A 56,474-nucleotide genomic window follows, 5' to 3' on the forward strand; every position below is an offset into this window, starting at 1 on the left:
GGTAAAACCCCGGTATTTAATCGGCCAGATGATCTGGAATATCTGGACCGGAATGCCGATGGTGCGGGGCGTTCTATTTACCAGGTATCACAGCGTGCAATGCGGCTGATTAATCGCAATTATCGCTGTGGTGTGTATGTAGATCATCCTAATGTAGAACCAAGCCGAAACCGGGCAGAAGATAAGACCAAAGGTGCTTATCCGATGATTCATATCATCAAAGCTGCTGCGGTTGAAGATTGGGATTACATCATTGTTGGCAATCAAAAAAAGCTGAGCTATGTCAAAATTCATGAAACGGTTAAAGAGCGTGATGGATTTAGCTTGTCCACCATTGAACAGTATCGATTGCTATGGTTGAAAGTGGTAGACGGTCGCTTTGTTTATGTGGTTGAAGTCCATAAGAAGAATGAGAAAGGTGACTGGTATTTAGATCAGACATCAACTCCGACTGATTATGACGGCAATACATGGGATTACATTCCATTCACTTTCTGTGGTGCTATCGACAACTCAGAAGAAATTGACACAGCACCTTTGTATGAACTGGCCGAGATTGAACTTTCATATTACCGGAGTTCTGCTGATGTAGAGGAATCTGCATTTATTGTAGGACAACCTACATTGTGCTTTCCAAATATCACGCCAGAACAGTACGCGATGGTGAAAGAGTCGGGTGCCAGTGTTGGTAGTCGCACCGGTATCCCAACGGATGGTAAGTTTATCCAGGCGGATGAAAACGGTTTGGCATATAAGCGTATGCAAGACAAGTGGGACCAGATGAAAGAACTGGGTGCCCGGCTGATTGAGGTTGGGTCTGCCAATAAAACGGCTGAGCAGGCCGGGAATGAAAACTCTATTCAGCATTCAGTCTTGTCGCTGGTGGCAGCTAACATTTCAGAAGCGATGACCATGGCCCTGCGCTGGTGTGCAAAGTTTGCCTTACCAAATCATGATCTTAAAGTGGATGAGCTGAGCTTTACGATTGCTCAGGACTTCAATAAGCCGAAATATGATTCAACACGCTCTAAATTGATTTATGAAGCCTGCCTTGCTGGTGAGTTGCCGATGTATGTTTGGTATCACTACGAGCAGACAGGTACTTTCCCTGAAGATAAATGGGAAGATATCGTGAAGAAAATTGAAAAGCGGAATGATGGCACTGTGGATGCATAAATATGAACACATCAGCGCAAAAAGCCTTACTTGATGCGCTGACTCAACATCAGGCATATCTATATCGGGCATCCTCACAGAATGTAAATGATCTGATCAAAGTTTTTGACAAGTTGTCGAATGAGCAGCTCCTTAAATTTGGTGATTTACTCGAGAACTTAACTGAATCAGAACGCAAAGCCTTACAAGGTCTCAACTTTTCAAGCAAAGCTAAGGCCAGTCGTAATATTGAGGAAATCAAAGCCACTTTAAACGAGTGGTTTTCTTCATTAAATACCCAGATGTCAGAGATATTTGAACAGTCTGCTATTGCCTTGGCTGTATATGAGGCTAGTTATACCATTGCGCTAATGGGCGAAACGCTTCAGGTTGATGGTGAAAAGCTATATCAGAAAGCCAAAAAGATGCCTTTCTCTGGCGGTCAGCTGGTTGATTACCTGTTTGCTGATATCGCGGAAAATTTACGCAAGAAAGTGGAATACGTCATTCGTGATGGTATTTCACAAGGCCAGACTAATCAGCAGATTATTAATCGAATTAAGGGGCGAAAGTCACTTGATTATAAAGATGGATTGCTCCAGTCAGAACGTTATGTCATTGAGCGCCAGGTAAGAACAGCCAGGAGCCATGTATCGAATACATCGTATTTACAGACCTACGAAGCTCTTGGATTTACACATATTAAATTCGTCAGTGTGCTTGATGGGCGTAGTAGTTTTACGTGTGCAAACCTAGATCAAACCATGTGGAAGATTGATGATCCCAAAATTAGAAGACCTCCACTTCATCCAAATTGCAGATCGACGCTGATTGGTGTTGATGCTGATGGAAATCTGGGTGGGGTGCGTCCATTTGTGGCGGACGAGCGGAAAATCAAGAATATCCCCAAAGATGAGCGTGATGGCATCATTGGTCAGGTCGAGGCGAATACTAAATTTTCAGATTGGTTTAAGGATCAGGGTGATGATTTTCAGCGCAATTGGTTGGGGAGCACACGCTTTGAGCTATATAAAAAATCAGACTTTCCAATTGATAAATTTGTTGATCCAATTGGGCGAAAATACACGCTTGATGAGTTGCGAAAAATGGACAAAAAAACCTTTGAAAACTTAGGTTTATGATGTTTCTGTGGTATAATTTTTAGACAAAACAAAACCCCAAAAGACGGCTATCTTAAGGGGTTTCTGATCACAACTTATCTACTTGGAGATAATGTCATGACTGATTCGAATTGTACTTGCAAAACTTGTGGTTCGCAATTTAAACCAGTGAAAGGTAAGCGTAATATTTACTGTGGAATGCCTTGCTATCGTGTTGCACAAAAGCGCGGTGATTATATTGGTTCAAAAGGTACTACTAGAAAGCATCAATGTGCACATTGCAATGCCGATGTTTTAGGTAAATCTAAAAGTAGTAGGCGTAATGGGGCTTTGTCCGAGAATATATTTTGCAACCGTATTTGTTACGATGCTTTCAAGGCAGACTTGAAAAACAAGGTTTTAAGAAGATGTGCAGGTTGTGATAATGAGATTAGTCGTGCACATGGTCATGGGACTAATGCGAAATATTGCTCTAATGATTGCAAACTAAATCATAAGAAATCAAAAGATCGGCACTGTATTTCTTGCGGTGTGTGGTTTAGCTCGCTGAAATGGAATAATACAATTGGGCGTTTGGTTGCTGATAATTTCAGAAAAACATGCTCTGAAGAGTGTTATATAAACCAAATCAAAACAAACCAAGAGCGAAAAGACAAAATAAGCCAAGCCTTTCAGGGTGCAAAACACCCTAATTGGCAAGGTGGCTCGTCTTACATGGAAGCCAATAAGTTTAGAGGCTCTAATTGGCAGGTGATACGCCAGAAAATTATAAAAAGAGATGATTTTAAGTGTATTCAATGCGGTTTAACCCGTGAGCAACACTATGAAAAATATGGGCGTGACTTATCTGTAAACCATATCAAGCCATTCCATCAATTTGGTGGGAAAAATGAGCTGGCAAACAAACTAAGTAATTTGGAAACGCTCTGCGATTCATGTCACACAAAGACTGATTGGCAGTATCGAAAATCGAATTCGATTCAACAAATTCTGTGTTTTGCGTGAGCTTAAGGCTTTGGATGAAAAGACGTTTGAGGTGGTGGGGTTATGAAGGTGAAGTATGACTGATGTAATGGGTGCGGTATATCTTTGGCTTTTTATTATTGTTGCTGTGGTTTTTTCAATTGGTTTTGCATGTGGAACTTATTTCATATGACTATATCTGAACAGCAAATCATTAATGACTTAATTTTAAAGGCTTGGACTAAGAAATGAAAGAAATTACGATTCAAGAATATTCAGTGCTAAAGAAAAAACTTGAAGCTGAGATTGCAGGCTTTGTGCAAAATAAAGTTGCAGAATTTCAGCATCAAACAGGGATTCAGCCCACAAATATTTATATTTTTACTGAAACCATGAAAGCATTTGGCTTGCCTGATGCGGTTGTAGTTACTAGCAGTGAAATCGAAACAGATATTTAAAATTTAACCAAATTCAACTTAAGCACCCAACCGGGTGCTTTTTTATTGCCTGCTGAAAGCGGATGCGGACAGCGTAACGAGCGGATGCTCATTTTAGAAATAGGGTCGGATGACTTATGAAATTGAAATTAGACGAAAACGGTCATGTAGTGGTTCAAGATGGCAAGCCTGTTTATGTCCATGATGATGGTAAAGAGGTAGCTTTTGATGCACCGCAGACAGTGGCAACGATTACTCGCCTGAATGGTGAAGCTAAAACTCATCGTGAAGCCAAAGAGCAATTTGAAGCACAGGCTAAAGCTTTCGAAGGGCTTGACCCTGTAAAGGTAAAAGAGGCGTTAAACATTGTTCAAAACTTGGATGCTAAAAAACTTGTGGATGCAGGTGAGGTAGACAAGGTGAAGGCTGAAATTACTGAAGCGTTAAAACAGACCTACGAGCCACAACTCCAAAAACTTACACAAGAACGTGATTCTGTGCAGCAGCAATTACACAGTGAATTGATTGGCGGTGGTTTTGCTCGTTCTAAGTTCATTCAAGACAACATCGCTGTACCGGTAGACATGATTCAAGCCACGTTTGGGAAAAACTTCCAGATCGAAAACGGCAAAGTCGTGGCAGTTGGTGCCGATGGTCAAAAAATCTATTCACGCACTCGCCCGGGTGAAATCGCAGACTTTGATGAGGCCTTGGAAACTTTGGTTGGTGGATACCAGCACAAGGATTCAATTTTAAAAGGTTCTCAAGCTGGTGGCGGTGGGTTCCAGGGTGGTGGTCAAGGTGGTGGTGCAAAAACAATGACGCGCCAGCAGTTTGAATCTCTTGATCCTGTTGGCCGGGCACAATTCACGCGTGAAGGCGGACAAATTCAATAATATTTTTAATGGAGTTTAGCTTATGGCTAACGATTTAAATGGTTTAATCCCTACGATTTACAATGCGCTCGATACAGTATCACGTGAGCTTGTTGGTATTATTCCAGCAGTTTCGTCTGATATGACATTTGAGCGTGCAGCAAAAGGCCAGAAGGTGAAATCACCTGTAACCTCTGGTGCAACTGCTACTGACATCACACCAGACGTAACGCCACCAGATGATGGGGACCAAAACATTGGTTCTGTCGAAATGGAAATCACTAAAGCACGTCGTGTTCCTGTTCGCTGGAACGGTGAGGAAAAGCGTGGTCTGGACAACAATGGCGCATCATACAATGTAATCCTGCGTGACCAATTCGCTCAAGGTATGCGTACTCTGGTGAATGAAGTTGAAGCGGATTTGGCGGCATTACACTTAAAAGCGTCACGCGCAGTTGGTACTGCTGGCACAACTCCTTTTGCAAGTGGTTTAGGCGATACAGCACAAGCACTGAAGTTGCTTAAAGACAATGGCGCACCAGCATCTGATTTGCAGATGGTAATTGATACTACTGCTGGCGCAAACATGCGTACATTGGCGCAGCTTAATAAGGCGAATGAAGCTAACGACGATAGCTTGCTGCGTCGTGGTGTATTGCTTGATGTGCATGGTTTTGCGATTCGTGAATCCGCTCAAATCAAATCGCATACAGCCGGTACTGGTGCATTAGCAACTACTGATACAACAGGTTATGCAGTGGGCGCTAAGGAAATCACGCTTGCGAGTGCTGGCACCGGAACCATCCTTATTGGTGACGCTATTTCATTTGCTGGCGACCCTAACAAATATATCGTTGTTGCTGGCGATACGGATGTGTCGAATGGCGGCAAGGTGACTATTGCGGCTCCCGGCTTACGTAAAGCAATCCCAGCAGCTGCGACAGCAATCACTGTGACTGCTGGTTCTGTGCGAAACATGGTTTTCCCTCGTTCTGCGATTGCACTGGCAACACGTGCACCTGCATTACCGCAACAAGGTGATTCTGCTGTTGACCGTACAATCATCACTGATCCAGTGAGCGGCTTGTCCTTTGAAGTATCTGTATATGCTCAATACCGTCAGGTGCAATATGAAATTGCGCTGGCATGGGGCTGTGCTGCACTCAAGCCTGAACATCTCGCGATTGTTTTGGGGTAAGCATTAAATCAAGGACGCTTTGTGCGTCCTTTGTTTTTGGAGAGCAACATGCCACAGATGAAAACAGTAAAAGTTAAACCATGGTCAAAAGATCAAGGTAACTATGTATTAATTAATGAATTGGATTTTGATCCAAAGATTCACGCACTCTATGAAGAAGTAGAGCAAAAAGAGCCAGCCAAACGCTCAACCAGAACTGTAAAACCAACGGAATAATCATTATGAGCTTTATTACTCAAGAACAGGCTGAGCAAATTTTAGGGGCAGACTTTGCACCAGCTGGTGATAAAGCTCGCCTCGTTTTACTTGCAAACACCTGGATGAAAAACGAAGTCGGATTTGTTCCAGATCCAATTGACGACCTTATTAAGCAAGCAGCCTGCGAAATTATCAAAGGTATTCAGGCTGGTGTGATTTATTCTGGTATTGCCCGGCAGACAACCAGTGAAAGTGTAAAGGCCGATACAGTACAGGTTAGTGAAACATTTGCTGAAGGTAGTCGCGAAATTTCAGAGTATGAGCAAATCGCTAAAGCTTTGATTGATTCGCTTGATCTAAAACCCAAAGGATTTGGATTTGAGGTGTATCGGGCATGATTAATAACAATTATGTGCCTGAATGGTATACCACACCATTTGAGCACATGCGTTACACACTGGTCAGAAACCAAGATCAACTCGATATTCTATTTGATACTGTAAAAGCACCATTTGAATTTTTAGAAGGTGGCGCAGATGCCCGGGTAAACTTTAATGATGACCATGCAATTGTTCAGATTAAAGATTGCGACTGGTGGGATGTAAATCAGATTCATGGCCTTCTACTTCATGAGGCTGTGCATATCTGGCAAGAGTTAAAGTTAAAAATGGGTGAAGAAAACCCAAGTATCGAGTTTGAAGCTTATTCAATTCAAGCACTAGCTCAAGACTTATTTGAGCTTTATGAGCGGAGTGAATGCAGTGATCAAAAATAAAATCCAATCCAAGGTTGGTAAGGCATTTGATAAAAAGCTCGGTGATGCAGTCGATACTTTTACATGTTCCAAAGAAATCCAGTCAGGTAACTTTGATTTTGCAACGCAGACCTATCCGGTGATTACAGTTGAAGCTTATACCGGACGTGGTGTGCTGTTTGGATCGTACTTAAAAGATATGGTCAAACCGACTGATTATCAGGTGACTGACTGCAAGGCCATTGTGCTACAGAATGAAGTGACTCAGGTGCCACAGATTGGTGACGTCTGGACTACCAGTAAGGGCCGGTTTAAGTTGGTAAATATTGGGGTTGATTCAGTAAGTGCTACTTATACAGCTCAATTAAGAAAGGTGAGCGCATGATTTGTATTGATGATCAAAACCTTATACACCAAGCCATGCATACGGATGGCGTTTATCATGTTGATGTAGGACAATCTGAACCCAAAGTTAAAGAAGTCTTGCTGGATGGCATTAAGACACCACATGTAATTTTTTGCGACACAAATAAAGGCTATCTCATAAAGCATAAACAGGCAGTGGATGGAAACCTGATCGTAGAAAATGGCGATCTTATTTATGAAATAAAAATAGGTAAGGTTGAGGTAGTTAAAGATGTCCTGGACAAACAAGCCAACTAATTTTGCACTCAACGTTCTGAAAGATGCAGATGACCACCTTAAAAAGATTGTAGGGGATACGCTACAGCAAGTGATTACTCGATCCCCGGTTATGGATGGTGAATTTCGAGCATCACATAAAGTCACACTTGATTCTCTGCAAACCACCTATGAGAAAGGCTTTGACTTGTCAGGTGGTACAACACTGGCAGAAGGCTTAAAGGTGGCATCTACAGCAAAAATAGGCGGGCTTGTTTATATCCAGACATTAAGCCCATATGGTGACAAGTTGGAGAATGGTTGGAGTCAGCAAGCGCCACTCGGAGTATTTGCACTAGCCTTTCAATCTGTAGCAAATAAGTATAATAAATAGATAGTTATGGTATAATAAATAAGCGAAAAGCCTAGTTGCTGGAAACAACTAAGCCTTTCTAATCAACCTGTTAATGAGAGTAACAAGATGACCGAAGTCAATTCTAAAGTCATGGCGTCTGCTATGCAATCAAAGACTGAAAAGTTTATTCAGAAAGCCAGAAAAGTTCATGGCGAAAAATATAGCTATATCAACTCAATCTACACCCGATCCAAAGAGAAAATCGAAATAATCTGCCTTCAACATGGCTCTTTCTGGCAATTCCCTGACAACCACTTAAAGGGTCATGGTTGTTGTGAGTGTGCAGGGGTTGGGCGAAGAAACACAAAGGAAATAATCGACAGGTTTAGAGCCAAGCATGGCGATAGATATGATTACTCAAAAGTAATCTTTAAATCTGTAGATTCACCCGTTGAGATTGGCTGCAAGGTTCATGGTTATTTTTGGCAAACACCATACAACCACACAAAGGGCGCTAATTGCAGGCTGTGCGCAATTGCCGAACACCCAAATCTTCAGCAAAAAGATGAGGACTTAGTGATTGCTGAATTTCTCTGTACACGACAAATTTCATAGGATCCTTGTCCTATCAGGCTTTTTCTTTCTTAAAATTGCTAGCACTTTCTTAAATTCTTCTTTTTTTCCAAAACCAATCAAACGTAGAATAGCCATTTGAACATAGTCCAAACCGTAGCGAAATAAACTTACTGAAAGTCGTCCATGCTTCTTTATTTTTATCGCTTTTTTCCGATCATGTTGCCATTCACCTGTTAAATAGCACCAACAGAAACCGATAGCTAGCACTGCTATCAATTTCTTGACTCGTCTAGGGTCTGTTAAACGAGTATTTTCAAGATTGAATCCACGTCCTTTGAGACAACTAAATAACGTTTCGATTTCCCAGCGTAATGCATAATCACGAATAGCAGAAGCATTAAACATAGGAGAAACAACAAGTAAAAGCTCTCCATCTTCTAATCGTAGCGCACTAATATACAGTTTCACTCGACCAACCCAAATACGTCGTTTACGACATTCAGTTTGACCAACTTGAAGATGACGAAATAAATCACTAATTTTATGATTCTTGGCTAAGTGATTGGTCACAATAAAGTTTTTTTAACACGTATACAGAAGTTAATGTCATTTTCAATTAACCATGTAAACCATTTCTCACCGATAAATTCTCTGTCTGCAAACACATTCACAATACGATCTTTACCAAAAATGGAGATAAAGCGTTGAATCAAAGCAATACGCTCTTTTGTATCTGAATTTCCACGTTTATTGAGCAATGTCCAAACAATAGGTATCGCTATTCCACGATAGACGATGGCTAACATCAAGATATTAATATCTCGTTTTCCCCATTTCCAATTAGTTCTATCCAAAGTTAATTGGACTTTATCGAATGAAAATATATTGAAAATTAACTGAGAAATTTGACGATAATCGAAATACTGATCTGCAAAGAAGCGTTGTATACGTCGATAAAATGATTGTGGTAAGCACTTGATGGGTAAGGCTTTAGATGCAGAAGAAAGATTACATGTCTGTTTTACAATTAATGCAAGCATAATCAGTGTAAAACATTTTGCATGTGACTTGTTCCACTTTAGATATTTGTTTAAGATGAGATGTAACTCATTGAAATGTGTCATCATATTCGTCGTCAGAAAACAAGTATTATGCCATTATTTCAATGAGTTATCTTTTTTTGTCGTGTACAAAGGCTGAATTTATAAAAGCGCATGGTGATAGGTATGACTATTCGCTTGTCAAATATAAAGGGGCTTTTGTTCATGTAGATATTATTTGCAGAGAGCATGGTATTTTTAAACAAACCCCGCATAATCATAAGGGTGGAAACGGATGCCCTGATTGTGCAAATGAAAACAAAGATACCTATTCAAGAGGAAAGTACATAAATCTATGTAAAAAATACTCAGACGGGAAAAGCTCGTTATACCTAATTCAAATGAAAGGAAATGGTGAGGTTTTTTACAAAATAGGCATCACTAAAGAAACCATTAAAGAGCGATTTAGGAAAGTAAAAGGCTACTCGGTTGCGCTGGTTCATGTCGTGCAGGGTGATGCTGGCTACATTTGGGATTTGGAAAAAAGAATCCATGGTTTATTAAAAAGATACAAATACAGTCCAAGGATAATTTTTGGTGGACACACCGAGTGTTTTAACAAGATAACTAAACCTGTGATAGGGCTGTTAAAGCAGCTTGAAGCAGATACTCAAATTCAATTGGTGGCATAACATGAGCATGTCCTTATCTCAAGCTGAAACTGAAATTTATAAAAAAATTGGTCAATTCACCGGTGTGGAAAAAGCAAATCTGCGCATTGAAAATCAACTTTTAAATAATGGGCAACCATTTAAAGCACCAACAAACAAGCCGTGGTGTAAGGTTTCTATACAGTACGCTGACAGCCAAATGGCATCTATTGGTGATGGCCCGTGTATCCGTGATTACGGCATGATTTCAATTCAGTGCTTTACACCAAAGAGCAATGGAACACTTGCTATGACCGCATTGTGTGACCAGTGGCGCGAATTACTGCAATCATTCGGTGTATCTCATCTTGAAGTCTACAAAGTCCACGCACCACAAAGCATGGATGACCAAGATTTTTACGCAAAAATAATTAGAGCTGAGTTCCGAGTGAACTAGCTTAAACCCTTAATTAAACCGTCCTTATTGGGCGGTTTTTTTATGCCTGTTTTCAGGCAAACCACTGGCTAGAGCGACGGTTCGAAAAGCACGTTTCCATATTCAGCGTGCCTGCCAGTTTCTTTTTTTTGAATATGGTTAGGAGAAAGTCATGAATATGATGACAACATTAAATTTACGCGCCATGGTCTCAAATGAAAATGGTGAACCAAAGACAACCAGTTATGCAGTAGCAGAAGCATTCAAAAAAAGACACTCTGATGTGCTTCGAGCAATTAAAAATATGAAGTGCTCACAGAAATTCCGTGAACGCAATTTTGCGCTTTGCTTTGAAAACAACAAGTTACAGAACGGAAAGCCTAGAAAATTTTATCAAATGACTAAAGATGGGTGGATGTTTCTGGTGATGGGCTTTAATGGCGAGAAGGCTGATGCAGTAAAAGAGCAATTTATTGATGCCTTCAACTGGATGGCAAGCCAATTAACCCAAATCTTTCAATCTAAATGGGCTAGATATAATCATATTGTCGGTTATCGCGAAAATCGCAAACAGCAAGTTAGTTGCTCAGCCAGAGACATGAATGTGTGGAAACATGAAAAGCATCCGCTTGATGATGAGATAGCGCAATTAGAAAGTGAATTGCAGCCGTCATTGCCATTTGCTGGCGGGGTTTAATCATGAATATTGCTTATGTGGTTGCAGAGTGTCGACCAAGCACAGACGAAGAAAATTATGCTGACATTAATATTGGCGATGATAGCTATATATTTTGTTCAATAGAGCCAGTAGCAGACACAGGAAATTGGCAGAAGAATATTCAAGCAGCCATTTTAATTGGCATTGATATTGAGCGAACAAGACCAAATCACAGACATATCACATTACATGCTGAAAGTATCTTGAAATTATGCCAAGGCATACAGGGTGAAACCATAGATTCTAACCAACATTAAACCCCGCCAAGTGCGGGGTTAATTATTTCAATGCCACCGAAAGGTGGTTTTTTATTGCCTAGAATAGGAGAAAACCATGAGTTCGGGCGCTAAACAGGTAACGCTCTACGGTGTTGAGTCAGCACCAGGAACAATTGCTGCAAACTGGAAAACACTAGCCTTTACTTCAAATAGTTTAGATGCAACAGCACAAACAACTGAGTCAGGATCAATCAAAGATAGCCGCATTGCATCAGGAACATTAGTGACTGGTATTGAAGCAAAAGGAGATATTGAAACAGAATTTGCCTATGGCATTCAAGATGACCTACTTGAAGCGGTTGCCTTTAATGCGTGGAGCAATAACGTATTAACTTTTGGTGGAACAACTCGCAAAACATTGTCAGTGATTCGTGGATTTAAGGACATCGGGAACTATCAAGTATTTACGGGATGCCACTTAAATCAATGGTCACTATCAATTCCTGAAAGTGGCATTGTGACTTCAAAATTCTCAATCATGGGAATGAAGCGCACAGCATATCAAGCAATGCCTACTGGTGTGGTAACAGATGCTGTAGATGCGATTCAATTCACATCACTTTCTGCTGGTGACATCTTGATTGATGATCAAGTCAAACCTGGAATGTGTGCAACCCAACTAGAATTGACCATTGATAACTCGATGCAGGTTCAGAAATGCCTGAATTATGAAAATAATATCAGTGCAGTGCTTGAATCAGTCCTAAAGGGTACAGGCAATATCACAATTGCATGGTCAAGCAACACTGCTGAATTGTACGAAAAGCAATTCTTAAACGAAACGATCGGCCTGCAATACTCACTGAAAGACTCGGATGGGAATAAATACACCTTGCTCCTACCAAAACTGCAATTAACTGCACCATTACCAAGCGGTAGTGCTACGGATGTTCTGCAAACTCAATTCTCATTTAGTATTGCAGATACAGCACCAACCTTGACCCGCATCCCAGTAGTTGTCGGCCCTTAATGCAAGCCCTTCGGGGCTTTTTGGAGAATTAAATGGAAATTGAAATTGAGCCTAAAGAAGTGGCTGAATATACACAGCGCTGGTTCGACTTTAAAGATGGTGCAAAACTGTTAATTGCTGATGCCGATAAACCATCATTTAACCGAGCACTAGAATTAAACAATATTCAGATAGATCGCGAGCTGTACGGCATTAAAAGCATCACAGATGAGTCGGCATTAGAGTCTCGGCTGGCTTTTAATCGTGCGGTGTCTCACTTGATTTTAGGGTGGTCGGGTTTTGAAGATAAAAAAACCAAACAGCCTATTGAGTATAGCCAGCAAAATGCTGAATTGTTATGTACAAGCACCAAGGCATCACTTGAGCTGGTTTTATTTTGTTTAAACAAATCCAAAGAGCTGCGTATTGAGAAAAATAAAACGGCTGATGAAGAGGTGGGAAAGTCCTTGAGCACTATCGACAAAGAAACATCAAATGGGCACCAGAAAAGACAGAAGAAGTCTACAAAAAGCTCGAAATAAAAGCACCACCACAGATTGAACGCAGCTTTACAGCCAGCTATTTAATCAGGGCATTCAATTACATCTCAAAAAGCAGAAAACTCATTCCACTGCAACATAGTGCGATATATCGAGAAATAACACTGCATGACATTCAAACCTACTTTGATTTGTTTGGGTGTGACATAGATAAGGGTTTATTTATTGATTGTATGTATGCTTTGGATAATGAGTTTCTGAAGGAAGCCAACAAATAGTTGGTTTCTTTTTAACTGATAAATTAGTATCTTGTGATTGCTTATAAGAGGGTATTCACATGAAAAAATTATTATTTATGGGTATTTTAAGTATTCTTTTTGTGGGTTGCTCAACCAGTCCCGTAAATAGCAATCAAACCGCAATGGTTCCTGAAAGTCGAATGGTTGATTCTGATTATTTTGTAAGAAAATCGGAAGATCAGACTAAGGTAACTTTTTTGCGAGATAAGGGTTTTTTAGGCTCTGGATGTACTCATGATATTTACGCTAATAATATAAAAATTTTCTCAATACGATCTAATGAAAAGGCTGTTATATACCTAAGACCTGATTATTATATCTTTAGACTAGAAACAGGCGGGGGAATGTGCCCAAATGTTGCAACTTCGCAAGAGGCAGAGATGAAGCCTAACGCAGAAGTTGAGTACCGCATACTTGTACCATCAGACTTTAATTTACGCCTAACAAGGATCAAATAATGAAAAATATATTAATTGCAGGGAGTTTGATGTGCTTATCCTTGGGTGCTTATGCAAAAAACACAAGCAATGCTAACCATGAAAAGAATTGTCGGATGTACATGGAAATGGCAAATACAATCATGAAGCAAAAGCAAAATGGTTTGCCATTGATTAAAGCTTTAGAGGCAAATGATTCAGCACTTAAGCAGAATCCAGATAAAAATATGCATAAGATTGTTAGCTTGATCATCCGTGATGCTTATGAACAACCAAGCTATTCAACCCCTTCAATAAAGGAAGATCAGCTAAATGAGTTTTCAGCAAAGTATTATTTAGGTTGTATAAGTATGTATGAGTAAAAGAAAAGCACCTTAGGGTGCTTTTTTAATATCTACCCTCAAGGTTATTAAGCCTACGATCATTATTAACCTGATCATCCTCCAGAGCAGCAACATCATCTTCAAGCCTAGCAACACGAGCTAAAAGGTCTTGCATCTTATCATCTTGCTCAAATGTCATTTCTAAGCGAAGGATTAACTCAGCAGTGAGTGTGCGGCCATTTTCTTTGGCAGCATTATCCAATTTATCCTTAAGTTCGGCAGGGATTCTAAAGTTTACTTGAGGATCTGTACGAGCCATTGTTCCGTTTGACCATTATATTCATTTAGACAAACTATAGAGTGCTATAAATAAATAGTCAAAAATATTGACACCAAATAAAGCACCTGCTTTAATGTGATTGTGATGTTGTTTTCAATCACATGCTATAAGGATTATGAAATGGCAAGACAAGACCCACAGGTAAATGTGCGTATACCTGAAAAAACTTTAGAGCGTTTTAAAGAGGAAACTCAAAAAGAACGCAGAACCATAACAGCTCAGATGAATATGATCATTGAAGAATGGTTGGAAGCAAGAGCGAAACAAAACGAAGCGAAAGCATGAAATCAATAGACAACAAAAAAGCCCATGATCTTGGCGGATAGGGCTTCAATGTTGTTAACACAGGAATATTAACTATGAGTAATTTAACACAAAACTTCGCAAACCCAAACAATCAACCGTTGGTAATTGGTGAATTTACTATTCGTCAGGATGAGGATGGTCGATACAGTCTCAATGATCTTCACAAGGCTAGCGGTGATGATAAAAAACATTTTCCTGCTTACTTTCTTCGTAACCAACAGACCAAAGATTTGATTACGGTTATTGAGAGTGAAAATTATGATGTCGGAAACCCGGCATCAAAAAATGTAAACTCTGCAAATTCGCATAGTTCAAAAAATAACCACTATGAGAATTCTCATAGTGCTGTGAAAGTAATCAATGGTGGTAATAGTAAAGGCACATACGTTGTCAAAGAGCTGGTCTACTCATACGCAATGTGGATTTCTGCAAAATTTCATTTGATGGTAATTCGCGCTTATGATGCGATGGTGATGCAAACCAAAGTTAATTCTCGCCAAGTAATTACACCTGAGCAGAAAGATACTTTGCAAAAAATTGTAGACCACAAGGCGAATGGCAATGATGGATTGCGTCCGCAGATATGGACACGACATAACCGCCATTTCAGAATTAACTCTTACCATGAGTTACTGGCAATACATTTCGAGGATGCGATCAAATATCTGCTTGAAATGGAAGTTAAGCCAAAAGCAGAAAAGCAGGAAGTGAAAGCTTTACCTTATCCGCAAGAAGTTATTCAAGTGGCACAGCAGATCAATAACGAATTCAACGGTGGTAAATACGACTCATGGTTTGTGAATGCACGGGATGGCATGCTATCTGTAATGCCTTTACCTCATGGCTACTATCCATTTAATGTGAAAGAATTTACCAAGCACTTTGATGGTGTGCTTAATACACTCTATGGAAGTGATGTGCTTCAGATTGGTCGATATATGCAGCGACAAGGTTAAATAAAACAAGAACCGCCCCAGTGGCGGTTTTTTAATACCCAGAATTTTTAGCTCGCATATCGCGGGCTTTTTTAATACCCAAAGAAAAACCCCAGTGTTAGCGCACCGGGGTTTTTTGATTCCACTCAACCGCGAAGTAAAGAGGAAAAACATTTCGTATGGATGATTTTATCAAATTGGCTAATTTATGTCTAATGGAGTTACGAAAAATGTAAGCATGGCGATTTATAGCAATTCTCTTAACAATAATCGTTTGTACATATATTTGGAAAATGTAAGCCGACCCAATAAGATGTCGGTTTTTTATTGTCTGCGCGCCTAGATGCGCTTTTTTTATGCCTATAGGAAAGTGAGATGAGTCAAGAATCTGTATTGCGAATTACCATTGATTCACGAGAAGCAAAGCGGAATGCCGAGGCTCTTAATAGAGAACTGGTTAGCATTGAAAGAAATGGTGATTTCGCCACTAAATCAATGGATTCAATGTCTAGTTCTGCTCGTCAACTTGCAGGATATATGGCTGGCATTGTGACGGTAGGTGCAGCCATTAATAAAATGGATGCTTATACAGGGATTAGCAACAAATTAAAGCTTGTCACTGAGTCTCAAGAAGAACTCAATCAAGCAATGCAAGATACTTTTGCTATTGCTCAAAAATCTGCATCTTCATGGGGTGCTGTAAATGATGTTTATTCGAAATACATGTCAAATGCAAAAACCTTAAATTTAACTCAAGAACAAACAGCACGATTAACTGAAATTACCTCTAAAGCTGTGGCAATCAGCGGATCAACCACAGAGTCAGCGGCAGGAGCTTTATTTCAGTACGGTCAAGCGCTTGATGGCAATATTTTACGCGCTGAAGAATATAACAGCTTGGTTGATGGTGCTGGTGGTTTGCTTAATGCAATGGCAAAAGGCTTAGGTGTTACTCGTGGTGAATTACGCCAAATGATGCTTGATGGGAAGCTGACTGGCGAGGTTATTACGAAGGCACTTTTGAAAGCTGGTGAAAGTGTTGATGAGTTGTATAACAAGACTGATGTCACTATTGGGCAGTCACTTACTGTACTTTCAAACGAAGTTACTAAATTTACAGGTGAGACCGGAAAGGCCTCTGGTGCAGCATCTATTTTATCTAGCAGCATTCAAGTGCTGGCAAGCAACTTTAATGATATTGCTGGCATTGCGATGGTTGGCGGTGTTGCATTACTCACAAAGACTATTCTTTCTCAAGTAGTTGCTATTCAAGGGTATATTGCAAAATCTTTAGAGCGTCGTGCAGCAGAGCAAGTAGTAATTCAGAGTCAAATCAACTTGGCCGCATTAGAAGTACAGCGGACACGCCAAGTGGCTGCATTAGCCTTAACTGAGGTTAGCTTAGCTCGACAAGAGTTAAATAGTGCAATTACACGCCAAGAGCGTGCAGCAGCAACCATGCGCTTAACTCAGGCTGAAGTCGCTTTAGCAATAGCCCAAAAGCAAACCACATCAGCAACAGCCACACAAACAGCAGCTGAAAATGCACTTAATGCCTCTCGTTCACGTGGTGCTGCAATTCTTGGATTGGTTGGTGGTCCAGTGGGTGCGCTTACAATTGGTGTAACAGCTCTTGCGGCTGGATATATGTATTTCAGCAATAAAGCAGCTGATGCGAATGCAAAGCTTGAAGAACAAGGTAAAGTTGCAAATAAAACAACCCAAGAATTGCTTGCTTTAGATGGCGCTCAAAAACGAGCAGCGAAAAGTGATTTAGAGGAGTCATTTAAAGCACAAAACAAGGAATTAGAAACTCTAAATTCTCAGTTTAATGCTGCTGTTAATGATATTCGTACATACGCAACCCAGAATAATGTTGCTTATGAGTCACTTGATAAAATACGAGAGATTAGCGACAAGGTTCGTGCTGGACAAATAAGTCAGGCTGATGCAATCAAGGAGATTAACAAACTCTACTTTGTTAAACCTGAGCAAATTAAGGAGGTAACAAACCTTAATACCAAGTATGACGAGCAGGTTGTAAAAACCAAGAAAACATCAGATGCGTTATTTGTTTATGGTGAAAAGACGACCCTAGCTGGTAATGCTGCACAAAATGCAGCAACTAAAGTAGCTGGAAATACAAAAGAGTTAAAAAACAATGAAACTGCTGCACGGGATGCTTCAAAGGCACAAAAAGATTACTTTGACAGCTTACGCAATGATGTTCTAACCGCAAATGAGCGTCTCGCATATATGAACTTGGGTTATTCCAAGGAAGTTATCGATGAGATTAATAAGCTTCAGGAGGCCAAGCAAAAAGCACTTGGCGATGGTGCGACTGCAATCGTTACCACCGAAGAGATTAATAAAATTGCTCAAGCTCAAAAAGCTCTTGATGCGGTTAAGGATAAAGAGGATGAGATAGCTGAATCAAAGAAAAAGCAAAACAAGGAAGGCGAGAAGAAGCTTAAAATCACACAAGCTGAATTGGAAGTAGCAAAACGCTCTGCTGCTTTGGTTGAATCGAGTGGTTTGGGAAAGTATGCAGAAAGTAAAGGCATACCATCAAGCGTGATTGCAGGCTTATTGGCTCAGGAATCTGGTGGAATTAAGGGGGCTAAAAGTGATACTGGCGCAATAGGTTATTGGCAAACAACTAGCGCATATAGAAAGCAAAATAACTTGTCAGTTGCTGATAGTTATAATCTTGAAAAAACTGGTCGAGTTGTAATTGATAATCTTGCCAAGGTTTATGAAAAAACAGGTAACTTGGCTCAGGCAATACTTTCCCATAATGCAGGGGTAGCGGGTGCAGAGCAGTTCATAAAAACAGGCAAGGTATCAGGAAGCAAGATAAGAAATAAAGAAGTATCAGAGTATGTTGGCAAGGTTTCACGTTATTCCGACATCATTGCTGGTGGTATCGGCAAAGGTGGCTTGTCTGATGGTGATAGTGATAGGGCTTATGAAGAGCAAATTAGAGCGCGATTAGAGTTGGTTAAGCAGGGTTTAAACCTGCAAGATCAATATGAAAGTGAGCAAGCGAAGCGAACTAAGGCTCGTAACGAAGAAATTAATCTAGCACAGCAAACAGGTCAGGCCGATCTAATTCCAAAAATCAAAGAGCGTTATGCAGCTCAGGATGAAATTTCTCGACTGCAATTGGATGCAGAACTTAATTCATATAGGTGGACTGAGGACCAGAAACTTCAGAATACACATGATATTAATATTCAGCGACTTACTGCGGAAGGGCAGTATTCCGATAAGCAAAAAGCTTTGGTTAAGCAGGCTTTGGATGAGCAGTTGGCTTATGAATTGGAGGCCTATAAAAAACTTCAAGAGAAAAAGCTTATTGAGTTCAAGGTAGGGCTGCAAAATCAGACAGGCGAGTTGCAAAGATTAGCAATAGAGGCAACGGCAAAAAATACAATGTCATCACCCAGACTTGCTACTTGGCAGCTACAGGATGATTACAGCACTTCAACTGGGAATGCTTGGGATGACTACCAAAACGCTCAAAAAGAGGCTAACACAAAAGGTGACAATGGGCAGTATGTAAATGACGATAAAACCCGTAAAGAAATGCTGCTTGAAGCGGAAAGACAATATCAGTCTCAATTGTTAGCAATTAAGCAAAAAGCAGCTCAAGATGAAGCCATGTTACGTCAGCAACAACAGGCTGCAACCTTAGCTGGTTATGGCGCTATGTTTGGGATGGTTGGTTCTATGCTTGATGCGTATGGAGAAAAGTCTTCAGCATCTTATAGAATTGCATTTGCATTGCAAAAAGCATTTGTATTATCGAGTGCTTTATTGAATGCGAAAGGCGCAGTCATGGCCGCATGGAATGACCCATCCAATACAACTATCTGGTCTAAAATGGCTGCTGCCGCAGCTACAGTTATCCAGACTAATGACCTAATGTCAGCCATTCAAGGCGTTGTGCTTTCAGGCATGGCTCACGACGGCATAGACAACATTCCAAAAGAAGGCACATGGCTTTTAGATAAAGGTGAGCGCGTTGTTGATAGTCGAACCAATGCTGATTTGAAGGGCATGATTGCTAATCAAAAGAATGGTGGGGGTGATGTTCACATACAAGTCACTGTCACTGATTCAGGCGTTTCTACCCAATCAAACCAGTCGGATCAGAAGCAACTTGGCCAGATGATTGGTAATGCAGTTCGAGCTGTGATTCGCAGAGAGCAACGCCAAGGAGGTCTGTTATCTAAATGAGCAATCAAAAATTCACATGGTGTAATGACCTAGATGGCAACTCTCAAACTTCAAGCTTTAAAGTCCTTCAGTCCAGTTTTGGCGATGGATATACACAGCGAACAAGCGTTGGGATTAACAACAGGTCAGGCACATGGGCATACAAAAAAACTGGCAAGAAGGCTTTGATACAAGAGATTAAGGCCTTTTTTGATGACCACAAGGGGGCGGATTCGTTTCTTTGGGATTCGCCTTTGGATGGAGAAGTTCGTGTGGTTGCGGGGGATTACATGCCCGTTTGCTTAGGCGGTGAAATATGGTCAATTTCCACAACCTTTACACAAGATTTCAAACCTTAACTCTAATCAATTTTATGCCCTCAATCGAGGGCTTTTTTGTGGGCGTAAATTATGGCTAAGCAAACAATTAATCAAGGCACAGCACCAACTGGTGCTGGTGGTGATACTTTTAGAACTGGTTCCGCAAAACTACAGGCGAATGATGATGAGATTTATAACTATCTCGGCGATGGAGCCAATTTAAATAAATTGGGTACTGCTGCTTTTAAAAATACAGGCACTCAAGCGGGCAATGTGATGGAGGTTGGGGCGTTTGGGTTGGGTGGTTTATCGCCCTTTGTTACACAACCAGCCGATGTAAAACAGTCAGGCTTTTTTCATACACTTAATCACGATGATATGGCTTATTGTGCATTTTTAAATATCATGCACTCAGGACAAGATGTGTACAGGTGGCAACTGGGAGCGCCAATGGGTGATGCGACTTTATCCAAGTTGAAAGCACGTATTAGAACTGAGTCAGGCTGGTCATCTGAAGCAAAGATATGGAATCAGCATAATACAACTGTAGATTCAAACGGTTTTATCAAAGCAGCATCACCTATCGTTAAACTTTTTGCAGATAAAATTGAACTCAACGATGAAGCTCAACAGCAAGAAATTACGTTTGAAAAGCTAGGCGTGGGCGACTATTTAGTCAAAGGCTCAAGTGGCTTTGCGCAAGAAGGTTGGTACATTGAAACTCCGAAAGATGCTAATGGCAACCTGCTTGTCGCAGTGGTTTATGAGCAACTTGAGAATGGCGATATTAGTGTTAAGACGTATGACTATATGCTCAATAATAAAGGGCGCATTGTAGATGATACTGAAACGCCTTTAGATATCCCTGAAACACGTTGGATTGATTTGCGCTTGCAAGAGTTGCCACAACCTGAAATCGAAATCCCTGAACCAATTGCACCACCTGACTTTCAACCCACTGGTTTGGCTGAAGCGGTTGCTACAGTAATGGAGTCATACAATGACACTGAACAGTGATTTTCAGAAACTCTATGTAGATGGTCTGATCACGCTGTTTGAACTGGATGCTCGTACTTTAGGTGCGGGCATTTTACGTTTTCATGGTCATATCTCTTATGAAGATTGGGAGCGTATTTACAGCTATATCGGATCAGACGGGTTGCTCGGGGATACAGCTCAATTAATTGGTGAAGTGTTTGAAAGTGCTGAATCAAAAACATGGTATCGCAACATCATTTGGCAAGGTGAAACTTTCGAGCCGATGGCGCTTGAAGTGTCGGGTCTTGAGATGCGCTCAGATGGTAAAGCTTCAGCGCCAACTTTAAGCATGGAGAACAATATTGGCGGCATTCAAGGCGCTGTGTCTATTTACTGCTTACAGTTTGGCGACTTTGCAGGAGCAAAACTCAAAGTCATTACCACGCTGGCTAAATATCTGGATGCTGAAAACTTTAGTTCTGGCAATGCCACAGCTAATCCAAGCGAGAAGCGGGAGCAAATTTGGTTCATTGAGCAAAAGACTTCTGAAAATTCTCAGCAAGTGACGTTTGAACTTTCTAATCCAGTGGATTTTGAAGGGCTAAAAATACCAACGCGACAAATCTCAAATTACTGCAATTGGGAATATCGAAGTGAAGAATGTGGCTACATCGGATCTGCAATGTTTACTGAAAAAGACGAACCGACAGACAACCCTGCTTTAGATCGATGTAACTACAGAACGTCAGGCTGTCGTTGTCGAGAGAATGAGCTTCATTTTGGTGGATTCCCTGCATCCTCAATGGTGTAAAAATGAAATTAAATAAAAAATATTGTTTATGTGGTGGTGTATTTAAGCCCACTGGAATTGTATTAACTTCATGCCCGCCACAAATACAGCATCAATGCGATAAGTGCTCAAAAATAGAGGCATTCTATGAAACTAACCGCAAAACTTAAAAAAGCAATCCAGGCGCATGCTGCTGAAGTTTATCCAGATGAATGCTGCGGTGTGATTGTGAATAAGACATATATTCCATGTCGCAATATTTCAGACAATAAAGATCAGTTTGAAATTCATCATGAAGACTTGGCGCATGCTGAAGATCAAGGTGAGATTCAAGCCTATGTACATTCACATCCCAATGCTACAACATGTGCTTCGGATTTAGATTTACTGCAAATTGAACTTCATGAAAAGCCTTGGGTAATTTGTGCTTGGCCTGAAGTAGATTTCCAAGTCTATAAACCATGTGGCTATAAAGCGCCACTCATTGGCCGTGATTACCACCATGGATACCAAGATTGCTATTCAATAATTCGTGATTTTTATAATCGTGAGTTGGGTATTCAGTTGATTGATTTCGAGCGTAAAGATGATTGGTGGAGTGATAAAAACCACAAATCCCTTTATTTGGAAAATTTAGATGAAGCTGGATTTTATGAAGTCAAAGAACTTCAGTATGGTGACATGTTGGTGTGTAATGTTGGTCGCACAGAACACCCGAATCATGCTGTGATTTGGCTTGGTGATCAGTGGCAATTAAAGTCAGAAGAAAGCACAAGTTGTTTTGGTGGGCCATTGATTCTACATCACCCGTATGGCCGTAAATCTGTTCGTGAAATCTTTGGGCAACAATGGCAAGAGCGTGTTGTCAAAATTGTGAGGCATAAGAATGCTTAAAACGATCAAATTATATGGCGTACTGGGAAAGAAGTTTGGTAAAGAATTTCATCTAGCTGTTGAAAGCACTCGTGAAGCTGTAAAAGCGCTATCAGTACAAGTGCCCGGCTTTGAGAAATTCATGCTAACAGCTCATGAGCAAGGTCTTGCCTTTGCTGTCTTTCAAGATGACGAAAATATCAGTGAGGATCAAATCGACTTTGAGACTGGCGCCAAAGTTATCAAGATCGTGCCTAAAGTTATTGGGGCGGGTGGTAATGGAATATTGCAAACGATTCTTGGCGCGGTGATGGTTGTTGTAGGGGTTATCACACAGCAATATTGGGCCGTTGGTATGGGTATTGGCATGATGATTGGTGGTATAGCTCAAATGCTTGCCCCTAAGGTTGATACAGAAGATCAAAACCAAGACGGAAACAGGGCTAATAAAGGCTTTGGTGGAGCAGTCACCACTATCGCACAAGGCAATCCAGTTCCGATTCTGTATGGTCAGCGTGAAGTCGGTGGATTTATTGTGAATGCTGGTCAATTTGCAGTAGATACTTTTAGCTCTGCGGATGCTGGTTACACAGGCGGCGGCAGCAGCGGTGGAAAGAAATAATTTAAAAACACAGGCGCAATGAGCGCCTTTTTTATTGTCTAAGGATAAGTATGAACGCAGTAATTAAAGGCGCAAAAGGCGGTAGCAAAAGCCAAAGACAACCCAAAATTGCAAACGATACAACCGCTTCAAAAACCTATGCACGCTTACAGTATGGCATGAGTGAAGGAGAAGTTGAGGGCTTAGCAAATGGCTTTAAATCAATCTTCCTTGATGACACACCAGTTGAAAGCGATAGTGGTGCAAGAAACTTTCAAGATGTCACCCTAGATTTTCGCTCAGGCACCAATGACCAGACATACATGGAAGGCTTTGAAAGCATTGCTTCTGAAGCCGCTGTTGGAGTTGAACTTAAAAGTGATACGCCTTGGGTTAAAGGGATTACCAATCTTAATCTCGATGCCGTGATTGTAAGGGTGCGTTTTGGGGCTTTAAAAAAGCAAGACCCAAGCAATGGCGATGTTTCAGGTATTGTTATTGATTACTCGATTGAAGTACAAACTGACGGTGGTGCGTGGGAGTTAATGCTTGACACCAAAATGTCAGGAAAAACTTCAGCAAATTATGAGCGTACTCACCGTATCGGCTTGCCAAAAGCCAATAATAATTGGTTGATTCGCGTCACACGTAAAACACCGAACTCAAGCTCTGAATATGTCAGCGATAAGATGTATATTCAAGCAATTACTGAAGTTATCGATCTTAAACTTACATACCCAAATACCGCAGTGATCGGCGTGCAATATGATGCTGAGACATTCTCGAATATTGCCAAAATCGCAGTTGATTTAAAGGGTGTAAAGATCAGAGTGCCAAGCAACTATGATCCAGTAAGCCGAACTTACATCGGGATATGGGATGGTACATTTAAACGTGCTTATAGTAATAATCCAGCTTGGATTTACTATGACCTATGCACCAATAAGCGATATGCGCTTGGCAACCGTTTAACCGAGCAAATGATTGATAAATGGTCTTTATATCGTTTAGCTCAATACTGCGATCAGTTAGTGCCAGACGGCAAAGGTGGTCAGGAGCCGCGTTTTACCTGCAATGTGTATATTCAAAGTGCTGAATCTGCTTTTGATATTTTAAGCAAACTAGCAGGCGTATTCCGTGCGATTTCATATTGGGACGGCAATTCAATCGTATGTGATGCTGATTTACCACAAGATACTTATTTCACTTACACTCGCGCCAATGTCATTGATGGGCATTTTGAATATTCAGGCACCCGTGCGCGTGATCGTCACAATGCAGTCAAAGTCGCTTGGGATAACCCACAAAATCGCTATAAGACCGAATATGTATTTGTACGGGATGAAGCAGCGATTGCACGTGATCGAGGTGCAGTCAAACTGCTTGAGTTAGAGGCATGGGGTTGTACATCTGAGGGTCAGGCACAACGTGCAGGTCTTTGGGCTTTAAAATCTGAGCAGCTTGAAACCCGGACTGTGTCTTTTAAAGTTGGTCTTGATGGTTATATTCCACAGCCGGGCCGTGTCATTGAAATTGCAGACGAGCTTTTTGCTGGCCGTGCCAATGGCGGTCGTATTTCTGCTGTGAGTGCTGACCGCAAAATTATAACTTTAGATCGTGACGATGTGGTGTGTCGTGCAGGTGATCGACTGGTTGTAAATGGTGAAGATGGTAAAGCACAAGCTCGAATCGTGTCATCCGTAAATGGTCGCAATATCACAGTCACAGTGGCGTTTGATTCTGTTGCTGCCCAGAATGTCTGGGTTGTTGATGCACAAGATTTGAAAACTATGAAGTTTCGCGTCATGAGTATTACTCAAGACGACAAACATCAGTTCTCAATCACTGCTTTGCAATATGAATCAGCAAAATATGATGCGATTGATTTTGGTGCATTCATTGATGATCGTCCGATTTCCATTATTAATCCCACCGTTCAGGCGCCAGTCACCAATGTTTTAATTTCATCTGAAACCATGGTTCAACAAGGATTATCTATTGAAACAATGGTGATTGCTTGGGATCAGGCACAAGGTGCAACCAAGTATCAAGTTGAATGGCGCAAAGATGATGGCTCGTGGATTAAATTGCCAATCACAGGCAGTAATTCAGTAGAAGTTCAGGGTATTTATGCGGGCAACTATGAAGCGCGTGTGATTGCATTGTCTGCGTATGATGTGGCTTCTTTGCCAACATATTCAAATCTGACAGCATTGAAAGGTAAAGCAGGAAAACCACCAAAGCTGGCTTATATCAGTGCAACAGGCATTTTGTTTGGTATGCAATTGAACTGGGGCTTTCCAGCGGTTGGGGCTTTGGATACGGCTTATACCGAGATTCGAGTTTCACCCGATGGTCAAAGCAATATTGCGGTGTTGGGGCAGTTTGCCTATCCAACCAATGCCCATACGATTCAAGGTTTACAGCCGAATTTAACCCAATATTATCAAGCTCGATTGATTGATCGGATTGGCAATATTGGCGATTGGTCGGACTGGACGCATGCGACCACTTCAGCGGATGCTTCCGATGTGCTGGATATTTTATCGGGCAAGATTACTGATTCGCAGCTACATCAAGACCTGCAAACCAAGATTGACCGCATTGATACCGTTGATGGTGATATTGCCGACATTGTTCAAGCAGTACAGAACGTTGAAGATGGTTTGACACAAGAGCGTACTGAACGCCAGTCAGGTGATCAGGACGTATTGAATCAGTTGACCATTTACAAAGTCAGTAATGATCAAGCAGTTGCTGCTGTGGTTGAAGAAGTTGAAACCTTAACAACCGAGCAAGGAGCATTATCATCAAAAATTGATGGTGTGTTTGCCCAGGTGAACCCACCGATGATCGGATCAGAATCTGATTTGATCGGTAGTGAAGCAGGCTATGCCGGTGTGTGGTCAGAACAATCTGCGCGAATTGAAGGAGATATATCGCAAGCACAGCGGACTGAAACAGTACAAACCCAAGTGAATGAGAATCTGGCTTCAATTCAAGAAGTCTCATTGTCTGTCAATGGATTGTATGCTCAGAAGTACATCAAGCTTGATGTAAATGGCAAAGTTGCAGGTTGGGGTGGGACCAACACAGGTAAAGAATCGGATTTCATTCTGAACTTTGATTCATTTGCGATTGGCAGCGGAAATAGTGCTGGGTATTACCCATTTATCTTTAGAAATACGCCTTACACAGATCCATTAACTGGAACAGTATTCCCAGTAGGTGCTTATCTGAAATCAGCATTTATTGATTACGCGTCGATTGATACAGCCAATATTAAAGTTCTGGCCGTAAAATCCGCGCAGATTGATGATTTAGCTGTGACTTCAGCAAAGATTAATAACGCTGCAATTACCACAGCTAAAATTAATGATGCTGCAATTACCACAGCTAAGATTGGTGATCTTCAAGTAAGTACGCTGAAGATTCAAGATAATGCAGTAACTGTGCCTATTTATGTCAATGACACCGCCACATGGAACAAAACGCTCACTAATGCAGAGCAAAACACGTGGATAGCCGCCAGCACAGCTACCCTATGGGGCATTAAGGCTGGTCAGCCTGTGTACTTGTTTGTAAACCGGGGTGCTGTAAATCCAAATTCCATCGATCAGTCTCAAGTTTATGCGGCTGTTCAGTACGGCTATGGACAAAATGGCTATGTGATGTGCGGCTTATTTGTAGGAGAGTCATTAAGTCGCCTTATCGGGAGTGGTAGAGGTAAAACATGGAGTTCTGGCAGTGATATTTACAATGAGGACGCTGTGTATGTTTTGAGCGAAACTGTTATGAATCATTACTTTGTGTCCACTACAGACAACCCTACTGTATCTATTCGCTTTAAGGTGTATGGCGGCTACAACTCCAGTAGTTTCCCATGCGTAGTAAATAAACAGAATGCCGTAACGTGGTTAGCTTTAGGGGTGAAAAAATAATGAAATTTTACACAAGTATGTTGTTAATTTCGGAAATGGGTCAAGTGCTTACCAATTATAAGGGTAAATTTGATGATGATGATGTTGCCTCTCTGAAAGGTAGCATCGACCCATCTGTAACTGTACTTCTAAATGTACAACCACCGGAAGAACAGTGTTTTTACGATCATGTTTCAGAGACCTTTGTTCGGCTTCCTGAGCAGCCGTCGCAAAATCATATTTTTGATTTTAAAATCAAAACTTGGCTTGATGCTCGATCAATTGCTGAAATCAAAGAGCAAAAATGGTCTGAAATTAAATCACAGCGTGATCAGCTAGAGTTTGGAGGCTTTGAGTTTGAAGGCAATATATATGATTCAGATCAGGTATCACAAGGACGAATCCTTGGTGCTGCATCCGCTGGTTTAAGTCAGGTATGGACCTTGGCTGATAATACAATCGTCAATCTCACTGCAGAGCAACTGGTTCAGCTTTATCAGGCATTACAAATCCATATCGCAATCGCACATGAGCGCGGGCGAACAGCTCGGGAAGCGATAATGTCCGCAACCACGAAAGAAGATGTTGATGCTGTAACGCTATAAACCACTAATGAGATTTTCAAAGCACCCAATCGGGTGCTTTTTTTTATGCCAAAAAATATAGGGGGCGAAATGTCTGAAACCACCGCAGCGGTAGCGGAAACATCCGCAGCAGCTTTAGGATCAAAAGCAACAGTAACCGGCGGTGCGGCAAGTGCAGCCGGTTTTTTTATGGGTATCGATTGGATAGGGTGGGTTGGTATTGGGGTTGCAGTACTTGGTTTGCTTATCAATGTTTATTTTTCATGGCAGCGGAATCAGCGTGAAAAAGAGATTCATGAGCTGACAAAGCGAAAATTGAATGGTGAATGTAATGTCAAAGACTAAAATCTCAGTCGCAATATTAGCAGCTTCGGCTGCTTTTTTTACGTCTTTAGAAATTCGAGAAGGATACTCAGCAAAACCCTATAAAGATGGTGGTGGAGTAGTCACTCAAGGCATCGGCTCAACCGTAAAACCCAATGGCCAGCCCCTCAAAATGACTGATCCGCCAATCACACGAAAAGTTGCCCAGGAGTGGGCAAAAGCGCATGTGGCCAAAGACGAGATTGCTTTCCGAAAATCACTGCATGGCGTGAAATTGTCTCAAGTTGAATATGACACCTATCTGGACTTCACATACAACTTTGGCCAAGCCAACTGGAATCAATCCTCAATGCTTCGCAATCTAAAGCAGGGCAAATACGTGCAAGCCTGCCAGTCTCTTTTGAAGTGGAAATATGTAGCCAAGCGCGATTGCTCAGTCCGATCCAACAACTGCTATGGCGTTTGGACCCGGCAAGTTGATCGTTATCAAAAATGTATAGGGGCACAATAATGAATGAGTTTAAAAAAGTAAGTAATGTTTTGCTTGAATCAAATGGTATCTATTTCATTGAGTGCCCAGGATGTAAAACCTTACATCCTATCCATGTTGGTGAGCAGCATCGCATCCGATGGGGTTTTAATGGGAATTTAGATGCTCCAACATTCACCCCATCATTGATGGTAAATCAAGGTCATCCAAGCCAATGTCACTCATTTATCACTGACGGGAAGATTCAATTCTTATCTGATTGTAATCACAGTTTAGCTGGTAAAACCGTTGATTTACTGCCAGTGGAGGAATTCTAATGCCAATACTTTTAGTCTTATGGAAATTCAAATACTGGGTCGCAATAGCGATCCTTTCTTTTTTATGGTTGGGCCAAATTGCTTATACCAATCATTTGTCCGGGAAGATTCAAGATGCCGAATCAAGGTGCCAGGCCAAAATTCAAAAAATTGAACAGCAACATTTAAAAGCCTTGGCTGAAAAACAGAATGCCATTAACCAGGTGAGTGCAGATTATGAAAAAGCAAAATCAGAACAGCGAGTACAAGTCGAAACCGTTACACGTGAAGTGCAAAAGATCATTGATCGTCCTGTGTATCAGCAGCATTGTTTTGACGCTTCTGGGGTGTCAGCAATCAACTCACTTATCACCAGTGATTCCAGCGAACCTCCTTGAATCTTGTTCTGATTTACAAAAATTAGAATCCGGGCAGGGTAAAGCGGTGATGTTATGGTCTATTGATACCGTAGCAAAATATAATGATTGTAAAGCACGTCATGGTGCAATTGTGAAGGCCATCAAGTGAGCTATTAGGAAGGTATTTCAATTAATATGAAATACCTTCCTCTTGCTTATTTAGATTTTTTAACATCAGTTTCTTTAAATTCATCATCACTGTTTTTTGAATTTTCAGTCTTTATATTTTTGGATTCAGATGGAAAATCCAGAGTTGGGATAATCGGCATTGCTAATGCTGAAACACATGCAAAGGGCGATAGTGTTATTAATATTGCGAGAAAATTGCGTTTTAAACCGAACATAATATTACCTTAAAAGTAAAATAAAGAATATTTAATCTAACCAATTAAATAGTTATTTGATTTAACAGAGAATATTATGGTTCGAGTATCACCAGAACTTGGTATTTTATATCATGTAGAGCGGTTCTTATGTCTAATAGAAAATGTATTGACATTAATTCTGAAGCTAGATCAGTAAGGATTAAAGATCTATATTGGTATTATTAAAGCCCTCAAGTGAGGGCTTTATCCCTTCCACCCATCTACCATATCAGCCCAATCCTGCATCATTTCCCGTCTTTCCTCTAAGTTTTGCGCATGGTTGTATGTGCCGCGTACTGCATTTTTATCTACGTGTGCAAGCTGTAATTCAATCCATTCCGATGCATAACCTGCCTCATGCAATAATGTTGAAGCAGTGGCACGAAAGTCATGGGCCGTTAGTGTCTCAAAACCCATAGAGCGTAATGCGGCATTAATCGTGGTTTTGTTCATAATTTTTGATTTATTGAACACTGAGCAAAACACATACTCATCATTAGACTGCTCTTGCTGTGATTTGAGAATCTTGATCATTTGATTGCTTAGTGGAACCAGGTGCATGCGGTTCATTTTGATATTGCGCTCACCCTGATCCAGCTGCTCTTTTGTTGCTGGTGGGATAGTGATTAATCTTTTATCTAAGTCCACCCAATCCCACCTTAAACGGCAAATTTCAATCGACCGCATCATTGAGTACATTAAGAGCATGATTGCATTTTTGACCATTTCAGTGCTTCGGCTATTTTTAATCGCACTATTAAACCGTGCTTTTTCTTCATCGGTCAGCGGTCTTGCTGTTTCTTTTGGTGGTCTTTCTACAGTTTGTCCAAGCGATATTGCAGGATTACTTTCACAGCGCAAATTAGCGATAGCATAGTTAAAAATAGAGTTCACCAGCTGCCGATTTCGGATAGCGGTACTTTCTCCGGTGCCGTGATTCATTTGCTTGGATACGCGCTTAATCGTATCTTTCTGCATCCTCAGCACATCATGCGGTGTAATCGCTTTTATGTCTTTATTACCAAAAGCGGGGAGCAAGTCTCTTTCGAAAGCCTTCTCTACGGTGCGCCTGAATGATTCCGATCGCTTATTTTTCTTTGTTTCATACCACTCAAGGGCGATATCCCTAAAAGTGGACTCGGCCTTTAATTTAGCCTGTTCTTTTTCTTCAATACGGTATTTAGCCGGGTCAATATTTTGATCCAGCAATGCTTTCTGCTCTACTGTTTTTTGGCGTGCGGTAGCCAAGCCCACAATCGGATATTCACCCAAACTCAACATAGAAGCCTTCCCGAGAAAGCGATAGCGAAAACGCCAGTGCTTTGATCCATTTGGCCGTACTTCTAAACATAGGCCGGAATGATCTGCAACCCGATACATTTTATCGCGTGGTTTTAATTGTTTGATCTTGGTATCATTTAGCATAAGTTGTGAGTAACGAAGTGTCGAAAGCTTGTTACTCACAATCTTACTCACATATTGATTTAATGCAATTGATCTTTATTGAGCGTTATTGAGATTATAAAAATAACTATGTATTTGTTTATTGTTTTAATTGAGCTTTATTGTGCCTTGTTAATTATTGGTGTTTCTTCTCGATCATTAAAAGCATGAGCTAACCTATTGAAATTTGCGCACATATATGTGCTCGAATAGTCCAAGAATACTCGCATGATTCAGATTTTCACTGCCTGGTCCAACTTAAACTAAAGGCAGTAAAACGGCTAAAAAAATGGAGTGCGAATCATCATAGCAAAAAATAAACATTTTCGGCTGAACTATTTCCATGATAATGATTTTATAGAAATCACTACATGAGAATAAGCTGATTTATTTGCATTTTATGTTGAAGAAAATTCATTGAAGATGAGGTTAATCATCTTATGTTATTTTGAAAATACGCTACAAGTACCATCCCCATTTGAAAGCTTAATATAAGATACTTAGTTTGTATTAGTAATAAACTATTTTTAAGTAAGTATAGGGCTGGTTAAATTAATGTGATTGAAGTTTGGCTTCATAAAGGTTCATAAAACTGTTGCAATCAGATTAGCAGCTTGTCACCAAAATGGCGCAGAGTATTTCACGCTTGCGACTGTTTGAAATATCTGCAATTTAAGGGCCAAAAATAAAAAACATATCTATAATAATAAGATAGCTTGTATTTATGCTTTAGGTGAGTTTTAGCTTGAAATAGAAAATGCTGAAAATATTCAATAATGAAATCATTAACATGACAGAAAATAAATTATTAAGAATTTATTTTAAGCGGAACTGATGGATATTCAGGCAAATCGCAAGAAAAATAGGACTCTTATAAAAGGGAAAAATAAATATGCACCAATTTGATACACTAAAAGCTACTTTTCAAGTAAATGTGATTATGAGTGTTTGAATATGGTGCATTTAGATTTACACACAGTATAATAGCAACAAAGCAAAAGGCTCAAATCTTCTATTCTGATAAAGAATTCAATATTTTAGCTTTGCTTTTTAAAAGTTGGTACGAGAATTGCTTTATAGACACCAACTACTAACACGCACTTAGCAGGTGCAACAAAAAATCATCGGAGCAAAATGAGCATGGCGAACAAGGTCCTTCAACTCATCCAAGAAAGTGGCGCAAAATGGGTCGATTTTCGCTTTACTGATACTAAGGGTAAAGAGCAGCATGTAACTTACCCTGCAGATACAATCGACGAAGATACTTTTGAAGACGGTAAAATGTTTGACGGTTCTTCAATTGCTGGTTGGAAAGGCATTGAAGCATCTGACATGATCTTGCGTCCAGACGCTGAAACATGTTTCCTTGACCCGTTCTTCGCTGAAGCTACAGTTGTGGTAACTTGTGACGTAATCGAGCCATCTACTGGTCAAGGTTATGAACGTGACCCACGCTCTATCGCTCGCCGTGCAGAAGAATACTTAAAATCAACAGGTATCGGTGATACTGCATTCTTCGGTCCAGAACCAGAATTCTTCGTTTTTGACGAAGTAAAATGGGACATCGACATGTCTGGCGCGCGCCACACATTGATCGCTGAAGAAGCTGCCTGGTCTACTGGTAAAGATTACGAAGCTGGTAACTCTGGTCACCGTCCACGTGTTAAAGGCGGTTACTTCCCAGTTCCTCCTGTAGATTCTTCACAAGATATGCGTGCTGATATGTGTGCCCGTATTGAAGACATCATGGGTCCAGGTCGTGTAGAAGTACATCACCATGAAGTTGCATCTTGCCAGTTAGAAATTGGTGTGAGCTTCAATACTATGGTGCGTAAAGCTGACGAAGTTCAACAGTTTAAATATGCAGTTTGGAACGTTGCACACCAATATGCTAAAACTGCGACTTTCATGCCTAAACCAATGGTAGGTGACAACGGTTCTGGTATGCACGTGCATATGTCAATCTCTAAAGATGGCAAGAACCTGTTTGCTGGTGACGAATATGCAGGCCTTTCTGAAATGGCATTGTACTTCATCGGCGGTGTGATCAAACATGCTCGTTCATTGAATGCGATCACTAACCCATCTACTAACTCGTACAAACGTTTAGTTCCGCATTTCGAAGCACCGATCATGCTTGCTTACTCAGCACGTAACCGTTCTGCTTCTATCCGTATTCCTTACGTTTCTAGCCCTAAAGGCAAGCGTATTGAAGCACGTTTCCCAGATCCAATGATGAACCCGTACTTAGGTTTCGCTGCATTGTTGATGGCTGGTCTTGACGGTATTCAGAACAAGATTCACCCAGGTGAAGCTGCTGACAAGAACTTGTATGATCTTCCTCCTGAAGAAGAAGCTAAAATCCCTACAGTGGCTCACAGCCTGGATATGGCGCTTGAAGCTCTTGCAGCCGATCATGATTACCTGCTTAAAGGTGGCGTGTTCACTAAAGAAATGCTTGAAGCCTATATCGAACTTAAAACTGAAGAAGTACGTCGTCTGAACACGACTACTCACCCAGTTGAATTTGATATGTATTACAGCCTGTAATTCATATTCGAATTTAGGTTCAAGAAAAACCCGCGCTTGTCGCGGGTTTTTTTTGTATGATCTATTCAAATTACTTGAAGTATGTACACGACTATGGCGCAGCGTAAAAAGCACACCGGTTTCTTTCCTTGGATTGATCCAAAGGATCATGAAAAAGGATTTAAACTGAACTTTTCAGACGTGACTTATATTGAGGTTGGGCGAACAGTGGAAGGTTATAAGCAAGCTGAATTCATCGCTTTGAAAAATCCTGAGCTGGCTCTGGATTATGCTTATCCTAAAAGTTTTTATTTAACTGCCGAAGGCATGATTTTAATTAAAACTCCGCAGGGAAAATTTGAAGTCATCGCCAAAACAGACAACAGTTAAACCAAAATTTCATTTTAAATTAAATGATAACAAATAAACTCCAGTCTTCTGAATATCATTTAAACTGTGTATAAATTTTCATATTTTTAAGAGCTTTATGGTTATGCGTGAACCGCTTGCATACGCAAATCAAAATTCAACTATTTTACCTGCATTAAAATCGTGGTTATATGCTTCAGGTTCACTGACACAACAATTAACCGATTTTGCGGGTGGGGTATTCAAGGTCCAGCCTATTGAAGAGCACTATCAGCGGCTTCTACGTGCCGATGCACAATGGATGAATATGCCGCATCAGCATACATCTTGGGTACGTGAAAGCTATTTATATGGTTGTGATGCAGAGCCGTGGGTCAAAGCGAAAAGCATTTTTCCAATCCTAAGCTTGCAGCGTCGGGCACGCCTTTTTAAGCATATTGGTAAAAAACCTATAGGATGGTTTTTATTTCAACGCACAAACCCTATATGTCAGCGTCGTGTCATTCTGCTGGAAGATGGCTGGACACGGCAAAGTTGCTATACTTGGCATGGTTGTAAATTTATTGTGCAGGAAACTTTTTTACCTGCATTTGAGCAATTTATTCAACAAAAAATTAAACAGTAATCTGGTTAAGGATTGTCATGGCAACTGCGCATCAAATTACCTGGCGTGAACGCCTGGAAGCTTATTATTATCTCTGTCGTTTTGATAAGCCGATTGGTACGGAACTGGTGTTTTGGCCAACCATGTGGGCGCTATGGATTGCCAATCAGGGTATGCCATCCATCAGCATTTTGATTCCCATGATTTTGGGCACGATTTTTATGCGTGCGGCAGGCTGTGCCATTAATGATTTTGCCGACCGTAAAGTCGATGCACATGTGGAACGGACTAAAACCCGTCCACTGGCGACCGGAATTATCAGTGCTCAAGAAGCAATATATGTATTTTTAGCTCTGGTTGCTGCCAGTGCCTGTATGTTGTTCTTTTTGCCGATTGAAACCTTTTACTGGTCATTTGGGGCGTTGTTTCTGGCATTTATCTATCCGTTTATGAAACGCTATACCCACTTGCCACAAGTCTTTCTTGGCGCGGCATTTTCATGGTCTATTCCGATGGCCTATACCGCAGTTGGACAGACACCGGATTTAACCTGCTGGCTTCTGTACTTTGGTAATCTGGCCTGGACCGTAGCTTATGATACTCAATATGCCATTACCGACCGTGAATATGATTTAAAGATCGGGGTAAAATCCACAGCGATTTTATTTGGTAAATATGACATTGAAATTATTTCTTTATTGCAAGTTATTAGCCTTGTATTGATTGGCAGTGCCCTGTATTTGGAAAGTCTGTTGATGCCATTGGGTTTAATCGCATTGCTATGCGTTGCTGCAGATTTTATCTATCAGTGGAGCAAAACCCATGATCGTGATCCACAGCGCTGTTTTTGGGCATTCCGTCATAATCGCTGGGTAGGTGTTATGATTTTTGCCGGAATTTTTCTCGCTTTGTTTTAGTGATTATTTGAAGTAAAAATCGTCATAAAAAAGTATCCGTATGGATACTTTTTTATTATGGGTTAAATGTAGGCTGCGACATCAGCTCAACTGAGTTTGTATTTTTAGTTCCCGGGTAATGAACTGTAATGCGGCATTTTTTGAATTTTTTCTAAAACTGGCATACAGCTGCAAGGTAGGAAGTTCGAATTCGGTCGCAACCACTTGCACATGATCGCCGAGAAATTTGAGCAGGTATTCCGGGACGAAACTAAAGCCCAAGCCCATATTGATCATGTTGATATGTTGCAGAACATTGGTCACCCAGAGCATCTGATGATGCGGTAGATGTTTAAGCTGCAATTGTTGATTGATTTTTTCATAAAATACTGGCGAAGCGCTTTGCTCACACATGATGATGTTCTGTTTTCTCAGGTACTCACGGTTGATCTGATGTTTAGAGGGATGTAATTTTTCTGCTGCTACAACATAGATTTTTTCAGTCAGTAAGCACAGGTTTTCATAATCATCATGCTGAATGGCGTAACGAGTAAAGGTCAGGTCTAGCTCAGCATTTTTTAGGCGCTGAATCTGCTCAAGGCAGGTCAGGCTTTGTACATGGATCTGCAGATCCGGAATTTGCTGCTTGAGTTTGTCTAGAATTAACGGCATGACCTTCAGTTCTGCCACATTTAAAAAGCCAATATAAATCTGGTTGTTTTTGTTATATGCCACCTGTCGTGCAGCGGAGATAGCGAGCTGGGCGCTTTCAAGTGCATTCTGTGCATAAGGCAAAAAGGCTTCACCTTCATCAGTTAGACGGATTTTTTTAGCAGAGCGGTCAAACAGTAATACCCCAACTTCTTCTTCCAGGTCTTTAATCTGCTGGCTTAATGAAGGTTGTGCGGTAAACATTTTTTCGGCCGCCTTGGTGAAACTGCCTTGCTGAACTACGCTGACAAAATATCTTAAATGACGTAATTCCATAATTCACCACACCTATAAACCCGATTGCACAGTCTCTTTCTGAGCTGATGCTGCAAATCAGATTATGAAATGTGGCAGACCTAAAAACTATGCAACCATAGTTTAAGTCTATGGGTGTTCTGCAAAATAACGTGGTTGCATACACTGAGATCAGACAGCTGAAGGGTGACATTGAAAAGGAGTAGGTGATGTCTGAGCAATTTGATACGGATGTGCTGGTAGTAGGAACAGGTCCTGCAGGGTCAACCTTGGGGCTGGCATTGGCCAATTATGGTATTAAAGTCCAGCTTTTTACCCAGTTTAGCTGGCTGGCCAACAGTCCACGTGCACATATTACCAATCAGCGGGCCATGGAAGTGTTGCGCGATCTCGGCGTAGAAGAACAGGTCAAGCAGATTGCCACGCCTTGGGAACAGATGGGGGAAAGCCTGATTACCACCAGTCTGGTTGGGGAGGAAATTGCCCGTTTAAGTGCCTGGGGTACTGGTGATGAACGGCATGGCGATTATATTAAAGGCAGTCCCTGTCCATTGGTGGATCTGATCCAGCCGAAAATGGAAGCATTGTTAGCAAAGAATGCCGCTGAACGCGGTGCGATTTATAACTTTAATACAGAATATCTGTCTCATACTCAGGATGAACACGGTGTGACGGCAACCTTTCTAAACCGGATTACCAATACCGAGTTTAGCTTACGTGCCAAATATCTGGTGGGTATGGATGGTGCACGCTCTAAAATTGTCGAGCAGTTAAATCTGCCGCTTGAAGGCATCATGGCGCGTGCCGGTACTGTGTATGTGACCTTCAAGGCGGATTTAAGCCAATATGTGCAGCATCGTCCAGCAATCCTGCAATGGATTGTCAATCCTGAAGCCAGCTTTGGTGACTTGGGTATGGGGCTGTTACGCGCCATTACCCCATGGAATGAGTGGATTATGGGTTGGGGCTTTGATATTTCCAAAGGTGAGCCGCAGGTGACTGAGGAACAGGTTCGTGCTCGCCTGAATGCCTTTGTCGGGACTGAAGTTGAAGAAGTAGAAATCCAAAAACTGTCGTATTGGTATGTCAATCAGACCTGGGCGACAGAGTATTCCAAAGGTCGTGTATTCTGTGGTGGTGATGCCGTACACCGTCATCCACCATCTAGTGGTTTAGGCTCGAATACCTGCATGCAGGATGCCTTTAACCTCGGCTGGAAACTAGCCTATGCGGTGAAAGGCTGGGCCAAAGAAAGCTTGCTGGATTCTTATACTCGTGAGCGTGCACCTGTGGGCAAGCAAATTGTGGCCCGTGCCAATCAATCCCGCTTTGACTACAAGCATCTCAAAGAAGTTTTTGGTTTTGATCATGGTGTAACAACACAGGCAGAGATGTTACAGCGAATTTTCGCTGAAGATGATGCGGGTGCTGAGATTCGTCAAAAATTATTCCAGGCGCTCGAGATTAAGCATTTCGAATTTAATGCCCAAGGGGTAGAGCTAAATCAGCGTTATGATTCAAATGCTGTGATTGCCGAGGCGACAGCGGAAACCTTTATGCAAGATTCGCAGCTTTACTTGCAGGCAACGACACGCCCGGGGGCAAAAGTGCCACATACCTGGCTGATTAATGCCAAAGGACAGAAGCAATCGACCCTGGATATCGTAGGACAGGGTCGCTTTACCTTGTTGACTGGGCTGTCTGGTACAGGCTGGAAAAATGCGGTGCATGCTATGAATTTACCCTATCTGGACGTGATTCAGATTGGTTCCCACGAATACCGCGATGTTTACGGAACCTGGAACCAGAAATCTGAAATCTATGAAGCGGGTGCGATACTGGTACGTCCGGATGGTTATGTGGCTTGGCGAATGCAAGACAAGCCTGAAGCTGACTTTGATTATGTAAAAACCTTGCAAGAGGTATTGCAGCAAATTCAGCTTGCTGTCTGACTGTAGAGATAAAAAGCCGGTTTCGACCGGCTTTTTGATGCGGGTTTACAAAGTAGATGAATGATCTGTTGAGACAGCACAGGGTTTTGTTATATTGGACAGGTAAATTTAGTGTGTATATAGATTGACAGGTATTGATTATGTCGCAGTCAGGCGCGAAGCCAAATCCCAAGAAGATGATTATTCTGATGAGCCTTGGTTTACTTATCCCGATTTTTCTGGTCTCTATGGCCTATCTGGCAGTCAGTAGCGACGAGAAAAACCAGCAAAAATATCAACAGCAGCAGGCTGAAATGCTGGAGCGGATCAAAGCCCGTGAAGCAGCTGAACAGGCTGCTTCTAAGCCCACTGTAGAGCTGTCTGAACAGCAAGCCAGCAAATAATTGAGATCGATACTGAATTCAGCCACCGCATCATACGGTGGCTTTTTTATGTCGAAATGGAATTAATTTAAAATGTCTTTTTTTAAGTTGTGGGTACTTGGAATATCAGTATAGCGATAGACCTGATAGCCTGCTTCGTTCAGCATGGCATCACGCTCGGCATCTTCCTGTTCCTTACCGAGATGGCTGGGATCATCCAGTTCAATAATTGCGACCACTTCGAGCTTTTGATTCAGTAAAACGAAGTCGGTGACTTTACGGTTAAACTTGTTGCGTATCTTAAAGTTATCATTGGTGATTAATGCACTAAAAGCAACTTGAGCCAGAATATGATGCTGTGGAAAAGCTTCTTTCAGCCGGATAAACATTTTGCTTTCAAAAGGCGTGATCACACGTTTAGGGAAAAATTTCTGCTGTGGTTTGAACAGTTGCTGAAAAACAAGGGTCAGCAAGGCAAGAGTGGCAATGCAACCAATAATAAAAAAAGTAAGTTGACTTGAATTGAACACAATAAAATCTTGATATAAGAAAAAACCCACTCTGTTGAGTGGGTTTTTAGAATTTGGCTCTCCAACCTGGGCTCGAACCAGGGACCTGCGGATTAACAGTCCGTCGCTCTACCGACTGAGCTATTGGAGAATCTGGTACGCATTCTATGTATCTCAGCTTACAGGGTCAAGAGTTTAGTGTTAAAAAAGCCATGGAAATGAATTGAATGTTTTAAAAATAAACTTATTTTTGGTTATTTAAGTGATTTTATTAAGTCTATATAGTTTTCTTTGCTTTGTAATGGGTGGGCTTGACGGCATTCGTCCAGCAATTTCATCACTTCAGCTTGGGTAAGCTCAGGTTTGAGTTGCTGCTGAATGTGTTTTAAAACCTCCGGGTTCTTTTGGACTAAATTACGGGTGCAATGAAACAGGCGTTCATACATGAGCGCGGAAGCCTGCTTTTTATTTTCAGAATTTTGACTACATTGAAAAACGGCGAACATGACAACAATCAAAATAATCCAGAAAATGAGAGATTTTAACCAGGTGGCATTCATAGCAGTTTATTAGAATATTGTTATTAGAATGAACATAACCAAATTTTAATCAGCGAACAAGAGATAGGAGAATGATCTACAATTTTAATAAAAAGTGATGACTCAAAAGTAGAGATCGTAAAAGTGCAGATTGCAGGAAATGTAAATCTGCTGAATAAAAAAAGCCCACTTCGCAATGAGTGGGCTTTTTAGAATCTTGGCTCTTCCACCTGGGCTCGAACCAGGGACCTGCGGATTAACAGTCCGTCGCTCTACCGACTGAGCTATGGAAGAATAGATGGCTCTCCAACCTGGGCTCGAACCAGGGACCTGCGGATTAACAGTCCGTCGCTCTACCGACTGAGCTATTGGAGAATCTGATGCGCATTTTAGGGATGAAAACTAAAGTCGTCAACAAGATAATGTAAAGAAATGAATTATTTGCTTTATTAATATGCGTTTGGGTCCTGAAAATAAAAAAATCACCCATAAAGGGTGATTTTTTAAGCAAAAAATAAAAAATATTTTATTTCTTATTTTTCAACGCCAGCAGCTTGACCAGCATATTTAGCATTTGCGTAATCCCAGTTTACCAAGCTTTCCAGGAAAGTTTTGATATAAGCAGGACGTGCATTGCGGAAGTCGATGTAGTAAGCATGTTCCCAAACATCAATAGTCAATACAGCAACTTTACCATGAGCAAGTGGAGTGTCAGCATTTGAAGTTTTAAGGATAGATAAGTTACCATTTACTTCATCAGCAACTAACCAAGCCCAGCCTGAACCGAATTGAGTAGTTGCAGCAGCAGCGAATTCTTCAGCAAATTTTTCATAAGAACCGAAAGCTTCATCAATTTTAGCCGCTAAAGCACCAGTCGCTTTACCACCACCATTTTTAGCCATACAGTTCCAGTAGAATGTATGGTTCCAAACTTGAGCCGCGTTGTTGAACACGCCAACTTTAGCAGCATCACCAGCAGATGCTTTAATGATTTCTTCTAAAGTTTTGCCTTCAAGGTCTGTACCTTTGATCAGGTTATTCAAGTTTACAACGTAAGTGTTGTGGTGTTTGTCGTGATGGTATTCTAAAGTTTCTTTGCTGATGTGCGGAGCAAGATCTTCGTAACCGTATGGAAGTGCCGGTAAAGTAATCGTTGTCATGTCTTCAATTCCTTGCATTTTGCTGGGTTTTAACATTAAGTCGCTTTATTGTAATAGATTCTTGAGGAAAATTGCGCATTGCTTATAAATAACAATACAGAATAAAGCCTCAATTTATACGTATAAAGAAAATGTTAAACCGTCATTAAATTAAATCGGATTGTTTAATTCGAAGTAACTATACTCAATATCGAACTGTTCTGAAATAGCTTTTGCTAGACGTTGTACTCCATAACGTTCGGTGGCATGATGCCCGCAGGCATAGTAGTGCACATTCAGTTCTTTGGCCTCATAAAAAGTCCGTTCACTGACCTCACCGGAAATGTAGGCATCACAGTTTTGCTCCGCCGCTTTGTCAATAAAATCCTGAGCGCCACCGGTACAATAAGCCACTTTCTGAATGCTGGTTTTTTCTGCGGGAAGATGGATGGCATTAAAATTTAAACGTTCAGATACATACTGTTTAAAGTCTTCAGCAGACATGGCATTTTTTAAATAACCAATATTGCCAATCGGGTTGCGTTCAGCTGGATCTAAAGCTTCAATATTTTCTAATGCTAACATCTCGGCAATCGCGGCATTATTACCTAAAGTAGGGTGACTATCTAAAGGTAAGTGATAGCCAACCAGTGAGATATCATACTGAATCAGGCTTTTAATACGTTTACCGCGCATACCTGTAATCGGGTAGGGTTCACCTTTCCAGAAATAACCATGATGAACCAGCAGTAAATCGGCACCTTGTTTAATTGCAGCCTCAATCGCATCCTGAGATGCCGTAACAGCACACAAAATTTTGCTAATCTCCGGTTTGCCTTCTATTTGCAAGCCATTTGGTGCATAGTCTTTAAATTCGTGTGATTTCAGGGTTTGATCACACCACTGAATAATCTCGCTGAGCTTTGCCATAAATTTCTCAAAAGCCTTAATATTGAATATCATCAAAACATATTTTGAATTGTAACTAAAGCAGCACAAAACTCTGAATTATTTTTAAGTTTCCTGCTGTATTTCATTTTACAATGACCAATAAATTACTTAGTCATCAACGAATTAAAATATTGTTAGAGGAAATTACCGTGCGCCGCACCTTTTCATGGTTACCTTGGGTTTTACTTGTTTTAGTCACTCTCGGTTTTCTTGTCTGGCAACATTCTCAGAAGCCGCAAGCCCCTGTTGCATCTGACGGTATAAAAATGCCAAGAGAAAAAGTCGAGCCTTTAGTTAATACCAACAGGGCGGGTGCAGTCGAATCTTACAGTAATGCCGTGAAAGTGGCGGCTCCTGCGGTGGTAAATATTTTCACTACCCAGAAAGTGAATAAAGCAGAGCACCCTTTGTTAAATGACCCTGCATTTCGCGAGTTTTTTGGTGATCAGGTTCCTGAACAGTTTGATCAGGAGCAAAATGAAAACAGTCTGGGGTCGGGTGTGATTGTACGTTCAGATGGCTATATCTTGACCAACAATCATGTAATTGCTCAGGCTGAACAGATTGTGGTGGGTCTGAATGATGGACGCCGTGCAGTCGCTAAAGTGATTGGCACAGACCCGGATTCCGATCTGGCGGTGATTAAGATTGAGCTGGATAAACTGCCAGTTTTGCCTTTTAAGCTCAGCGGCAATGAAGTTGGGGATGTGGTGCTTGCCATTGGTAACCCATTCGGTGTGGGACAAACGGTCACTCAAGGGATTATTTCTGCCACCAACCGTTCAGATTTGGGCATTAATACTTATGAAGACTTCATTCAAACCGATGCAGCCATTAATCCGGGGAACTCGGGTGGGGCACTGATTGATGTGGCGGGTAATCTGATTGGTGTGAATACGGCTATTTTCTCGCAATCCGGTGGTTCATTGGGGATCGGTTTTGCCATTCCTGCAAAAGTGTGTCAGCAAATTCTCAATTCAATTCTGAAAGACGGTCGTGTAGTTCGCGGCTGGTTGGGCATTAGCCTCATGCCAGTACAACAGGACAATATTCTTGAACCTAAGCAAACTGGCGTAGTCGTTGCTGACGTACTTCCTCGTGGTCCTGCAGCCAAGGCGGGAATTAAAAAGGGTGATAAAATTATCCAGGTCAATGGTGAACCGATCACTTCTGCTTCCCATTTGATTAATTATGTAGCCTTGCAAGCACCGAATAGCACCATTAAAGTTGAAGTGGTGCGAGATGAGCAGCCATTAACCCTGAATGTGGTGGTGACTGAACGTAAAGCACAGAATAATAATTCACAATATATTCCTTTACCTCAACAATAAAAACAATCCTGCTATTGATCCACGTTGAGGTGAGTGAACACAGAAAAAGCGCATTTCGGTGCGCTTTTTTTTATGGCCTGGCTTAGGATTTATCTGATGATTAGATAATTATAGATTATTTAGGTAATAAAAAAGCCCGCTTTAGTGCTGCGGGCTTTTTCGTATTTGGCTCTCCAACCTGGGCTCGAACCAGGGACCTGCGGATTAACAGTCCGTCGCTCTACCGACTGAGCTATTGGAGAATCTGCATGCGATTATAAGCAGATTTTACAGGGGGTCAAGCTAAAAGTGTCATGATTCCTTAATTTTTATGCCGTATGCTTTTTATTTAAACAACTCAATTAAAAATCCTAAAAAAAATTGCACAGCCAAAACTGGCTTGTTAGATTAAATGCATAACAGAGCGTTTGAATGCAAATTCAAACAGTGTGGATTTAAACCAACTTGCCAGCACTAAAATGGCTAAACAGGAGAAAGCGAATGCATACGCTGACGATTGCCGAAATTTTTTCAAATTTATCTTTTTATCAAGACAACTACCTTTCTATTATTCAAGACCCGCAGCGCTATCAGACCGCTGTTGAGGATGCTTATATCCAGGTCTGGCCTGTCGGAACTCAAGTCTTATATCTGGGTGACTTGTTGCAGCTTTGGTTTAGCGATAAATGGTTGATTAATTCACCTTGTCAATTGCTGCTGGATAGTTATTCCAATGGTCGTAAGCAACCTTTGCAGCGTGATGATGATCTGTATTTGTATCAGTTGAATGGTAGTGCTTTATCTGGACGCAATAATTCTAAAGTATGGTCGGTGTCGGAACAGAAAAAACTATCTGTATCACTCGATAGCGTATTTAAGTATTTATGTATTTATAAAGGCACTTCACGTCCGGAAGTGGCTTTATCTGCTCTAACAAAATCATTTAAATCGGCCGTTTAATCATGTACTCGCACAAGAGCTTAGTAAATGACTTAAGCTCTAAGTGCGGCATATTGTCTATTAACGAATAATCATACATGTTGCAGTGGCGTCGGCTTAAAGTTTGATTTCTTTATCTACAATTTTACCTTCAGTAATCTCCAGGTTTTATGGATATTGATGATGGTTCCTGTGGCAACCAGTTGTTGATCTTGAGTAATAGGGCAGTACATTTTTATATTTAAATTGATGATGCCATAATCTGCACCTGTTTCCAGCATACTGTGGGCGGCATAGCCTGTGTGACGGAATCCAAAACGGTGGCAGTAAAACTGACATGTACGCCCCCTAAAGGGTTTAAATGACGGTTATCCGCTTTCACTTGGAAATGAATCGTGCCTTCCGAAACTTCATAAGGCTGCATGGGAACGGTTTCACTCATTGAGGGTGCTGCAATTCGGCCATTACACATGGCTTGTAAAAGTTGCAATCCAGTCATTTCTTTGGGATTCATTGTTATTATTTCCTTATTGATTTATAAGTTCCAAAAAGGAACTTGATTTTAAATTAGCGGTGTTGATCAAAACCGTCAAGAAATATGCAGCAGGTCTTAGGGAAATAAAATTTATTGAATGAGCAAAAGAATAGAAAATTATTAAAACATAAAACTAAGCGTACTATCTCTCATGCTATAAAAAGTTGCCAAAGGATAAGTCGAGAGTCACTTGCAGTAGTTTGTAAAGATTGAATGTTGATCATCAAGTGCGTGTGGATCATTGTTATGTATCTCCAGAATTTTGCTCATGTGTATTTTTTATAAATTGAATCAGCAAATCTCTATGGATTTAAAAAGCTAGATTGGCTATATCTAAAGCAGGTTGTTGATAGGGATGCTCAACCATGCTGTTTAAAATCATGATTGCCATGCTGGCTTTTGCTGCCAATTCAGTTTTATGCCGTTTGGCATTGGCAGGCCAGCAAATCGACCCGATGAGTTTCAGCTTGATTCGTGTCTGTAGTGGAGCCATCGTTTTATTGGTGCTTTACCTGTTTTCTGCACAAAAAGCCAAAATTGAGTGGAGTGTTAAAAACGGTTTTTTTCTGGCGCTGTATATAGTCGCTTTTTCACTGGCTTATTTACATATAGATGCCGGTGTCGGGGCATTGCTGTTATTTGGCACTGTACAGCTCAGTATGGTCGGTTATGGTCTATGTCATGGTGAAAAAATCAATCTGCGCCGTGGTGCCGGGTTGTGTATTGCCATTATTGGCATTTTCATTCTCTTGCTTCCGGGTGCAGATGCTCCAAATTTGGTTTATGCAGCCATTATGGTGCTTTCAGGAATAGGCTGGGCAGTGTACAGCATTGCGGGCAAAAATATGCAAAACCCCTTGGCCAGTACATTGGCTAATTTTGTCATGGCGATTCCTTTTGTCTTGCTAGCTTACGCTGCGTTTTATGCACACAGCTTTACACAGCCTCAAGGTGTCCTTTTGGCAGTGCTGTCAGGCGGTTTGGCCTCAAGTGGTGCCTATGTGTTGTGGTATGTCATTGTGAAACAGATTGACCGTGTGACGGCCAGCAGTGTGCAGCTCTCTGTGCCGTGTTTGGCGATAATGGGTGGCGCGCTGTTTATTGGTGAGACTTTAAGCTGGCGGATGATCATGTCTGCCATCATTATTTTAGCTGGAATTGCCTTGGTGATGAGAACTATGCCTGATCAGAAGCATGCGCAAAGCACATTGAAATAATTAAAATGTGTTTAAAGCAGAATTACTCTGGATATTTTTTGGGTTTAAAAAGATCAATCCTGAGATTAAAAAAACCCGCGAAAATCGCGGGTTTTTTCTTACTTTAGAAAAAGCAGATTATTTTTCAGCAGCAATTGAAGCAATCGCAGCGTCAACGCCTTCGATTGAATCAGCAGCTTTCTTGATACGTGCAAGCGCATCTACCAGTACTTCGTCAGCAGTCGCATAAGAAATACGCATGTAACCGCCTAGACCGAATGCATCACCAGGAACAACGGCAACACCAGTTTCTTCCAGTAACCATGCAGAGAATTCTGTGCAAGATTTTAAACCTTTGGCACGAATTAACGGACGGATGTTGGCATAAGCATAGAATGCACCGTCAGCAGGCAGGCAAGTAATACCATTGATGTCGTTCAAGCCTTTCACAACCAGGTCGTGACGACGTTTGAAAGCTTCAACCATTGGCTCAAGAACGTCTTGAGGACCGTTCAATGCAGCTTCGGCAGCAACTTGTGAAATAGAAGTCGGGTTAGAAGTGGATTGAGACTGGATTTTTTTCATCGCACCAATCAGTTTAGCAGGGCCCGCTGCATAGCCAATACGCCAGCCAGTCATTGCATAAGCTTTAGATACGCCGTTAAGCACGATTACGCGGTCGTAAAGGTCTGGAGCAACAGTTGCGATGTTGTAGAATTCGTCGTCCCAACGGATTGGTTCGTACATGTCATCAGAAGCCACGAGAACTTCTGGGTATTTACGAAGAACTTCAGCCAAAGCTTCAAGTTCAGCTTTGGTGTAGATCATACCAGTCGGGTTAGATGGGCTGTTCAATACCACTAAACGGGTTTTGTCAGTAATAGCAGCTTCTAATTGAGCAGGTGTGATTTTGAAACGTTGTTCTTCACCACATTTCACTACAACAGGCACGCCTTCAGCAATGAGTACCATGTCTGGATAGCTTACCCAGTATGGCGCAGGGATGATCACTTCATCACCTTTATTTAACAAAGCAAGTGCCAAGTTAAAGAATGACTGTTTACCACCGCAAGAAACCAGAATCTGGTTTGCTGCATAGTCAAGATTATTATCACGTTTTAATTTCGCAATAATTGCTTTTTTAAGACCTGGAGTACCGTCAACAGCGGTGTATTTGGTGAAACCGTTGTTAATAGCTGCAATTGCTGCATCTTTGATGTGTTGTGGGGTGTCAAAATCTGGTTCACCTGCACCCAAACCAATTACGTTTTTACCAGCAGCTTTAAGTTCGGCAGCTTTGTTGGTAACAGCAAGTGTAGGGGACGGTTTGATGGCATTTACACGATCAGAGAGACGTACGTCCACGGCAGTATTCCTTCTTATAGGGATTAAAAAATAAAAAAGCACACTATCTTAGCTTAAATTGCGCCAAAAAGGGGAGGTCGAATATAGCAATATTGGAAAAAAGTATTTAATCCGGTTGAATCAGCTGAGCATTAACAATTAATAATTAAATATTTAGTCTGAATAAAAGGCCTGAGAATGACTAAAAAATGGCGGTAAAAGTGATAATTAAATGTGAATGACTAAGTGAAAAAGAACACTACAATTAGATGGTGCACTATTTAATTGTAGTGTGTGGAGTGTTAGCAAGTTGTCACAAAAACTAAACATCAATAAGCATAATTCAGATCGGTATAATCATTTAAGGATTTTTGCAGATGGGTATTAATGAACTCATGTACATCAGCAGTGGTCATCGGTTGCCCCTGTTTGGTAATGACATGTTCAATCGGTTGTTGACCTTGAGCAGTAATTGTATAAACAAAATTACGCGTCACTTTATAACCTGCTTCTTCTTTAAGAATGCAAGTCACATAGCGGTACTGATGCTCGAAATTCAAATCGGTATGTGAAAACACAAACTGATCAAACAGTTTCATTTTTTGACCGTTAGTCAAAGCTTTGAGTTCATCCACAATGCTGGCACTAAATTTCATGCCGTAACGTTCAGAGATAGGCTTGTGATCAATCAGTAGTGAAACTGTATCATCATCATTTTGGGTTATGGTGACATTGCTAAAATCGGACATGAAAAATCCCTGTGTTAAATTGAACTGTGCTGCAGTATGTGGAAAATAAAGTGAAAATCAATTGAGTGTGGTACAGATTTTTAGCAAAACGTTCAAATAAAGACCACTTTAAATAAAAATGGCTACAAAAACAGTAGCCATTTAAATTAATTTGAAATGAACTTATTGATTAAAGCGGGACAGGTCTTCTTCAGGACGGGCAGTCAATACTTCAACACCGGTTTTTGTCACTAAAAGGGTGTGTTCATATTGTGCGGACAAGCTATGATCTTTGGTCACCACCGTCCATTTGTCACCTAAGATTTTGGTTTTCCAGTCGCCAGCGTTTACCATCGGTTCAATGGTAAAGGTCATGCCTTCTTCAAGCACCATACCGGTATTGGGTTGACCATAATGCAAAACTTGCGGTTCGTCGTGGAATACGGTGCCAATACCATGACCACAATATTCACGTACGACGCCAAAGCGTTCTGATTCAACATATTTCTGGATGGCATTGCCAATATCACCAATGGTAGAACCTGGTTTTACCGTCGCAATACCGAGGTACATGGCTTCTTGAGCCACTTTGCATAAACGATCGGCAAGAATTGAAGTTTCACTGCCGACGATATACATCATATTGGTGTCGCCGTGATAGCCGTCTTTAATGACAGTGACATCAATATTCAGAATATCGCCTTTTTTCAGGATTTTGCTTGCAGATGGAATGCCGTGACACACTACGTGGTTGACGGAAGTACAAATGACATGCTGGAATGCCGGGCGGCCAGGTGCTGCACCATAACCAAGACAGGCAGGAATGGCATCCTGTTTATTGACGATATAATCGTGGCAGATGGTATCCAGTTCGAGTGTAGAAACACCCGGTTTGATATGCGGTTTGATCATATCCAAAACTTCAGCCGCCAGTCGACCCGCCACACGCATTTTTTCAATTTCTTCAGGGGTTTTAATGAGTCGACGGGGAGCTTCGTAAGTACTGTTCATGATCTTTAAAAACTTTTGGAAATTTGTGTGTGACTATGGTATAAATAGCCGCCCATTTTATCAAATGCTTTTTCGTGAATAAATTTCACGGGCTTTGTGCGATGGGGCAATAAAATCCGCACATATATCGACACATTTCTCTGGGTGCCCTTAAGGGTGGAGAATGCGGATATATGGAGGCCTAACCCAAACTTTAAGGTAAAGAAAATGGCAGATTACAACGTAAGCATGCGCGACCTTCTTCAAGCAGGCGCTCACTTCGGTCACCAAACTCGTTTCTGGAACCCAAAGATGCGCGAATACATCTTTGGTGCGCGTAACAAAATTCACATCATCAACCTTGAGCACACTGTTCCTGCGTTAAATGATGCTTTGAACTTTGTTAACAATCTTGCAAGCAAAAAGAACAAAGTATTGTTTGTTGGTACTAAACGTGCTGCTTCTAACATCATTCGTGAACAAGCTCAACGCGCTGGTCAACCATATGTAGACCACCGCTGGTTAGGTGGTATGTTGACGAACTGGAAAACACTTCGCCAATCTATCAACCGTTTAAAAGATCTTCAAACTCAATCTACTGACGGTACTTTTGCTAAACTTACTAAACGTGAAGCTTTAGAACGTACTCGTGAAATGGAAAAACTTGAACGTGCTTTAGGCGGCGTTAAAAACATGGGTGGTTTACCTGACGCATTATTCGTAATTGACGTTGACCACGAATCAATCGCGATTAAAGAAGCTAAAAACTTGGGTATTCCTGTAATCGGTATCGTTGATACAAACTCTAACCCAGACAACGTAGATTACGTTATTCCTGGTAACGACGATGCGATCCGTGCGGTTACACTTTACGCTTCTGCTATGGCTGATGCTATCCTTGCTGGTAAAGAGTACGCTCAATCACAAGCAAATGCTCAAGCTAAAGGCGAAGAAGCTGCTAAAGAAGCTCCAGAGGCTTAATGCGTTTTGACGCAGAATTGTCATTTTTGCGACATGTAACCGTGGCAAATTAAGCGTCAAGAAAGCGAAACGGTCCAGAGAACACTTTGGGCCGTTTTTGTTGAACAGATTCATTTTTCTACCGTATTTAGGAGAATAACATGACTGCAGTTACTGCGAGCATGGTAAAAGAATTGCGTGACCGTACTGGTTTAGCAATGATGGAATGTAAAAAAGCATTAACAGAAGCGAACGGTGACATCGAATTAGCGATTGATAACCTTCGTAAATCTGGTCAAGCAAAAGCAGCTAAAAAAGCTGGCAACATTGCTGCTGATGGTGCAATCACTATCGTTCAAGAAGGCAATAAAGCTATTCTTGTAGAAGTAAACTGCCAAACTGACTTCGTTGCTAAAGACGAAAACTTTGCTGGTTTCTCGACTAAAGTTGCTGCTGCTGCGCTTGCTGCAAACGAAACTGATGCTGCTAAAATTGCTGAATTGAAACTTGAAGATGGTTCAACTGTTGAAGAAGCGCGTATTGCTCTTGTTCAAAAAATTGGTGAAAACATCCAAGTACGTCGTGCGAAAATTGTGGAAGGCGAAAACCTTGCAGTTTACAAACACGGTTTAAAAATTGGTGTTGTTGTATCTTACAATGGTGATGCTGCTACTGGTAAAGGTATTGCGATGCACGTTGCTGCGTTCAACCCGGTTGCTGTAACTGCGGAAGGCGTATCTGCTGATCTTATCGCTAAAGAAAAAGAAATTGCTGAAGCGAAAGCATTGGAATCTGGTAAACCTGCAAACATCGTTGAAAAAATGGTAACTGGTTCAGTTGAAAAATACTTGAACGAAGTTGTTCTTGAGCGTCAAATGTACGTAATCGACAACGACAAGAAAGTTGCTGATGTTCTTAAATCAACTGCGACTACAGTTGCTCAATTCGTTCGCTTTGAAGTGGGTGAAGGTATTGAGAAAAAAGCTGAACTTTCTTTCGCTGAAGAAGTTGCTGCTGCTCAAGCTGCTGCAAAATAATTTCTGATTATTTGCATAAAAAAAGCCCCGTTTGGGGCTTTTTTTATGCAAAGTTTAAAATTGTGAGAGAGCAATAAAGATGGCGAATAAAGCCCAGATGGGCATCGATGCCATTATTCTTGTTTTAGTTGCTGTCTATTTTTGTATTGATTTACAACAACGGCAAAATCCTTTAAATCAATTACTCAGCAATTCAAAAGCACATACTGAAATTTTATCGAAATCACAATTTCAGAAAGCCTCTCTAGATTCGAAAGCATCAAATTTTCAAATTCCAAATGATGATGCAAAAATTCAACAGGCCTTTCAAACACAAAAAACAATATACAGGTCCAGTCAAGCGGAACAGTCAAAGTGGTTTTAGTGGATGATAACAACGGCTCACGTCATCAAAAGTTTATTCTACAATTGCAGAATGGCCTAACCGTGTTAGTGGCTCATAATATCGATTTAAGTTCCCGCATTGATGGATTGAAAAAGGGAGATACGGTCGGGTTCTATGAAGAATATGAGTACTCTGAAAAAGGTGGGTTAATTCACTGGATTACTCACGCTCCACAGTAATGATATGCGGAAGGATGGTTGAAATAGAAAGGGAGAATCTATCAATAAAGGTTCTTTAGAAGGCTAAAACGATAATTACTCTTAAATTGCGTTGTTTTGCGATTTTTGGCGGGTTTAAAATTTTGGTGGTGGTTTTATTGTGTAGGCATTCATGCACCATACGCGGCCAATCAGGAGGAACTGGAGATATTTAAACACGGAAGGCTTTTTTCTCTCGACTTTATGGCTATAAAGTTGTCCGATTCAGGCTAAAATGAAAAGCGCAATATAAAATCCTGCTCCTAGAGGCAAAATAAAAATCAGCCACGCCATGATTAGAATGATATTAGCCATTGCAACAGCAAGGACTAAGTTTAGTCGTGTAAAAAACCAAGCTTAAAACCAAAATTAAGGCGGTGATTAACGCACTGAAATGAGCAAGAGCAATGATCGAAAATAAAATAGCGAGCACATAAGCTCAGTGAATGCCTTTGTTAATTTTGTTCTGATGGTTTTCTCTATATTCATTCAGCCATTCTGTTATAGCTTTCCTTGTTTACTCCGGCTTTTTGTTGATGAACATCCATCAATCCATGCTTTATTCTTGTAAAGATAAAATATAAACCAGACAGCAGTCCTCACATGAGCGGCTTAGTAATATTTGTTTCTAAAGGATGGGTGATGTTGGGGTCTAGTGAACAAGATTGAGGAGATGGGTACTTTTGGTCAGGCATTAAAAAAGCCACAAGAAGTGGCTTTTGTGTCAAATGTATCAGGAGTCTGGCAAGCTCTTATGAATTTGGACCATCCACACGTTCGATGTTTACTTTTGCACTACCTGCATTAGTAATACCAAGTTGTTTTGCAGCACCATAAGATAAGTCTAGAACACGGTTACCATGGAATGGACCACGGTCGTTCACTTTTACCACTACGCTCTTACCATTGTTTTTATTGGTTACGCGAATATAGCAGTTCAATGGCAGGCTACGGTGAGCTGCAGTTAAACCATTCATATCGAAAGTTTCACCACTTGCAGTTTTACGGCCATGGAACTGACGACCGTACCAAGAAGCTGCACCAGTTTGGCTAAATTTACGTACTGTATTCGATGCAACAGTATTTAGCTTTTCAATCACTGAAGGCTCGTCTGTAGGGATTTCAATTTTTGCTGCAATCGTTTGGCGACGAATTTTATCACCAGAACGTTCAGCGATTGAAAGACTATTTAAATTTGAAAAGTGAGAGTTAAAATTCTGAGCATCTTTATTTAATACACGCGTGGCCAAGCGGGAGTTGTCACTATCGGTATTAAATGATGACTGCACCAATTCTGCTTGAGACTGACTCAGGGCAAAGGTGGTGGTTAAGGCTAAAATATACTTTATCGAGGAATGCATTATTAAACTCCTAAAGACTGCTCTTTTATCTCAATTAAGCGATTGAAATAAAAGCGATCAAGTCTGTTAATTCTCTTTTGCAACTACATTTGACGAGATGGATAATATTCATGCCAAGCTAAAGCTGTCTACTTTTTAATTAAAATAATTACAAAAAGTACAGAAAAGCATCGTTTTTCGATTAAAATTTAATCAATATTGTAACATAATATTTAAAATGCCCGTTTTATGAACAATTTAGTAAAAATAAATCTTGACTTTGGTGTTGTTTGGTAAAAATCAGTCTTAACGACTGACGATTTCGTTACCTAATTGCCATACCGCTGTAGCATACATGCGACTCTTATTGTAGGTCGTAATGACCTGAAAATTTGGATAGGTAATATAATAAATCGGGCCATAACTATCTTGAAGTTGAATAATATTTACCATATCCAGATCATCAATTTGTACAATCGGATTGATCGGGGTGATGCCTTGATTTTTTAAAGCGCCATATGGTGTTGGCTGTTCCAAATCTTTTGCAATAATTGAGTCTGGATTATTCCCTGTATAGCGGGCAGCAAAGCCGATGGGTTGATTGCGTTGCCATCCATGTTGTGCCAAGTAGTTGGCAATAGAACCAATAGCATCTACGGCAGAATTTCTTAAGTCAATATGTCCATTGCCATCATAGTCCACGCCCATTTTGCTAATGTTGCTCGGCATGAATTGAGGATAACCAATCGCTCCAGCATAAGAGCCAACGACTGAGCTGGCAGGTACTCCATCTTTATAGGTCCATGCAATCAGTGCCGCGAGCTCATCCTGGAAATACTGGGCACGTCGCTCATAGCCGAAGCCTAAGGTTGCCAGGGCATCACGGGTAATGAAATTACCCTTATTGGCACCAAAACCGGTTTCTACCCCTAAAATCCCTAAAATGATCGATTGCGGTACACCAAACTGCTGTTCAGCGCGGTTTAAAGTGTCGGCATATTGAGTTTTGAAACGTACCCCACGCTGAATGGTGCTTTCCGCCATAAAATTGGTTTTATATTCATACCAGGGTTTACTTTCACCAGGGCGGTTCATGATATTGATGATATTAGGCAGGTTTTTTGAGCCATTCATGGCCCAATCGACCTGTTCTGCACTCAAGCTATAAGTTTGCATGGTCTTTTGTTTAAAGCTGTTATATGCGGGGTGATTATAAAAATCGTTAGCTTGACAGAAACTGGTGATGGAAAGTGCACCGAGAAGTAAAGGAAGACGTTTAATGCTGTTATAAAAGTTGATACTTAACATATTACTCAAAGTTCCAAAAACATAATCAGTGTGTGTAAATTGACATCACGACGCTAAAAGACGGTATTACAAATATAGTGACCAAAAATCCATTTCATGAAAGATAACGGAATTTTTCAAGTGGTTAAGATAGCATTGACCAGGGCTCTATCTACAAGTCCATATACAAAAAAAGACAAAGAACGTTATTTGTTGCATAAATCCATGTATTTGATGCCAGTTCTTTGAACTGTACTGTGTATACTCAGCAGAAGAACTGCAAATTAAAGTTCAGTCTGCTTGAGCTGATCCAGCCCGGTTCTTTATATTGTTTGCAATGATACGTTTTATATAAGCCCAGAATATGAAATTTAGTCGTGATTTTGCATTATAAGGAGGTGTTTGTCTGAAAAAACATCAGAACATTGTATCTGGTTGGATGGATGCTTAATTGTAATAAATCATCTAATATTTACCGGTCAGGTAAAAATATGTTCTGTTATGGCTTCTTTGTATCAGATCGCTAAAAAAGTCTATTTGAAAACAAAATTTCGAAGAATTCCTGCTTTTTTATCTCTTATTCAAGCATACGAGAATCTGCTTGCTAGACAACCATCTTACAAGTTCATAAATTGAAATTTTTCTTGATGATTGTTGCTATAAAAACGTGAAAGAGATAAAAACTTAAGCCCTAAAATAGTAAAAAAGTGAATTCAGCAGGGTTTGATTTTGCTCAATGCTTTATATTGAAATTATTTGCATAAATGATGGAGGGATAGATCATAAAGCCTTTTCTGAAATTTATATAATACCCAGTACATCTATAAATTTGATCAAGACAAATACCCACAAAGACAGTAGTGCTGCACTTATGGTTTGGGAATAAAATTTTGCAATAAAAAACCTGGCGATTGCCAGGTTTTAGATCATGTTAAATGTGCTCAAGCATGAAATAAGGTATCGTGATATTCAGCCAGTACCAATAACTCACCTTTAGTTAGATGCGGAATGATTTTTTCCACAGCAATATGTACGGCTTTAATCACTGCAGCAGAACCCAGATCGGCAGCTTTACGCTTGATCATGCCTAAATCTAGGGTCTTATTAAAGTCATTCATGAAATGACGCACGGTCGCTTCAGCAAACTGCTTATAAAGTTCAGTTAAGGCTGCTTTATTTACCTCATTGCCTGCTTTAATTTCCGCATAACTATTTTTAAGATTGGTCACCAGACTGGCATCTAATGGTTCACCTACACGGAAATTGCCATCGGCATCTTTAAACAGGCTTTTTTGTGAAAACTCAATGGATTGTTTTACTACATCATTGGAGGATTTGCTCAACAACTGTTTCAATAAAACTGCAACGGTTGATTTGACATAACCGGCCAGTTTTTCAGCGGTATCACGTTTATCACTGGCTGGGAAACGACGCACAAGCTCAGTCAAAATAGCATCAATGATTTCATCATTGATCAGCAATGCAGTCTTGTCGCGTAAAGGGTATAGCGGTTCGCTGGAATTTTTCTTTTCCTGACCTGTTTGAATACTTGTTAATAATTCTGCAGAAGGAATAAAACCAAAAAATGGCATGTTAAACAACCTCAATATTCTTCATTTTATTGTCGCGCCAAACGAATGGGGCGAGGCATCCATGTCGCATCGGATACACGGCAAGGGTTGATGTCTAATCCGCCACGACGTGTATAAGTTGCATATACCATCAGTTTTTCCGGCGCAAGGTTTTGCCAGATGTCGGCAAACATCTGTTCCACGCATTGTTCGTGGAAACCGTTATGCTGACGGTAGGAAATAATATAAGCTAAAATACTGCGATAACAAGGTTTTTTACCCTGATAACGTATAAAAACTGTGCCCCAGTCTGGCTGGCCGGTGACTGGACAGTTACTGCGGAGTAAATGTGAATAAAGTTGTACTTCAACTTGTTCACTATTTTCTGTGTCTAATGTTAATAAACTCGCATCTGGATGGTTTTCCAGGCGTTCAGGGCTTAAATCATCAATACAGATTCCTTCAGGTTTGGAAATATCCAGATCATCTACCTGAAATAAAGTCAGCGTGACCGGTGCACCTGCCGCAGCAGATAAATCTTTTTCGACCGTTGCAATAAATGCTTCTTTTGAATCGAATTGGGTAAAGTTCATACTATTAAAGTAGAGCTTGAGAGATTTTGATTCGATCAGGTTAGGTGAAGATGCCGGTAGAGTTATACGGCCAATCGCGACTTGAGGAATGCCAGCCGCATTGAGCCAGGAAATTTCAAAAACATGCCACCAGTCTTGACCTTGCTGAATACCTTCAA

The 56,474-nt window shown here is 40.9% G+C and carries 62 protein-coding genes, 4 tRNA genes and 3 pseudogenes (2 of these 69 cut by a window edge); 47 read left to right on the forward strand and 22 right to left on the reverse strand.

Annotated elements, in window-relative coordinates:
- The 13 genes from JFY49_RS05205 to JFY49_RS05265 all read left to right on the forward strand — a co-directional run.
- Nucleotides 1–1,176, forward strand: the 3' portion of a protein-coding gene (locus JFY49_RS05205; RefSeq protein WP_200224222.1) for a DUF4055 domain-containing protein. It extends 243 nt beyond the left edge of the window; the window shows 1,176 of its 1,419 coding nt (coding positions 244–1,419); the start codon falls outside the window, past its left edge; its stop codon occupies nt 1,174–1,176.
- Between the two features lie 2 nt (nt 1,177–1,178).
- Entirely contained in the window at nt 1,179–2,297 is a 1,119-nt protein-coding gene (locus JFY49_RS05210) for a minor capsid protein (RefSeq protein WP_200224224.1), read from the forward strand.
- A 96-nt stretch (nt 2,298–2,393) separates the two neighbouring features.
- Complete coding sequence (locus JFY49_RS05215; RefSeq protein ID WP_200224225.1) at nt 2,394–3,281, forward strand: HNH endonuclease; 888 nt, start codon at nt 2,394–2,396, stop codon at nt 3,279–3,281.
- A gap of 206 nt (nt 3,282–3,487) precedes the next feature.
- Complete coding sequence (locus JFY49_RS05220; protein ID WP_200224226.1) at nt 3,488–3,697, forward strand: GnsA/GnsB family addiction module toxin; 210 nt, start codon at nt 3,488–3,490, stop codon at nt 3,695–3,697.
- A 116-nt stretch (nt 3,698–3,813) separates the two neighbouring features.
- Nucleotides 3,814–4,572 carry a DUF6651 domain-containing protein gene (locus JFY49_RS05225; RefSeq protein WP_200224228.1) on the forward strand — a complete coding sequence of 253 codons (759 nt, stop codon included), beginning with the start codon at nt 3,814–3,816 and terminating at the stop codon, nt 4,570–4,572.
- 22 nt (nt 4,573–4,594) lie between these two features.
- Complete coding sequence (locus JFY49_RS05230; RefSeq protein ID WP_200224229.1) at nt 4,595–5,749, forward strand: P22 phage major capsid protein family protein; 1,155 nt, start codon at nt 4,595–4,597, stop codon at nt 5,747–5,749.
- Between the two features lie 48 nt (nt 5,750–5,797).
- Complete coding sequence (locus tag JFY49_RS05235; protein WP_200224230.1) at nt 5,798–5,965, forward strand: hypothetical protein; 168 nt, start codon at nt 5,798–5,800, stop codon at nt 5,963–5,965.
- A gap of 5 nt (nt 5,966–5,970) precedes the next feature.
- On the forward strand, nt 5,971–6,345 hold the full coding sequence (locus JFY49_RS05240; RefSeq protein WP_200224233.1) for a hypothetical protein: 375 nt from the start codon (nt 5,971–5,973) through the stop codon (nt 6,343–6,345).
- Entirely contained in the window at nt 6,342–6,722 is a 381-nt protein-coding gene (locus tag JFY49_RS05245) for a hypothetical protein (protein WP_200224235.1), read from the forward strand. The genes JFY49_RS05240 and JFY49_RS05245 overlap by 4 nt, the downstream gene beginning before the upstream one ends.
- Nucleotides 6,712–7,086 (forward strand): glutamate 5-kinase, encoded by a 375-nt coding sequence (locus JFY49_RS05250; protein WP_200224796.1) that lies wholly within the window; start codon nt 6,712–6,714, stop codon nt 7,084–7,086. Before JFY49_RS05245 ends, JFY49_RS05250 begins: the two co-directional genes overlap by 11 nt.
- Nucleotides 7,083–7,364, forward strand: coding sequence for a hypothetical protein (locus JFY49_RS05255; RefSeq protein ID WP_200224237.1), 282 nt, complete (start codon nt 7,083–7,085; stop codon nt 7,362–7,364). Before JFY49_RS05250 ends, JFY49_RS05255 begins: the two co-directional genes overlap by 4 nt.
- A complete protein-coding gene (locus JFY49_RS05260; RefSeq protein ID WP_200224238.1) occupies nt 7,339–7,716 on the forward strand; it encodes a hypothetical protein in 378 nt (125 codons plus the stop codon). Before JFY49_RS05255 ends, JFY49_RS05260 begins: the two co-directional genes overlap by 26 nt.
- 87 nt (nt 7,717–7,803) lie before the next feature.
- A complete protein-coding gene (locus JFY49_RS05265) occupies nt 7,804–8,292 on the forward strand; it encodes a hypothetical protein (RefSeq protein ID WP_200224239.1) in 489 nt (162 codons plus the stop codon).
- Here JFY49_RS05265 and JFY49_RS05270 read toward each other — a convergent pair.
- Nucleotides 8,287–9,377 (reverse strand): IS4-like element ISAba33 family transposase gene (locus JFY49_RS05270; protein ID WP_107010211.1). Its coding sequence is split into 2 segments (ribosomal slippage): nt 8,287–8,837 and nt 8,837–9,377, totalling 1,092 coding nucleotides; the frame shifts between segments, so codons are not numbered across the junction. The two genes, JFY49_RS05265 and JFY49_RS05270, sit on opposite strands and share 6 nt — an antisense overlap.
- Nucleotides 9,378–9,418: 41 nt before the next feature.
- Between JFY49_RS05270 and JFY49_RS05275 the strand changes: the two genes are divergently transcribed.
- The 8 genes from JFY49_RS05275 (at nt 9,419) to JFY49_RS05310 (ending at nt 13,922) form a co-directional block, all read left to right on the forward strand.
- On the forward strand, nt 9,419–9,985 hold the full coding sequence (locus JFY49_RS05275; RefSeq protein ID WP_200224252.1) for a GIY-YIG nuclease family protein: 567 nt from the start codon (nt 9,419–9,421) through the stop codon (nt 9,983–9,985).
- A gap of 1 nt (nt 9,986) precedes the next feature.
- Nucleotides 9,987–10,400, forward strand: coding sequence for a phage tail terminator-like protein (locus JFY49_RS05280; protein ID WP_227609545.1), 414 nt, complete (start codon nt 9,987–9,989; stop codon nt 10,398–10,400).
- 151 nt (nt 10,401–10,551) lie between these two features.
- Nucleotides 10,552–11,076 (forward strand): Rha family transcriptional regulator, encoded by a 525-nt coding sequence (locus JFY49_RS05285; protein ID WP_200224253.1) that lies wholly within the window; start codon nt 10,552–10,554, stop codon nt 11,074–11,076.
- A 2-nt stretch (nt 11,077–11,078) separates the two neighbouring features.
- Nucleotides 11,079–11,354 (forward strand): hypothetical protein, encoded by a 276-nt coding sequence (locus JFY49_RS05290; protein WP_200224254.1) that lies wholly within the window; start codon nt 11,079–11,081, stop codon nt 11,352–11,354.
- 76 nt (nt 11,355–11,430) lie between these two features.
- Nucleotides 11,431–12,345, forward strand: coding sequence for a phage tail tube protein (locus JFY49_RS05295; protein WP_200224255.1), 915 nt, complete (start codon nt 11,431–11,433; stop codon nt 12,343–12,345).
- 32 nt (nt 12,346–12,377) lie between these two features.
- Complete coding sequence (locus JFY49_RS05300; protein WP_200224256.1) at nt 12,378–12,866, forward strand: hypothetical protein; 489 nt, start codon at nt 12,378–12,380, stop codon at nt 12,864–12,866.
- A gap of 295 nt (nt 12,867–13,161) precedes the next feature.
- A complete protein-coding gene (locus tag JFY49_RS05305; protein ID WP_200224257.1) occupies nt 13,162–13,581 on the forward strand; it encodes a hypothetical protein in 420 nt (139 codons plus the stop codon).
- On the forward strand, nt 13,581–13,922 hold the full coding sequence (locus tag JFY49_RS05310; RefSeq protein WP_227609547.1) for a hypothetical protein: 342 nt from the start codon (nt 13,581–13,583) through the stop codon (nt 13,920–13,922). Before JFY49_RS05305 ends, JFY49_RS05310 begins: the two co-directional genes overlap by 1 nt.
- Before the next feature lie 25 nt (nt 13,923–13,947).
- On the opposite strand, the gene JFY49_RS05315 is transcribed toward JFY49_RS05310, so the two are convergent.
- Nucleotides 13,948–14,202, reverse strand: coding sequence for an Arc family DNA-binding protein (locus JFY49_RS05315; protein WP_200224258.1), 255 nt, complete (start codon nt 14,200–14,202; stop codon nt 13,948–13,950).
- A 141-nt stretch (nt 14,203–14,343) separates the two neighbouring features.
- On the opposite strand from JFY49_RS05315, the gene JFY49_RS05320 reads away from it, so the two are divergent.
- The 14 genes from JFY49_RS05320 (at nt 14,344) to JFY49_RS05385 (ending at nt 29,259) form a co-directional block, all read left to right on the forward strand.
- The gene (locus JFY49_RS05320; protein ID WP_200224259.1) at nt 14,344–14,508 is read left to right on the forward strand and encodes an Arc family DNA-binding protein; all 165 of its coding nucleotides are present in this window, start codon (nt 14,344–14,346) and stop codon (nt 14,506–14,508) included.
- 74 nt (nt 14,509–14,582) lie between these two features.
- Entirely contained in the window at nt 14,583–15,485 is a 903-nt protein-coding gene (locus JFY49_RS05325; protein ID WP_200224260.1) for a KilA-N domain-containing protein, read from the forward strand.
- A gap of 354 nt (nt 15,486–15,839) precedes the next feature.
- Complete coding sequence (locus JFY49_RS05330; protein ID WP_200224262.1) at nt 15,840–19,706, forward strand: tape measure protein; 3,867 nt, start codon at nt 15,840–15,842, stop codon at nt 19,704–19,706.
- Nucleotides 19,703–20,044, forward strand: a complete 342-nt coding sequence (locus JFY49_RS05335; protein WP_200224264.1) for a phage tail protein — start codon at nt 19,703–19,705, stop codon at nt 20,042–20,044. The genes JFY49_RS05330 and JFY49_RS05335 overlap by 4 nt, the downstream gene beginning before the upstream one ends.
- A gap of 51 nt (nt 20,045–20,095) precedes the next feature.
- Nucleotides 20,096–21,022, forward strand: a complete 927-nt coding sequence (locus JFY49_RS05340; RefSeq protein ID WP_200224267.1) for a phage tail protein — start codon at nt 20,096–20,098, stop codon at nt 21,020–21,022.
- Complete coding sequence (locus JFY49_RS05345; RefSeq protein ID WP_200224268.1) at nt 21,006–21,794, forward strand: phage minor tail protein L; 789 nt, start codon at nt 21,006–21,008, stop codon at nt 21,792–21,794. The genes JFY49_RS05340 and JFY49_RS05345 overlap by 17 nt, the downstream gene beginning before the upstream one ends.
- Before the next feature lie 126 nt (nt 21,795–21,920).
- Nucleotides 21,921–22,667, forward strand: coding sequence for a C40 family peptidase (locus tag JFY49_RS05350; protein WP_200224271.1), 747 nt, complete (start codon nt 21,921–21,923; stop codon nt 22,665–22,667).
- Nucleotides 22,660–23,268 (forward strand): tail assembly protein, encoded by a 609-nt coding sequence (locus JFY49_RS05355; RefSeq protein ID WP_200224274.1) that lies wholly within the window; start codon nt 22,660–22,662, stop codon nt 23,266–23,268. The genes JFY49_RS05350 and JFY49_RS05355 overlap by 8 nt, the downstream gene beginning before the upstream one ends.
- A 50-nt stretch (nt 23,269–23,318) precedes the next feature.
- Nucleotides 23,319–27,188 (forward strand): host specificity protein J, encoded by a 3,870-nt coding sequence (locus tag JFY49_RS05360; protein ID WP_200224277.1) that lies wholly within the window; start codon nt 23,319–23,321, stop codon nt 27,186–27,188.
- On the forward strand, nt 27,188–27,772 hold the full coding sequence (locus JFY49_RS05365; protein ID WP_227609549.1) for a DUF4376 domain-containing protein: 585 nt from the start codon (nt 27,188–27,190) through the stop codon (nt 27,770–27,772). The genes JFY49_RS05360 and JFY49_RS05365 overlap by 1 nt, the downstream gene beginning before the upstream one ends.
- A 69-nt stretch (nt 27,773–27,841) precedes the next feature.
- Nucleotides 27,842–28,096: a holin gene (locus tag JFY49_RS05370; protein WP_200224280.1), complete on the forward strand. Its 255-nt coding sequence runs from the start codon at nt 27,842–27,844 to the stop codon at nt 28,094–28,096.
- A complete protein-coding gene (locus JFY49_RS05375; protein ID WP_200224283.1) occupies nt 28,083–28,586 on the forward strand; it encodes a lysozyme in 504 nt (167 codons plus the stop codon). The genes JFY49_RS05370 and JFY49_RS05375 overlap by 14 nt, the downstream gene beginning before the upstream one ends.
- The gene (locus JFY49_RS05380) at nt 28,586–28,882 is read left to right on the forward strand and encodes a DUF6527 family protein (RefSeq protein ID WP_200224286.1); all 297 of its coding nucleotides are present in this window, start codon (nt 28,586–28,588) and stop codon (nt 28,880–28,882) included. Before JFY49_RS05375 ends, JFY49_RS05380 begins: the two co-directional genes overlap by 1 nt.
- The gene (locus JFY49_RS05385; RefSeq protein ID WP_200224288.1) at nt 28,882–29,259 is read left to right on the forward strand and encodes a hypothetical protein; all 378 of its coding nucleotides are present in this window, start codon (nt 28,882–28,884) and stop codon (nt 29,257–29,259) included. Before JFY49_RS05380 ends, JFY49_RS05385 begins: the two co-directional genes overlap by 1 nt.
- Before the next feature lie 176 nt (nt 29,260–29,435).
- Here the strand turns inward: JFY49_RS05385 and JFY49_RS05390 are convergent, their stop codons facing one another.
- Both JFY49_RS05390 and JFY49_RS05395 read right to left on the reverse strand, forming a co-directional pair.
- Nucleotides 29,436–29,624 (reverse strand): hypothetical protein, encoded by a 189-nt coding sequence (locus tag JFY49_RS05390; RefSeq protein ID WP_200224290.1) that lies wholly within the window; start codon nt 29,622–29,624, stop codon nt 29,436–29,438.
- Between the two features lie 225 nt (nt 29,625–29,849).
- Nucleotides 29,850–31,070 (reverse strand): tyrosine-type recombinase/integrase, encoded by a 1,221-nt coding sequence (locus tag JFY49_RS05395; protein ID WP_200224803.1) that lies wholly within the window; start codon nt 31,068–31,070, stop codon nt 29,850–29,852.
- Nucleotides 31,071–32,222: 1,152 nt separating this feature from the next.
- Between JFY49_RS05395 and glnA the strand changes: the two genes are divergently transcribed.
- From glnA to ubiA, 4 genes are all read left to right on the forward strand, one after another.
- The gene (gene glnA / locus JFY49_RS05400) at nt 32,223–33,638 is read left to right on the forward strand and encodes a type I glutamate--ammonia ligase (protein ID WP_171263131.1); all 1,416 of its coding nucleotides are present in this window, start codon (nt 32,223–32,225) and stop codon (nt 33,636–33,638) included.
- 93 nt (nt 33,639–33,731) lie between these two features.
- Nucleotides 33,732–34,007, forward strand: coding sequence for a hypothetical protein (locus JFY49_RS05405; protein WP_200224805.1), 276 nt, complete (start codon nt 33,732–33,734; stop codon nt 34,005–34,007).
- Between the two features lie 103 nt (nt 34,008–34,110).
- A complete protein-coding gene (locus tag JFY49_RS05410; protein ID WP_086194986.1) occupies nt 34,111–34,611 on the forward strand; it encodes a chorismate--pyruvate lyase family protein in 501 nt (166 codons plus the stop codon).
- A gap of 17 nt (nt 34,612–34,628) precedes the next feature.
- Nucleotides 34,629–35,507, forward strand: coding sequence for a 4-hydroxybenzoate octaprenyltransferase (gene ubiA / locus JFY49_RS05415; RefSeq protein WP_200224292.1), 879 nt, complete (start codon nt 34,629–34,631; stop codon nt 35,505–35,507).
- Between the two features lie 81 nt (nt 35,508–35,588).
- Here ubiA and JFY49_RS05420 read toward each other — a convergent pair whose 3' ends face one another.
- Nucleotides 35,589–36,473, reverse strand: coding sequence for a LysR family transcriptional regulator (locus JFY49_RS05420; protein ID WP_200224293.1), 885 nt, complete (start codon nt 36,471–36,473; stop codon nt 35,589–35,591).
- Between the two features lie 188 nt (nt 36,474–36,661).
- Between JFY49_RS05420 and JFY49_RS05425 the strand changes: the two genes are divergently transcribed.
- Together JFY49_RS05425 and JFY49_RS05430 are read left to right on the forward strand one after the other, a co-directional pair.
- On the forward strand, nt 36,662–38,404 hold the full coding sequence (locus JFY49_RS05425) for an FAD-dependent monooxygenase (RefSeq protein ID WP_200224295.1): 1,743 nt from the start codon (nt 36,662–36,664) through the stop codon (nt 38,402–38,404).
- Between the two features lie 140 nt (nt 38,405–38,544).
- Nucleotides 38,545–38,787: a hypothetical protein gene (locus JFY49_RS05430; RefSeq protein ID WP_200224297.1), complete on the forward strand. Its 243-nt coding sequence runs from the start codon at nt 38,545–38,547 to the stop codon at nt 38,785–38,787.
- Nucleotides 38,788–38,849: 62 nt separating this feature from the next.
- On the opposite strand, the gene JFY49_RS05435 is transcribed toward JFY49_RS05430, so the two are convergent.
- The 7 genes from JFY49_RS05435 to JFY49_RS05465 all read right to left on the reverse strand — a co-directional run bounded on the left by JFY49_RS05435 (nt 38,850) and on the right by JFY49_RS05465 (nt 41,883).
- Nucleotides 38,850–39,296, reverse strand: a complete 447-nt coding sequence (locus JFY49_RS05435; RefSeq protein ID WP_200224298.1) for a DUF2726 domain-containing protein — start codon at nt 39,294–39,296, stop codon at nt 38,850–38,852.
- A gap of 54 nt (nt 39,297–39,350) precedes the next feature.
- Nucleotides 39,351–39,426, reverse strand: a tRNA-Asn gene (locus JFY49_RS05440).
- Nucleotides 39,427–39,529: 103 nt separating this feature from the next.
- The gene (locus JFY49_RS05445; RefSeq protein WP_200224300.1) at nt 39,530–39,835 is read right to left on the reverse strand and encodes a hypothetical protein; all 306 of its coding nucleotides are present in this window, start codon (nt 39,833–39,835) and stop codon (nt 39,530–39,532) included.
- Between the two features lie 197 nt (nt 39,836–40,032).
- Nucleotides 40,033–40,108: transfer RNA gene (locus JFY49_RS05450), tRNA-Asn, on the reverse strand.
- Nucleotides 40,109–40,113: 5 nt separating this feature from the next.
- Nucleotides 40,114–40,189, reverse strand: a tRNA-Asn gene (locus tag JFY49_RS05455).
- A gap of 158 nt (nt 40,190–40,347) precedes the next feature.
- Entirely contained in the window at nt 40,348–40,974 is a 627-nt protein-coding gene (locus tag JFY49_RS05460; RefSeq protein WP_086195136.1) for a superoxide dismutase, read from the reverse strand.
- 150 nt (nt 40,975–41,124) lie between these two features.
- Nucleotides 41,125–41,883 (reverse strand): Nif3-like dinuclear metal center hexameric protein, encoded by a 759-nt coding sequence (locus JFY49_RS05465; RefSeq protein WP_200224308.1) that lies wholly within the window; start codon nt 41,881–41,883, stop codon nt 41,125–41,127.
- 170 nt (nt 41,884–42,053) lie between these two features.
- On the opposite strand from JFY49_RS05465, the gene JFY49_RS05470 reads away from it, so the two are divergent.
- Nucleotides 42,054–43,235 carry a S1C family serine protease gene (locus JFY49_RS05470; RefSeq protein WP_180042741.1) on the forward strand — a complete coding sequence of 394 codons (1,182 nt, stop codon included), beginning with the start codon at nt 42,054–42,056 and terminating at the stop codon, nt 43,233–43,235.
- A 166-nt stretch (nt 43,236–43,401) separates the two neighbouring features.
- Here the strand turns inward: JFY49_RS05470 and JFY49_RS05475 are convergent.
- A tRNA-Asn gene (locus tag JFY49_RS05475) sits at nt 43,402–43,477 on the reverse strand.
- Between the two features lie 238 nt (nt 43,478–43,715).
- On the opposite strand from JFY49_RS05475, the gene JFY49_RS05480 reads away from it, so the two are divergent.
- Nucleotides 43,716–44,174 carry a hypothetical protein gene (locus JFY49_RS05480; protein ID WP_200224309.1) on the forward strand — a complete coding sequence of 153 codons (459 nt, stop codon included), beginning with the start codon at nt 43,716–43,718 and terminating at the stop codon, nt 44,172–44,174.
- A 96-nt stretch (nt 44,175–44,270) separates the two neighbouring features.
- Here the strand turns inward: JFY49_RS05480 and JFY49_RS05485 are convergent.
- Nucleotides 44,271–44,667 (reverse strand): annotated as a pseudogene (locus JFY49_RS05485) (PaaI family thioesterase).
- Between the two features lie 386 nt (nt 44,668–45,053).
- Between JFY49_RS05485 and JFY49_RS05490 the strand changes: the two are divergent.
- Entirely contained in the window at nt 45,054–45,905 is an 852-nt protein-coding gene (locus tag JFY49_RS05490; RefSeq protein ID WP_200224311.1) for a DMT family transporter, read from the forward strand.
- Nucleotides 45,906–46,022: 117 nt separating this feature from the next.
- Here the strand turns inward: JFY49_RS05490 and JFY49_RS05495 are convergent, their stop codons facing one another.
- The 3 genes from JFY49_RS05495 to map all read right to left on the reverse strand — a co-directional run bounded on the left by JFY49_RS05495 (nt 46,023) and on the right by map (nt 48,967).
- A complete protein-coding gene (locus JFY49_RS05495; protein ID WP_166170148.1) occupies nt 46,023–47,249 on the reverse strand; it encodes a pyridoxal phosphate-dependent aminotransferase in 1,227 nt (408 codons plus the stop codon).
- A gap of 308 nt (nt 47,250–47,557) precedes the next feature.
- Complete coding sequence (locus JFY49_RS05500; protein WP_200224313.1) at nt 47,558–47,977, reverse strand: hypothetical protein; 420 nt, start codon at nt 47,975–47,977, stop codon at nt 47,558–47,560.
- Between the two features lie 162 nt (nt 47,978–48,139).
- On the reverse strand, nt 48,140–48,967 hold the full coding sequence (gene map, locus JFY49_RS05505; RefSeq protein WP_180044554.1) for a type I methionyl aminopeptidase: 828 nt from the start codon (nt 48,965–48,967) through the stop codon (nt 48,140–48,142).
- A 207-nt stretch (nt 48,968–49,174) separates the two neighbouring features.
- Here map and rpsB point away from each other — a divergent pair, with 207 nt between their 5' ends.
- The 3 genes and pseudogenes from rpsB (at nt 49,175) to JFY49_RS05520 (ending at nt 51,507) form a co-directional block, all read left to right on the forward strand.
- Nucleotides 49,175–49,927 carry a 30S ribosomal protein S2 gene (gene rpsB / locus JFY49_RS05510; protein WP_086175302.1) on the forward strand — a complete coding sequence of 251 codons (753 nt, stop codon included), beginning with the start codon at nt 49,175–49,177 and terminating at the stop codon, nt 49,925–49,927.
- 140 nt (nt 49,928–50,067) lie between these two features.
- Nucleotides 50,068–50,943, forward strand: a complete 876-nt coding sequence (tsf, locus tag JFY49_RS05515) for a translation elongation factor Ts (RefSeq protein ID WP_086194999.1) — start codon at nt 50,068–50,070, stop codon at nt 50,941–50,943.
- Nucleotides 50,944–51,022: 79 nt separating this feature from the next.
- A pseudogene (locus tag JFY49_RS05520) lies at nt 51,023–51,507 on the forward strand (DUF3465 domain-containing protein).
- Between the two features lie 114 nt (nt 51,508–51,621).
- Here JFY49_RS05520 and JFY49_RS05525 read toward each other — a convergent pair.
- From JFY49_RS05525 to queF, 5 genes and pseudogenes are all read right to left on the reverse strand, one after another.
- Nucleotides 51,622–52,030: pseudogene (locus JFY49_RS05525) on the reverse strand (Mpo1-like protein).
- A 247-nt stretch (nt 52,031–52,277) separates the two neighbouring features.
- Nucleotides 52,278–52,886, reverse strand: coding sequence for a septal ring lytic transglycosylase RlpA family protein (locus JFY49_RS05530; RefSeq protein WP_200224315.1), 609 nt, complete (start codon nt 52,884–52,886; stop codon nt 52,278–52,280).
- Between the two features lie 285 nt (nt 52,887–53,171).
- Nucleotides 53,172–54,173 carry a lytic murein transglycosylase B gene (gene mltB / locus JFY49_RS05535; protein WP_200224318.1) on the reverse strand — a complete coding sequence of 334 codons (1,002 nt, stop codon included), beginning with the start codon at nt 54,171–54,173 and terminating at the stop codon, nt 53,172–53,174.
- Nucleotides 54,174–55,093: 920 nt separating this feature from the next.
- Nucleotides 55,094–55,744, reverse strand: a complete 651-nt coding sequence (locus tag JFY49_RS05540; RefSeq protein ID WP_200224321.1) for a hypothetical protein — start codon at nt 55,742–55,744, stop codon at nt 55,094–55,096.
- A gap of 26 nt (nt 55,745–55,770) precedes the next feature.
- On the reverse strand, nt 55,771–56,474 hold the 3' portion of the coding sequence (gene queF, locus JFY49_RS05545) for an NADPH-dependent 7-cyano-7-deazaguanine reductase QueF (RefSeq protein WP_166170156.1). 112 nt of this gene lie beyond the right edge of the window; the window shows 704 of its 816 coding nt (coding positions 113–816); its start codon lies beyond the right edge, outside the window — the gene reads right to left on this strand; its stop codon occupies nt 55,771–55,773.

The organism is Acinetobacter sp. CS-2 (genome assembly GCF_016599715.1).
GTDB lineage: Bacteria > Pseudomonadota > Gammaproteobacteria > Pseudomonadales > Moraxellaceae > Acinetobacter.

Bases quoted from the DNA above. Each gene is read 5' to 3' on its own strand.
- JFY49_RS05445 (WP_200224300.1), bottom strand. From the start codon at position 39,835: ATGAATGCCACCTGGTTAAAATCTCTCATTTTCTGGATTATTTTGATT.
- JFY49_RS05280 (WP_227609545.1), top strand. From the start codon at position 9,987: ATGAGCATGTCCTTATCTCAAGCTGAAACTGAAATTTATAAAAAAATT.
- JFY49_RS05230 (WP_200224229.1), top strand. From the start codon at position 4,595: ATGGCTAACGATTTAAATGGTTTAATCCCTACGATTTACAATGCGCTC.
- JFY49_RS05410 (WP_086194986.1), top strand. From the start codon at position 34,111: ATGCGTGAACCGCTTGCATACGCAAATCAAAATTCAACTATTTTACCT.
- JFY49_RS05420 (WP_200224293.1), bottom strand. From the start codon at position 36,473: ATGGAATTACGTCATTTAAGATATTTTGTCAGCGTAGTTCAGCAAGGC.
- JFY49_RS05255 (WP_200224237.1), top strand. From the start codon at position 7,083: ATGATTTGTATTGATGATCAAAACCTTATACACCAAGCCATGCATACG.
- JFY49_RS05540 (WP_200224321.1), bottom strand. From the start codon at position 55,744: ATGCCATTTTTTGGTTTTATTCCTTCTGCAGAATTATTAACAAGTATT.
- JFY49_RS05235 (WP_200224230.1), top strand. From the start codon at position 5,798: ATGCCACAGATGAAAACAGTAAAAGTTAAACCATGGTCAAAAGATCAA.
- JFY49_RS05240 (WP_200224233.1), top strand. From the start codon at position 5,971: ATGAGCTTTATTACTCAAGAACAGGCTGAGCAAATTTTAGGGGCAGAC.
- JFY49_RS05350 (WP_200224271.1), top strand. From the start codon at position 21,921: ATGAAACTAACCGCAAAACTTAAAAAAGCAATCCAGGCGCATGCTGCT.
- JFY49_RS05275 (WP_200224252.1), top strand. From the start codon at position 9,419: ATGAGTTATCTTTTTTTGTCGTGTACAAAGGCTGAATTTATAAAAGCG.
- JFY49_RS05325 (WP_200224260.1), top strand. From the start codon at position 14,583: ATGAGTAATTTAACACAAAACTTCGCAAACCCAAACAATCAACCGTTG.
- JFY49_RS05345 (WP_200224268.1), top strand. From the start codon at position 21,006: ATGACACTGAACAGTGATTTTCAGAAACTCTATGTAGATGGTCTGATC.
- JFY49_RS05490 (WP_200224311.1), top strand. From the start codon at position 45,054: ATGCTGTTTAAAATCATGATTGCCATGCTGGCTTTTGCTGCCAATTCA.
- mltB (WP_200224318.1), bottom strand. From the start codon at position 54,173: ATGTTAAGTATCAACTTTTATAACAGCATTAAACGTCTTCCTTTACTT.
- JFY49_RS05390 (WP_200224290.1), bottom strand. From the start codon at position 29,624: ATGTTCGGTTTAAAACGCAATTTTCTCGCAATATTAATAACACTATCG.
- JFY49_RS05310 (WP_227609547.1), top strand. From the start codon at position 13,581: ATGAAAAATATATTAATTGCAGGGAGTTTGATGTGCTTATCCTTGGGT.
- JFY49_RS05290 (WP_200224254.1), top strand. From the start codon at position 11,079: ATGAATATTGCTTATGTGGTTGCAGAGTGTCGACCAAGCACAGACGAA.
- JFY49_RS05265 (WP_200224239.1), top strand. From the start codon at position 7,804: ATGACCGAAGTCAATTCTAAAGTCATGGCGTCTGCTATGCAATCAAAG.
- JFY49_RS05300 (WP_200224256.1), top strand. From the start codon at position 12,378: ATGGAAATTGAAATTGAGCCTAAAGAAGTGGCTGAATATACACAGCGC.
- JFY49_RS05245 (WP_200224235.1), top strand. From the start codon at position 6,342: ATGATTAATAACAATTATGTGCCTGAATGGTATACCACACCATTTGAG.
- JFY49_RS05215 (WP_200224225.1), top strand. From the start codon at position 2,394: ATGACTGATTCGAATTGTACTTGCAAAACTTGTGGTTCGCAATTTAAA.
- JFY49_RS05365 (WP_227609549.1), top strand. From the start codon at position 27,188: ATGAAATTTTACACAAGTATGTTGTTAATTTCGGAAATGGGTCAAGTG.
- JFY49_RS05395 (WP_200224803.1), bottom strand. From the start codon at position 31,070: ATGCTAAATGATACCAAGATCAAACAATTAAAACCACGCGATAAAATG.
- JFY49_RS05430 (WP_200224297.1), top strand. From the start codon at position 38,545: ATGTCGCAGTCAGGCGCGAAGCCAAATCCCAAGAAGATGATTATTCTG.
- JFY49_RS05380 (WP_200224286.1), top strand. From the start codon at position 28,586: ATGAATGAGTTTAAAAAAGTAAGTAATGTTTTGCTTGAATCAAATGGT.
- JFY49_RS05480 (WP_200224309.1), top strand. From the start codon at position 43,716: ATGCATACGCTGACGATTGCCGAAATTTTTTCAAATTTATCTTTTTAT.
- JFY49_RS05355 (WP_200224274.1), top strand. From the start codon at position 22,660: ATGCTTAAAACGATCAAATTATATGGCGTACTGGGAAAGAAGTTTGGT.
- JFY49_RS05285 (WP_200224253.1), top strand. From the start codon at position 10,552: ATGAATATGATGACAACATTAAATTTACGCGCCATGGTCTCAAATGAA.
- JFY49_RS05225 (WP_200224228.1), top strand. From the start codon at position 3,814: ATGAAATTGAAATTAGACGAAAACGGTCATGTAGTGGTTCAAGATGGC.
- JFY49_RS05330 (WP_200224262.1), top strand. From the start codon at position 15,840: ATGAGTCAAGAATCTGTATTGCGAATTACCATTGATTCACGAGAAGCA.
- JFY49_RS05425 (WP_200224295.1), top strand. From the start codon at position 36,662: ATGTCTGAGCAATTTGATACGGATGTGCTGGTAGTAGGAACAGGTCCT.
- JFY49_RS05460 (WP_086195136.1), bottom strand. From the start codon at position 40,974: ATGACAACGATTACTTTACCGGCACTTCCATACGGTTACGAAGATCTT.
- JFY49_RS05210 (WP_200224224.1), top strand. From the start codon at position 1,179: ATGAACACATCAGCGCAAAAAGCCTTACTTGATGCGCTGACTCAACAT.
- JFY49_RS05340 (WP_200224267.1), top strand. From the start codon at position 20,096: ATGGCTAAGCAAACAATTAATCAAGGCACAGCACCAACTGGTGCTGGT.
- JFY49_RS05370 (WP_200224280.1), top strand. From the start codon at position 27,842: ATGTCTGAAACCACCGCAGCGGTAGCGGAAACATCCGCAGCAGCTTTA.
- JFY49_RS05530 (WP_200224315.1), bottom strand. From the start codon at position 52,886: ATGCATTCCTCGATAAAGTATATTTTAGCCTTAACCACCACCTTTGCC.
- JFY49_RS05305 (WP_200224257.1), top strand. From the start codon at position 13,162: ATGAAAAAATTATTATTTATGGGTATTTTAAGTATTCTTTTTGTGGGT.
- JFY49_RS05375 (WP_200224283.1), top strand. From the start codon at position 28,083: ATGTCAAAGACTAAAATCTCAGTCGCAATATTAGCAGCTTCGGCTGCT.
- JFY49_RS05220 (WP_200224226.1), top strand. From the start codon at position 3,488: ATGAAAGAAATTACGATTCAAGAATATTCAGTGCTAAAGAAAAAACTT.
- JFY49_RS05385 (WP_200224288.1), top strand. From the start codon at position 28,882: ATGCCAATACTTTTAGTCTTATGGAAATTCAAATACTGGGTCGCAATA.
- JFY49_RS05465 (WP_200224308.1), bottom strand. From the start codon at position 41,883: ATGGCAAAGCTCAGCGAGATTATTCAGTGGTGTGATCAAACCCTGAAA.
- JFY49_RS05405 (WP_200224805.1), top strand. From the start codon at position 33,732: ATGGCGCAGCGTAAAAAGCACACCGGTTTCTTTCCTTGGATTGATCCA.
- JFY49_RS05315 (WP_200224258.1), bottom strand. From the start codon at position 14,202: ATGGCTCGTACAGATCCTCAAGTAAACTTTAGAATCCCTGCCGAACTT.
- tsf (WP_086194999.1), top strand. From the start codon at position 50,068: ATGACTGCAGTTACTGCGAGCATGGTAAAAGAATTGCGTGACCGTACT.
- glnA (WP_171263131.1), top strand. From the start codon at position 32,223: ATGAGCATGGCGAACAAGGTCCTTCAACTCATCCAAGAAAGTGGCGCA.
- map (WP_180044554.1), bottom strand. From the start codon at position 48,967: ATGAACAGTACTTACGAAGCTCCCCGTCGACTCATTAAAACCCCTGAA.
- JFY49_RS05295 (WP_200224255.1), top strand. From the start codon at position 11,431: ATGAGTTCGGGCGCTAAACAGGTAACGCTCTACGGTGTTGAGTCAGCA.
- JFY49_RS05500 (WP_200224313.1), bottom strand. From the start codon at position 47,977: ATGTCCGATTTTAGCAATGTCACCATAACCCAAAATGATGATGATACA.
- ubiA (WP_200224292.1), top strand. From the start codon at position 34,629: ATGGCAACTGCGCATCAAATTACCTGGCGTGAACGCCTGGAAGCTTAT.
- rpsB (WP_086175302.1), top strand. From the start codon at position 49,175: ATGGCAGATTACAACGTAAGCATGCGCGACCTTCTTCAAGCAGGCGCT.
- JFY49_RS05320 (WP_200224259.1), top strand. From the start codon at position 14,344: ATGGCAAGACAAGACCCACAGGTAAATGTGCGTATACCTGAAAAAACT.
- JFY49_RS05360 (WP_200224277.1), top strand. From the start codon at position 23,319: ATGAACGCAGTAATTAAAGGCGCAAAAGGCGGTAGCAAAAGCCAAAGA.
- JFY49_RS05260 (WP_200224238.1), top strand. From the start codon at position 7,339: ATGTCCTGGACAAACAAGCCAACTAATTTTGCACTCAACGTTCTGAAA.
- JFY49_RS05335 (WP_200224264.1), top strand. From the start codon at position 19,703: ATGAGCAATCAAAAATTCACATGGTGTAATGACCTAGATGGCAACTCT.